This is a genomic window from Streptomyces sp. NPDC047971 (assembly GCF_040653355.1).
Lineage (GTDB): Bacteria > Actinomycetota > Actinomycetes > Streptomycetales > Streptomycetaceae > Streptomyces.
Map to the genome: position 1 here is coordinate 56,734 of NZ_JBEZNW010000022.1, position 57,502 is coordinate 114,235.

At 71.0% G+C, this 57,502-nt stretch carries 49 protein-coding genes and 1 pseudogene (2 of these 50 running past the window's edge); 17 read left to right on the plus strand and 33 right to left on the minus strand.

Going from position 1 to position 57,502, the window contains the following annotated elements; genetic code table 11:
- From AB0D99_RS21325 to AB0D99_RS21340, 4 genes are all read right to left on the minus strand, one after another.
- Positions 1-276, minus strand: the 5' end (the start) of a protein-coding gene (locus AB0D99_RS21325; RefSeq protein WP_362364198.1) for a helical backbone metal receptor. The gene continues 456 nt to the left of window position 1, outside the view; 276 of the gene's 732 nt are visible here — the first part of the coding sequence; the start codon lies at positions 274-276; its stop codon lies beyond the left edge, outside the window.
- 10 nt (positions 277-286) lie between these two features.
- On the minus strand, positions 287-841 hold the full coding sequence (locus tag AB0D99_RS21330; protein ID WP_362364201.1) for an XRE family transcriptional regulator: 555 nt from the start codon (positions 839-841) through the stop codon (positions 287-289).
- A gap of 158 nt (positions 842-999) precedes the next feature.
- Positions 1,000-2,805, minus strand: coding sequence for an ABC transporter permease/substrate binding protein (locus tag AB0D99_RS21335; protein ID WP_362364204.1), 1,806 nt, complete (start codon positions 2,803-2,805; stop codon positions 1,000-1,002).
- Positions 2,798-3,871: a glycine betaine/L-proline ABC transporter ATP-binding protein gene (locus AB0D99_RS21340; protein ID WP_362364207.1), complete on the minus strand. Its 1,074-nt coding sequence runs from the start codon at positions 3,869-3,871 to the stop codon at positions 2,798-2,800. Before AB0D99_RS21340 ends, AB0D99_RS21335 begins: the two co-directional genes overlap by 8 nt.
- A gap of 267 nt (positions 3,872-4,138) precedes the next feature.
- Between AB0D99_RS21340 and AB0D99_RS21345 the strand changes: the two genes are divergently transcribed.
- Both AB0D99_RS21345 and AB0D99_RS21350 read left to right on the plus strand, forming a co-directional pair.
- Complete coding sequence (locus AB0D99_RS21345) at positions 4,139-5,044, plus strand: 5'-3' exonuclease (protein WP_362364337.1); 906 nt, start codon at positions 4,139-4,141, stop codon at positions 5,042-5,044.
- A gap of 75 nt (positions 5,045-5,119) precedes the next feature.
- A complete protein-coding gene (locus AB0D99_RS21350; RefSeq protein ID WP_362364210.1) occupies positions 5,120-5,956 on the plus strand; it encodes a siderophore-interacting protein in 837 nt (278 codons plus the stop codon).
- Between the two features lie 214 nt (positions 5,957-6,170).
- Here the strand turns inward: AB0D99_RS21350 and AB0D99_RS21355 are convergent, their stop codons facing one another.
- On the minus strand, positions 6,171-6,803 hold the full coding sequence (locus AB0D99_RS21355; RefSeq protein ID WP_362364213.1) for a MerR family transcriptional regulator: 633 nt from the start codon (positions 6,801-6,803) through the stop codon (positions 6,171-6,173).
- Positions 6,804-6,980: 177 nt separating this feature from the next.
- Between AB0D99_RS21355 and AB0D99_RS21360 the strand changes: the two genes are divergently transcribed.
- The 4 genes and pseudogenes from AB0D99_RS21360 to AB0D99_RS21375 all read left to right on the plus strand — a co-directional run bounded on the left by AB0D99_RS21360 (position 6,981) and on the right by AB0D99_RS21375 (position 10,846).
- Entirely contained in the window at positions 6,981-7,883 is a 903-nt protein-coding gene (locus AB0D99_RS21360) for a hypothetical protein (protein ID WP_362364340.1), read from the plus strand.
- Positions 7,880-8,311 carry an ABA4-like family protein gene (locus tag AB0D99_RS21365; RefSeq protein ID WP_362364216.1) on the plus strand — a complete coding sequence of 144 codons (432 nt, stop codon included), beginning with the start codon at positions 7,880-7,882 and terminating at the stop codon, positions 8,309-8,311. The genes AB0D99_RS21360 and AB0D99_RS21365 overlap by 4 nt, the downstream gene beginning before the upstream one ends.
- A 101-nt stretch (positions 8,312-8,412) precedes the next feature.
- Positions 8,413-9,918, plus strand: coding sequence for an amino acid permease (locus AB0D99_RS21370; RefSeq protein ID WP_362364219.1), 1,506 nt, complete (start codon positions 8,413-8,415; stop codon positions 9,916-9,918).
- A 4-nt stretch (positions 9,919-9,922) separates the two neighbouring features.
- Positions 9,923-10,846 (plus strand): annotated as a pseudogene (locus AB0D99_RS21375) (ADP-ribosylglycohydrolase family protein).
- A gap of 85 nt (positions 10,847-10,931) precedes the next feature.
- Here the strand turns inward: AB0D99_RS21375 and AB0D99_RS21380 are convergent.
- Positions 10,932-11,546, minus strand: a complete 615-nt coding sequence (locus tag AB0D99_RS21380) for a TetR/AcrR family transcriptional regulator (RefSeq protein ID WP_362364222.1) — start codon at positions 11,544-11,546, stop codon at positions 10,932-10,934.
- A 155-nt stretch (positions 11,547-11,701) separates the two neighbouring features.
- Between AB0D99_RS21380 and AB0D99_RS21385 the strand changes: the two genes are divergently transcribed.
- The 4 genes from AB0D99_RS21385 (at position 11,702) to atzF (ending at position 18,677) form a co-directional block, all read left to right on the plus strand.
- Positions 11,702-12,559, plus strand: coding sequence for an urea amidolyase associated protein UAAP1 (locus AB0D99_RS21385; protein WP_362364225.1), 858 nt, complete (start codon positions 11,702-11,704; stop codon positions 12,557-12,559).
- Positions 12,556-13,155, plus strand: a complete 600-nt coding sequence (locus AB0D99_RS21390) for an urea amidolyase associated protein UAAP2 (protein WP_362364228.1) — start codon at positions 12,556-12,558, stop codon at positions 13,153-13,155. Before AB0D99_RS21385 ends, AB0D99_RS21390 begins: the two co-directional genes overlap by 4 nt.
- Entirely contained in the window at positions 13,152-16,931 is a 3,780-nt protein-coding gene (locus tag AB0D99_RS21395; RefSeq protein ID WP_362364231.1) for a biotin carboxylase N-terminal domain-containing protein, read from the plus strand. The genes AB0D99_RS21390 and AB0D99_RS21395 overlap by 4 nt, the downstream gene beginning before the upstream one ends.
- A gap of 84 nt (positions 16,932-17,015) precedes the next feature.
- Complete coding sequence (atzF, locus tag AB0D99_RS21400; RefSeq protein ID WP_362364234.1) at positions 17,016-18,677, plus strand: allophanate hydrolase; 1,662 nt, start codon at positions 17,016-17,018, stop codon at positions 18,675-18,677.
- A gap of 57 nt (positions 18,678-18,734) precedes the next feature.
- On the opposite strand, the gene AB0D99_RS21405 is transcribed toward atzF, so the two are convergent.
- From AB0D99_RS21405 to AB0D99_RS21470, 14 genes are all read right to left on the minus strand, one after another.
- Positions 18,735-19,877 (minus strand): winged helix DNA-binding domain-containing protein, encoded by a 1,143-nt coding sequence (locus tag AB0D99_RS21405; RefSeq protein ID WP_362364237.1) that lies wholly within the window; start codon positions 19,875-19,877, stop codon positions 18,735-18,737.
- A 14-nt stretch (positions 19,878-19,891) separates the two neighbouring features.
- Positions 19,892-21,274 (minus strand): cytochrome P450, encoded by a 1,383-nt coding sequence (locus AB0D99_RS21410; RefSeq protein ID WP_362364240.1) that lies wholly within the window; start codon positions 21,272-21,274, stop codon positions 19,892-19,894.
- Between the two features lie 312 nt (positions 21,275-21,586).
- Positions 21,587-24,412 (minus strand): DEAD/DEAH box helicase, encoded by a 2,826-nt coding sequence (locus tag AB0D99_RS21415; protein WP_362364243.1) that lies wholly within the window; start codon positions 24,410-24,412, stop codon positions 21,587-21,589.
- A gap of 192 nt (positions 24,413-24,604) precedes the next feature.
- Positions 24,605-25,495 (minus strand): diacylglycerol kinase, encoded by an 891-nt coding sequence (locus AB0D99_RS21420; RefSeq protein WP_362364246.1) that lies wholly within the window; start codon positions 25,493-25,495, stop codon positions 24,605-24,607.
- 44 nt (positions 25,496-25,539) lie between these two features.
- Positions 25,540-26,442, minus strand: coding sequence for a twin-arginine translocase subunit TatC (gene tatC / locus AB0D99_RS21425; RefSeq protein ID WP_362364343.1), 903 nt, complete (start codon positions 26,440-26,442; stop codon positions 25,540-25,542).
- A 105-nt stretch (positions 26,443-26,547) separates the two neighbouring features.
- Entirely contained in the window at positions 26,548-26,832 is a 285-nt protein-coding gene (tatA, locus tag AB0D99_RS21430) for a Sec-independent protein translocase subunit TatA (protein WP_137990383.1), read from the minus strand.
- Positions 26,833-27,017: 185 nt separating this feature from the next.
- A complete protein-coding gene (locus tag AB0D99_RS21435; RefSeq protein ID WP_362364250.1) occupies positions 27,018-27,215 on the minus strand; it encodes a hypothetical protein in 198 nt (65 codons plus the stop codon).
- Between the two features lie 47 nt (positions 27,216-27,262).
- A complete protein-coding gene (locus AB0D99_RS21440) occupies positions 27,263-27,526 on the minus strand; it encodes a hypothetical protein (protein ID WP_362364253.1) in 264 nt (87 codons plus the stop codon).
- Between the two features lie 106 nt (positions 27,527-27,632).
- On the minus strand, positions 27,633-28,589 hold the full coding sequence (locus AB0D99_RS21445; RefSeq protein WP_362364256.1) for a WYL domain-containing protein: 957 nt from the start codon (positions 28,587-28,589) through the stop codon (positions 27,633-27,635).
- A gap of 17 nt (positions 28,590-28,606) precedes the next feature.
- A complete protein-coding gene (locus AB0D99_RS21450) occupies positions 28,607-29,587 on the minus strand; it encodes a WYL domain-containing protein (protein ID WP_362364259.1) in 981 nt (326 codons plus the stop codon).
- 139 nt (positions 29,588-29,726) lie between these two features.
- Entirely contained in the window at positions 29,727-30,098 is a 372-nt protein-coding gene (locus AB0D99_RS21455) for an FKBP-type peptidyl-prolyl cis-trans isomerase (RefSeq protein WP_362364262.1), read from the minus strand.
- 62 nt (positions 30,099-30,160) lie between these two features.
- A complete protein-coding gene (locus AB0D99_RS21460; RefSeq protein ID WP_362364265.1) occupies positions 30,161-31,099 on the minus strand; it encodes an FKBP-type peptidyl-prolyl cis-trans isomerase in 939 nt (312 codons plus the stop codon).
- A gap of 118 nt (positions 31,100-31,217) precedes the next feature.
- Complete coding sequence (gene pafA / locus AB0D99_RS21465; RefSeq protein ID WP_137990376.1) at positions 31,218-32,579, minus strand: Pup--protein ligase; 1,362 nt, start codon at positions 32,577-32,579, stop codon at positions 31,218-31,220.
- 9 nt (positions 32,580-32,588) lie between these two features.
- Positions 32,589-33,911 (minus strand): MFS transporter, encoded by a 1,323-nt coding sequence (locus AB0D99_RS21470; protein ID WP_362364268.1) that lies wholly within the window; start codon positions 33,909-33,911, stop codon positions 32,589-32,591.
- A 126-nt stretch (positions 33,912-34,037) separates the two neighbouring features.
- On the opposite strand from AB0D99_RS21470, the gene AB0D99_RS21475 reads away from it, so the two are divergent.
- Positions 34,038-35,054 carry a LacI family DNA-binding transcriptional regulator gene (locus AB0D99_RS21475; RefSeq protein WP_362364271.1) on the plus strand — a complete coding sequence of 339 codons (1,017 nt, stop codon included), beginning with the start codon at positions 34,038-34,040 and terminating at the stop codon, positions 35,052-35,054.
- A 60-nt stretch (positions 35,055-35,114) separates the two neighbouring features.
- Here the strand turns inward: AB0D99_RS21475 and prcA are convergent, their stop codons facing one another.
- The 6 genes from prcA to arc all read right to left on the minus strand — a co-directional run bounded on the left by prcA (position 35,115) and on the right by arc (position 40,839).
- Positions 35,115-35,885 carry a proteasome subunit alpha gene (gene prcA, locus AB0D99_RS21480; protein WP_362364274.1) on the minus strand — a complete coding sequence of 257 codons (771 nt, stop codon included), beginning with the start codon at positions 35,883-35,885 and terminating at the stop codon, positions 35,115-35,117.
- Positions 35,886-35,929: 44 nt separating this feature from the next.
- Positions 35,930-36,769 carry a proteasome subunit beta gene (gene prcB, locus AB0D99_RS21485; RefSeq protein ID WP_362364277.1) on the minus strand — a complete coding sequence of 280 codons (840 nt, stop codon included), beginning with the start codon at positions 36,767-36,769 and terminating at the stop codon, positions 35,930-35,932.
- Entirely contained in the window at positions 36,721-36,903 is a 183-nt protein-coding gene (locus AB0D99_RS21490) for a hypothetical protein (protein ID WP_362364280.1), read from the minus strand. The genes prcB and AB0D99_RS21490 overlap by 49 nt, the downstream gene beginning before the upstream one ends.
- A gap of 141 nt (positions 36,904-37,044) precedes the next feature.
- Positions 37,045-37,257, minus strand: a complete 213-nt coding sequence (locus AB0D99_RS21495) for a ubiquitin-like protein Pup (RefSeq protein WP_260230259.1) — start codon at positions 37,255-37,257, stop codon at positions 37,045-37,047.
- A 136-nt stretch (positions 37,258-37,393) separates the two neighbouring features.
- The gene (gene dop / locus AB0D99_RS21500) at positions 37,394-38,905 is read right to left on the minus strand and encodes a depupylase/deamidase Dop (RefSeq protein ID WP_362364284.1); all 1,512 of its coding nucleotides are present in this window, start codon (positions 38,903-38,905) and stop codon (positions 37,394-37,396) included.
- Between the two features lie 167 nt (positions 38,906-39,072).
- Positions 39,073-40,839 carry a proteasome ATPase gene (gene arc, locus AB0D99_RS21505; protein ID WP_362364286.1) on the minus strand — a complete coding sequence of 589 codons (1,767 nt, stop codon included), beginning with the start codon at positions 40,837-40,839 and terminating at the stop codon, positions 39,073-39,075.
- 254 nt (positions 40,840-41,093) lie between these two features.
- Between arc and AB0D99_RS21510 the strand changes: the two genes are divergently transcribed.
- Positions 41,094-41,405 (plus strand): ferredoxin, encoded by a 312-nt coding sequence (locus AB0D99_RS21510; protein WP_362364289.1) that lies wholly within the window; start codon positions 41,094-41,096, stop codon positions 41,403-41,405.
- Positions 41,406-41,409: 4 nt separating this feature from the next.
- Here AB0D99_RS21510 and AB0D99_RS21515 read toward each other — a convergent pair whose 3' ends face one another.
- The 3 genes from AB0D99_RS21515 to AB0D99_RS21525 all read right to left on the minus strand — a co-directional run bounded on the left by AB0D99_RS21515 (position 41,410) and on the right by AB0D99_RS21525 (position 44,453).
- Positions 41,410-41,982, minus strand: a complete 573-nt coding sequence (locus AB0D99_RS21515; RefSeq protein ID WP_362364292.1) for a hypothetical protein — start codon at positions 41,980-41,982, stop codon at positions 41,410-41,412.
- A 181-nt stretch (positions 41,983-42,163) separates the two neighbouring features.
- Entirely contained in the window at positions 42,164-43,051 is an 888-nt protein-coding gene (locus tag AB0D99_RS21520; RefSeq protein WP_019884997.1) for a tRNA (adenine-N1)-methyltransferase, read from the minus strand.
- Positions 43,052-43,202: 151 nt separating this feature from the next.
- Entirely contained in the window at positions 43,203-44,453 is a 1,251-nt protein-coding gene (locus AB0D99_RS21525; protein WP_362364296.1) for a site-2 protease family protein, read from the minus strand.
- 124 nt (positions 44,454-44,577) lie between these two features.
- Here AB0D99_RS21525 and AB0D99_RS21530 point away from each other — a divergent pair, with 124 nt between their 5' ends.
- Complete coding sequence (locus tag AB0D99_RS21530; RefSeq protein WP_362364298.1) at positions 44,578-45,492, plus strand: RecB family exonuclease; 915 nt, start codon at positions 44,578-44,580, stop codon at positions 45,490-45,492.
- Between the two features lie 10 nt (positions 45,493-45,502).
- Entirely contained in the window at positions 45,503-46,174 is a 672-nt protein-coding gene (locus AB0D99_RS21535) for a response regulator transcription factor (RefSeq protein WP_137990365.1), read from the plus strand.
- 110 nt (positions 46,175-46,284) lie between these two features.
- Here the strand turns inward: AB0D99_RS21535 and AB0D99_RS21540 are convergent, their stop codons facing one another.
- The 4 genes from AB0D99_RS21540 to metH all read right to left on the minus strand — a co-directional run bounded on the left by AB0D99_RS21540 (position 46,285) and on the right by metH (position 54,419).
- Positions 46,285-47,865 carry an ABC transporter substrate-binding protein gene (locus AB0D99_RS21540; RefSeq protein WP_362364301.1) on the minus strand — a complete coding sequence of 527 codons (1,581 nt, stop codon included), beginning with the start codon at positions 47,863-47,865 and terminating at the stop codon, positions 46,285-46,287.
- A 75-nt stretch (positions 47,866-47,940) separates the two neighbouring features.
- The gene (locus AB0D99_RS21545; RefSeq protein ID WP_362364304.1) at positions 47,941-49,530 is read right to left on the minus strand and encodes an ABC transporter substrate-binding protein; all 1,590 of its coding nucleotides are present in this window, start codon (positions 49,528-49,530) and stop codon (positions 47,941-47,943) included.
- A gap of 520 nt (positions 49,531-50,050) precedes the next feature.
- Positions 50,051-50,749 (minus strand): HAD family phosphatase, encoded by a 699-nt coding sequence (locus AB0D99_RS21550; protein ID WP_362364307.1) that lies wholly within the window; start codon positions 50,747-50,749, stop codon positions 50,051-50,053.
- Between the two features lie 142 nt (positions 50,750-50,891).
- The gene (metH, locus tag AB0D99_RS21555) at positions 50,892-54,419 is read right to left on the minus strand and encodes a methionine synthase (protein ID WP_362364310.1); all 3,528 of its coding nucleotides are present in this window, start codon (positions 54,417-54,419) and stop codon (positions 50,892-50,894) included.
- Between the two features lie 307 nt (positions 54,420-54,726).
- Between metH and AB0D99_RS21560 the strand changes: the two genes are divergently transcribed.
- The 3 genes from AB0D99_RS21560 to glpK all read left to right on the plus strand — a co-directional run.
- Positions 54,727-55,491, plus strand: a complete 765-nt coding sequence (locus AB0D99_RS21560) for an IclR family transcriptional regulator (RefSeq protein ID WP_362364313.1) — start codon at positions 54,727-54,729, stop codon at positions 55,489-55,491.
- Between the two features lie 357 nt (positions 55,492-55,848).
- A complete protein-coding gene (locus AB0D99_RS21565) occupies positions 55,849-56,634 on the plus strand; it encodes an MIP/aquaporin family protein (protein WP_362364316.1) in 786 nt (261 codons plus the stop codon).
- 35 nt (positions 56,635-56,669) lie between these two features.
- On the plus strand, positions 56,670-57,502 hold the 5' portion of the coding sequence (glpK, locus tag AB0D99_RS21570) for a glycerol kinase GlpK (protein ID WP_362364319.1). 694 nt of this gene lie beyond the right edge of the window; 833 of the gene's 1,527 nt are visible here — the first part of the coding sequence; its start codon is at positions 56,670-56,672; its stop codon lies beyond the right edge, outside the window.

Below are 57,502 nucleotides of genomic sequence, written 5' to 3' on the forward strand. Positions count from 1 at the left end.
CCCGCGCACCTCGGTGACCAGGACCTCCGTCCCGGCGGCGCGCAGCGCGGCCAGGTCGGGGGCGCGGTTCTCCTCCTCGTTGGCGATCACCAGGTCGGGGCGGAGGGCGGTGATCGCGTCGATGTCGGGGTTCTTCGTGCCGCCGATCCGCACGAGGTCGAGGTCCGCCGGGTGGTCGCACCAGTCGGTGGCGGCGACGAGCAGACCGGGCGCGGTGACGGCGACGGCCTCGGTCAGCGAGGGGACGAGGGAGACGACGCGGGCCCGCGCGCTCACACGGCCTCCCTCATGCGTCGTCGACCTCGATGTGTTCGGCGACGGCCACGACGAGAAGGCGCGTGCCGGACTCCGTGGCGCGCCAGCGGTGCCGTACGCCTCCGGAGAGGTACAGCGTGTCGCCGCGTTCGAGCCGGTACGCCCGGCCCTCCGCCTCGACCTCGGCGGCGCCGTCGGCGACGAAGAGCAACTCGTCGTTGCGGTGCTGGAATTCGCGTCCCGCGTCCCGCTCGCCGGTGAACTCCAGGGCGTGCAGCTGCTGCCGGCCGCGGATCAGGGACCGTACCCCCTCGGGCAGGTCGGGGCGGGCCCGCTCCTCGGCGCGCACGACGTCGACCGTGCGGGCGGACTCCGCGGCGGCCAGCAGTTCGGCGGCCGTGGTCTCCAGGGCTCCGGCGACGAGCTGGAGGGACCGCGTACTGGGGCGGGCCCGCTCGTTCTCGATCTGGCTGAGGAAGGGCACCGACAGGCCGCTGCGCGACGCGACGACGGCCAGGGTGAGCTTGAGAGCCCTGCGCCGCCTCTTGACGGCCGCGCCCACGCGCAGTGATTCCTTCTCGTCCATGACGGCTCCCTCCCTCTTCCCTCGCGCCTGCGTACTGGTCGGTTACCTGAACCTTACGCAGCTTTCGGGCAGGGTTTCGCGTCGTGGCGAAAAGGGGTGGCCGCCGAACACGATCGGCGACCACCCCTGCGCGGAATGGAGTCGGAAACTCCTCGGCCCTACTGCGGGGCCAGCTTCTCCGCGAGGCCGGGGTTCTTCTCCAGCCAGCCGCGGACGGCCTCCTGCTCCTTGCCCTTGCCGGTCTCCTGGATGGCGGCTTCGAGGTCCGTGAGCTGCTTCTCGGTCAGCTCGAAGTTCTTCAGCCAGGAACCGATCTCGGGGTTGTCGGAGGTGAAGCCCTTGCGGGCGAGGGTGTGGATGCCGTCGCCCTTGCCCCAGGTGCCCTTGGGGTCCTTGAGCTTCTTCAGGTCGTAGCCGGAGTACGCCCAGTGCGGCGACCAGAGCGTGACGACGACCGGTTCCTTCTTGTCGTAGGCGCGCTTCAGCTCGGCGAGCATGCCGGGCGTGGAGCCGTCGACGACCTCGTACTCACCCTTGAGGCCGTACTCGTTCAGCACCTTGTCCTTGAGGATCCCCATCATTCCGGCGCTCGGCTCGATGCCGATGATGCGGCCCTTGAACTGGCCGCTCTTGCCCTTGAGGTCGTCGAGCGAGTCGATGCCCTTCATGTAGGACGGCACGCTCAGCTCCAGGGAGGTCGGGCCGTACCAGGAGCCGAGGTCCTCCAGCTTGTTCTGGTACTTCTCCCAGTACTGGGCGTGGGTGACCGGCAGCCAGGAGTCGGTCTGGAAGTCGATCTGTCCACCGGCGAGTCCGGTGTAGAGGGCGCCGGCCTCCAGCTGCTTGGCGTCGACCTCGTAGCCGCGCCGTTCGAGCAGTTCCTTCCAGAGGAAAGTGGAGGCGATGCCCTCGTCCCAGGGGATGTAGCCGAGGTTGATCTTCTTGCCGTGGCCGATGTCCTTGCCCCCGGCGGTCGTCGACGCCGCGCCGCCGCCGAGGAAGCCCATGCCGCCCGCGACGAGCGCGAGGATCACGACGCCGACGAGGGCGGTGACGGGCTGCGGGCGGTGGTTCCACAGCTTCGCGCCGGCGCGCGCCGCGCTCGCGGCCCGCTCCTTGGCGAGGGCCCTGCGGCCGAGGGGCGAGACCTGGCGGCCCAGCGCGCCGGTCATCCGGTCCAGGTACATGGCGAGGATGACGATGGAGATGCCGGCCTCGAAGCCGAGTCCGATGTCGACGTTGCCGATGGCCCGGTAGACGGCGCCGCCGAGCCCGCCGCCGCCGACCATGCCGGCGATGACGACCATGGAGAGGCCCAGCATGATGACCTGGTTGATTCCGGCCATGATCGTGGGCAGTGCGAGCGGCAGCTGGACGCGCAGCAGCGTGTTGCGCGGGGTGGTGCCGAACGCCTCGGCCGCCTCGACCAGCTCGCCGTCGACCTGACGGATGCCGAGCTCGGTCATCCGCACGCCCGGCGGCAGGGCGAAGACGATGGTGGCGATGATGCCGGGGACCACGCCGACGCCGAAGAAGATGATGCCGGGGATCAGGTAGACCATGGCGGGCATGGTCTGCATGAAGTCGAGGACCGGGCGCAGCACGGAGCTGACGGTCTTGGAGCGGGCCGCCCAGATGCCGAGCGGTACCGCGATCACCAGGGTGACGAGGGTCGCCACGAGCACCAGCGAGAGCGTCGCCATGGCGTCGTCCCACAGCTCGACGGAGTCGACGAGGGCGAAGCCCGCGAAGGCGAGCGCGCCGGCGGTCAGCCCGCGCAGCCACCAGGCGACGACGGCCAGGATGCCCGCGAAGAGCAGGGGCTCGGGCGCCGAGAGGACCGCGTCGATGCCGTCGTAGAGACCGGTGACGGCAGTGGTGATGGCGTCGAAGAGCCAGGAGAGCTGGGTCTGGAGCCAGTCGACGGAGCTGTCGACCCACTGGCCGAGGGGGAGCCTAGGCATGGGTGGCCACCTCCTTCTCGCCGGTGGTGCAGGCAACGGGCGGGCGCTGCTCGTCTCCGATGAAGCCGATCAGACGGGACTGCGGTACGACTCCGAGGACGGTGCCGTCGGCGTCCTTGACGGCGACCGCGTGCGGGACGCGGGCGCTGACGGCGCACAGGTCGGCGACGAGGGTGTCGGGGCCGACGGTCTCGCAGTCGCAGCCGTCCGGGCGGGGGTGCTCGGACTCGGTCATCACGGCGGAGGCCGTGAGGACGCGGGAGCGGTCGACGTCCTGGATGAAGGAGGCGACGTAGTCGTTGGCGGGGCGGACCAGGATGTCCTCGGCGCTGCCGAGCTGGACGATCCGGCCGTCGCGCATCACCGCGATGCGGTCGCCGAGGCGCATGGCCTCGTTGAGGTCGTGGGTGATGAAGACGATGGTCTTCTTCAGCCGCTTCTGCAGTTCGAGGAGCTGGTCCTGCATGTCGCGGCGGATCAGCGGGTCGAGCGCGCTGAAGGACTCGTCCATGAGCAGCAGGTCGGCGTCGGTCGCGAGCGCGCGGGCGAGGCCGACACGCTGCTGCATTCCGCCGGAGAGCTCGTCCGGCCAGGACTTCTCCCAGCCGGCGAGGCCGCACAGCTCCAGGGCCTCGGCGGCCCTGGTCTCGCGCTCGGCGCGCGGGACGCCCTGGACCTCCAGGCCGTACGCGGCGTTCTCGAGCACGCTGCGGTGCGGGAAGAGGGCGAAGTGCTGGAAGACCATGCTGATCTTGGTGGACCGTACCGTGCGCAGGTCGCGGGGGCTGAGCGCGGTGAGGTCCTTGCCGTCGTAGAGCACGCGGCCCGCGGTGGGCTCCAGGAGCCCGTTGAGCATCCGCAGCAGGGTGGACTTGCCGGATCCTGACAGACCCATCACGACGAAGATCTGGCCGGGCTCGACGACGAAGGACGCGTCGATCACGGCCGCGGTCGTGCCGTCGGCGCGCAGTTCGTCGCGGTCGGCACCTCCGCTGAGCTTCTTGACGGCTTCGTCGGGTCGTCTGCCGAACACCTTGTACAGGTGATCGGCCTGGAGCCTGGACACATACACCTCACGCGTTGGAACGAGAACGGCCTTCCACCCCCGCAGGCGGGCCGTGGAGCGGGGCGGGTTCGGCCCGCGACTCCCGTGTCGTCCGGCGATCCACTGCTGGATCCCCGGACCGGGTCCGCTCCGGGCCCGCGCCTGCCCTGGGCTCCACGGGGCAAACGCGAAGGTGACGGGCGTCACGCACGGCGTCGGGAACCGGTCGTGCCGTCGCTCGGCGCCGCTGTCGGTGGGGTGCGGCATGATCGGGGTGTGACGCGACTGATGCTCCTCGACACCGCCTCTCTCTACTTCCGCGCGTACTTCGGTGTGCCGGACTCGGTCCGGGCCCCCGACGGGACGCCGGTCAACGCCGTGCGCGGCCTCCTCGACTTCATCACCCGGCTCGTCCAGGACCACCACCCCGACGACCTCGTCGCCTGCATGGACGCCGACTGGCGGCCCCAGTGGCGGGTGGACCTGATCCCCTCCTACAAGGCCCACCGGGTCGCCGTGGAGACCGAGACCGGGCCCGACGAGGAGGAGGTGCCCGACACGCTCGCCCCGCAGGTGCCGGTGATCGAGGCCGTCCTGGACGCCCTCGGCATCGCCCGGGTGGGGGTGGCGGGGTACGAGGCGGACGACGTCATCGGGACGCTGGCCGGCCGGGCGAAGGGGCCGGTGGACATCGTCACGGGCGACCGGGACCTCTTCCAGCTGGTGGACGACGAGCGCGGCGTGCGGGTGCTGTACCCGCGCAAGGGCGTCGGGGACTGCGATCTGGTCGACGGGGACATGATCCTCACGAAGTACGGGGTGCGGGCCGACCAGTACGCCGACTTCGCGGCGCTGCGCGGTGACACCAGCGACGGGCTGCCCGGGGTGAAGGGCATCGGCGAGAAGACGGCCGCGCAGCTGATCACGGAGTACGGCGATCTGGCGGGGGTGCGCGCGGCGGCCGTGGACCGCACGTCGAAGCTGACCCCGGCCAAGCGGCGCGGGATCGTGGAGGCGGCGGCCTATCTGGACGTGGCCCCGAAGGTCGTCGAGGTCGCCGGGGACGTGCCGCTGCCGGACTTCGACCCGGCGCTGCCGAGCGAGCCGCGGGACCCGGAGGTGCTGGCGGCGCTGGTGGCGCGGTGGGGTCTGGGCGGGGCGGTCGGCAGGCTGCTGCCGGTGCTGGCACGCTGAGGCGTTCCTGCCCGCGGCCGCCGCCGGGATGCTAGCTTAGGTTTACCTAAGTTCGCAGAGTCAGGGGAGACCGTCGTGGCAGAACAGCCGGCGCGCAAGGCACCAAGGGCCCACGAGGCACAGGTGTTGCACACGGAGCGGATCACCCCGCACATGGTGCGGGTGGTGCTCGGCGGAAGCGGCCTCGACGCGTTCGAGCTGGGCGAGCACACCGATCACTACGTGAAGCTGCTGTTCGCGCCGGAGGGCGTGAGCTATCCGGAGCCGTTCGACATGGAGCGGATCCGCGCCGAGTTCCCGCGCGAGCAGTGGCCCACCACGCGGACGTACACGGTACGGAGCTGGGACCCGGTCCAGCGCGAGCTGACCGTCGACTTCGTGGTCCACGGCGACGAGGGCCTGGCGGGCCCGTGGGCGGCACGGGCGCGGGCGGGCGAGACCATGCGCCTCCTGGGCCCCGGCGGCGGCTACGCGCCGGACCCGGCGGCGGACTGGCACCTGCTGGTGGGTGACGAGAGCGCGCTGCCGGCCGTCGCGGTGGCCCTGGAGCGGATGCCCGAGGGTTCGACGGTCCACGCCTTCCTGGAGGTCGCGGACGCGACGGAGGAGCAGAAGTTCGCGACGGCCGCGGGCGTCGAGGTGACGTGGCTCCACCGGGGCGCCCGGCCGACGGGCGAGGCCCTGCTGGAGGCGGTGAAGGGCCTGGAGTTCCCGGCGGGCGACGTGCATGCGTTCGTCCACGGCGAGGCCGGCTTCGTGAAGGAGCTCCGCCGCCACCTCCGCCTGGAGCGCGAGGTGCCCCGCGAGCGCCTGTCGATCTCGGGCTACTGGCGCCTGGGCAAGACGGACGAGGCATGGCGCGCGATCAAGCGCGACTGGAACGACCAGGTGGAACGCGAACAGGAGAGCTGAGCACCGGGGGCGGGACCCAGGTCCCGCCCCCGGGGTGGGGGCGAGGGCCGGGGCCGACCCCCGGGTAGGGGCGAGGGCCGGGGCCGACCCCCGGGTAGGGGCGAGGGCCGGGGCCGACCCCAGAGTGGGGCGAGGGCCAGGGCCCGGCCCCAGAGTGGGGCGAGGCCCGGGCCCGGCCCCCACCTCCGGCCGAGCCCCTCCGCGAGGGGATCGGCTACTCCTCGAAGCCGAAGACCCGCCCGGACGCGTCGACGTGCGCGAGCCGGCGCATCGCGCCGAACACCGCGTCCCCCAGCACCGTCCCCACCACCACGCTCTCCACCAGGTCCTCCCGCTCCACGTTGCGCGCCACGTACTCCAGGTCCGCTCGCGCCACCCGCTCCGCCGCCTCCGCGTACGCGTCGAGCACCTCCCCGAAGTCCGCGTGCCCCAGCGTGTCCAGCGCCGCCAGGGCCGTCGCGAGCGCGTCCGCCGCCGGATTGCCCGCATGCACGCGCCAGCCGCGCCGCGCGATCAGCTCCGCCACGCTCTTCCGGGCGTCGACGACGCCCTCCCCCGGCTCGTCCGTGTAGCGCGGCACCACCCGGTCCGCGGCCGCGCCGAGCAGCTTGTGCACCGAGCGGTCCGGGTCCTCGACCGCCGCGATCACCTCACGGATCCCCGCGACCGAGAGCCCCCCGACGTCCAGCAGCGCGCGGATCAGCCGCAGGCGCCGCTCGTGACCCTCGTCGTACGTCGCCTGGTTCGGGCTCGTCAACTGCCCGGCCGGCAACAGCCCTTCCCGTACGTAGTACTTGATCGTCGGCACCGACACCCCGGTCCTACGGCTCAACTCTCCGATGCGCACTCCGCGTTCACCTTCCCGATCCGGCCCCGGCCTTGCCAGCCGATCCCCCCATCATAGATAGTGGCGCTATCAGATAGCGGTAAGTGCCACTATCTATATCTCACGGGGGTACCCATGTCCTCTCCTCTTCCGCGGGTCCGCGACCTGCACCGCCCGCTCGTCTGGTTCTCCGCCTCGATGGCGTTACTCGCGCTGGTCTCGGCCGGCGGACTGGTCCTCGACGAGCGGATCCTGGTCGGCGTCCCGATCTGGACGAAGCCGTTCAAGTTCGCGGTCTCGTTCGTCGCGTACTGCATGACGCTCGCGTGGATGCTCACCCTGCTGCCCCGCGCCCGTCGCGTCGGCTGGTGGGCGGGCACCGTCCTGGCCGCGGCCTGCGCTGTCGAGATGGCGCTGATCACGACCCAGGTGATCCGCGGCAGGCAGAGCCACTTCAACAACGAGACCGCCTTCGACGCCGCCGTGTTCCGGGCGATGGGCCTCACGGTCGTCGTCCTGTGGCTGGCCGCCCTGGTCATCGCCGTCCTGCTGCTGCGCGCCCGCATCCTGGACCGCGCCACCGCCTGGGCCGTACGGCTCGGCTCACTGATCGCCCTCGCGGGAGCCGCGATCGGCTTCCTGATGGCGCAGCCGACCCCCGAGCAGCTGGCGGCCGGGGACGACGCGGCGATCATCGGCGCGCACAGCGTCGGCGTCCCGGACGGCGGCCCCTCGATGCCCGTGACCGGCTGGGCCACGACCGGCGGGGATCTGCGCGTCGCCCATTTCTTCGGGATGCACGCCCTGCAGGTGATCCCGCTCCTGCTGCTCGCCCTGGTGGCGCTCGCGCCGCGGATCGCCCGGCTGCGTGACGAGCGGGTGCGGCTGCGGCTGACGCTGGTCGTGTCGGGGACGTACGCGGCGGCGTTCGCCCTCGTCACCTGGCAGGCGCTGCGCGGTCAGGCGCTGCTGGATCCCGACGGCACGACGCTCGCCGCGGCCGGCGCGCTCGCGCTCGTCGGCACGGCGGCGACATGGGCGGCCCTGCGCGCCCCGGCCCGCGTCGACACCGATGCCACCGCCAAGGAGTTCACCTCATGACCGGCTTCCTCTTCGAGCTCTCCTTCTTCCTCGCGGCGCCGGTCTGGCTACTGATGATCTTCGCGCCGGGTCGGCGGGTCACGGAGCGGCTCGCGGCATCACCGCTCACGGTCGTCCCCGTCCTCGCCGTCCATCTCGCCCTGGCACTCCCGGTCCTCCCGGAACTGTGGACCGCCGTCAGCAACCCCGATCTCGACACCTTCCGGGACCTCACCGCACTGGCGAACGGAGCCGGAGCGGTCTGGGCGCAGGTCATCGCCTGGGACCTGCTGCTCGGCCAGTGGATGTACCGGGAGGCACGCCGGCTGGGTCTCTCGCCCCTGCTGATGGGCCCGTTGCTGATCCTGACGATCCTGCTGTCCCCCTTCGGGCTGCTGGTCTTCCTCGCCGTCCGCGCGACGAGGAAGCCGGTTCCCGTACCCGCGTGAGGAGTTCGGCCCCACCCGGACACGGCGGCGTGACGCGGCCGAAACAGCCCGTCCCTAATTTCTGTCACCCGACAGGTATCTGCGACGTGACAGGGGCTGCCATGACCGCCACCGCGCCCGGTGGAACCAGCGAGGTGCGTACCGTTCCGTCCGGCGCCGGAGAGCTGGCGGGCTTCGGCTACCAGCAGGAGCTCCGCCGCCGGATGGGCCGGTACGCGTCCTTCGCCGCGGGATTCTCGTTCATCTCGGTGCTGACGACCGTGTTCCAGTTCTTCGCGCTCGGCTACTCCTTCGGAGGTCCGGCCTTCTTCTGGACCTGGCCGGCCGTGCTCGCCGGCCAGCTCCTCGTCGCCGCCTGCTTCGCCGAACTCGCCGCCCGCTACCCGATCGCGGGCGCCGTCTACCAGTGGTCGACCAGGCTCAGCGGCCCCGCGTTCGGCTGGTACGCGGGGTGGATCATGGTCATCGGCCGGGTCGTGGTCGTGGGGGCGGCGGCCCTGGCGCTCCAGGCCGTGCTGCCGGCGATCTGGCCCGGCTTCCAGCTCGTGGGCGACGACCCGTCCCCGGTCTCGGCGAGCGGCGCGGCCAACGCGGCGCTACTCGGCCTCGCCCTGCTCACGCTGACCACCGTCGTCAACGTGCTCGACAACCGGGTCCTGACCGTGGTCAACACCATCGGCGTCACGGCCGAGATCATCGGCGTCGGCCTGATCGTCACCCTGCTCCTCACCCACGCCGAACGGGAGCCGTCGATCGTGCTCGACACGGGCGGCGCGGGGGCGGGGGCGCTGCTCGTGGGCGCGTTCACGGCGGCGTACGTCCTCATCGGCTTCGAGAGCGCCAGCGAGATGAGCGAGGAGACGATCGACCCCAAGCGGACCGCGCCCCGCACGACCTTCTCGGCCCTGACGACCTCGGGCGTCTGCGGCGGTCTGCTCCTGCTCGGCGGCCTGCTCGCCGCCCCGAGCCTCGTCGACGGCCGACTGGGCACGGAAGGACTCTCCTACGTCCTCACCAGCACGCTCGGGGACGGCATGGGCAAGATCCTGCTGGCGGACGTGGTGGTCGCGATCTGCGCGGCGACCCTGGCGATCCAGACCTCGGCGACCCGGATGCTCTACTCGATGGCCCGCGACCGGCAACTCCCCTGCTCGGCCGCCCTGTCGAAGGTCCCGCGCCGCACGGGCATGCCGGCGACGGCCGCGGTGGTCGTCGGCGTCCTCGCCGCACTGCTGCTGCTCCTCAACTTCCTCTCCCCCGAGGCGCTCCTGGCCATCGGCACCACCTGCATCGTGATGGTCTACCTGGCGTACGCGATGGTCACCGGCCCGATGCTCCTGCGCCGCCTCCGAGGCGACTGGCCCCCTCCGCCCACCACGGACGAGACGGGCCGTCCGGCCTTCTCCCTGGGCCGCTGGGGCCTCCCCGTGAACGCCCTGGCCCTGGCCTACGGCCTCTTCATGACCGTCAACCTGGCCTGGCCCCGCGCCGAGGTCTACGACCCGACGGGCGGTCACTGGTACTTCCAGTGGTTCTCCCTCCTCTTCGTGGGCGCGACGGTGGCCCTGGGGGCGGCGTACCGCCTGGTGCGGCGCCGCCTGGGCTGACGCCATGCCCGCCACCACCACACGTGCCGTCGGTGCCGTCCTCGGCTCCGCCGTGGGGGACGCCCTGGGCGCGCCCTTCGAGTTCGGGTCGCCGGGCGTCTTCCGGGGCCGGTTCCCGGACGGCGTGGGCGAGATGTGCGGGGGCGGCGGCTGGGACCCGGGCGAGGCCACCGACGACACGCAGATGGCCGTCCTCGTCGGGGAGTCCCTCCTCGACCGGGACGGTCTCGACCTGCCGGACGTCTTCGACCGCTTCCGGCACTGGGCGGCGTCGGGGCCGAAGGACATCGGCCTGCAGACCGAGGACGTCCTCACCACCGGCTATCCCTGGGACATGGCCGCCGCACTCCACTTCCAGCTCAACAGGCGTGCCGCGGGCAACGGTTCGCTGATGCGGGCCTCCACCTCCGCCGTGTACTTCGCCCCGGCGGGCCGCGAGGCCACGATGAACGCGGCCCGCCGCATCGCGGCCCTCACCCACGGCGACGCCGCCGCGTGAGAGGGTACGGCGATCCTGCACGAGCTCGTCCGTGTCGCCCTCCTCGGCGAGGACCCACTCCCCGCCGTGCCCGCGGCGCTCGCCGCCGTGGCACCCGCCCACCGCGAGCGCTGGGCGACCGTCCTGGCCCCGGACTGGCATCCGGACGACGCGACCGAGTTCAACGGGGCGGTGTGGCCCTGCCTGGGCTCCGCGGTCTGGGCCCTGCGGACCACGGACTGTTTCGAGGAGTCGATGGCGGCGGCGATCGACCTGGGCGGCGACACGGACACGGTGGCCGCGGTCACCGGCATGCTGTCGGGCGCGGTCCACGGCCCGGACGCCATCCCCGCGCGCTGGACGGCCCCGTTGCACGTGCCCCTCCCGGGCCAGGGCCGCGTCCTGCGCGCCCACGATCTCGTCACCCTGGCGACGGCCCTCGCCGCCTGAACACGCCACCCCGCGGCCACGGGCTGAACTCCCGCGAGGGCCCCGTGCGACGGAGCCGTGCCATACGGAGGACTCGGGGGCCGTGTCAGACGCCGACGATCCTCAGTGCCGCGTCCGCCACCGCCGACGGGAAGCCCTCACCCGCGCGCCCCACGAGGATCACGCCCTCGATCAGCCCGAAGACCAGGTCCGTCCGGACCTCCAGCTCCTCCTTGTCGAGACCCGCCCCCACCCGCGTCGCCGCCACCAGCTGCCCGTACGCGTCCTTCAGGTCCTCCCGCACCCGGTGGAACCCCGCGAACCGCTCCGAGCTCCGCACCTCCGGCAGGACGTACAGCACGCCCAGGTTGTGCGGGCCCCCGCAGAGCAGCTCCACGTCCGAGCGGCACAGCTCCCACAACCGCTCCTCGGCCGGCCGCGCGTCGTCCGCGAGCAGCGACCGCGCCACGGCCAGCGACGGCGTGACCGTGGACTCCAGGAGTTCGGCGAGCAGATCCTCCTTGCCGCCGACGTAGTGGTACATCGTGGCCTGCCGCATTCCGGCCCGCTCCGCGACCGCCCGCGTCGTCGTCGCCGCATACCCCTTGGTCGTGAACAACTCGGCTGCCGCGAGCAGGAGTTCTTCCCGTGGCGACAGTCCGCTGTCCGGCCGCTGCGCGGCCCTCGGCCGCCCGACCCTCCTGCCGCTCGTGCTGCTCATACGTCGATCCTCGCACAGCCCCACAGCGCATCCCCGGCCCCGAATCCGCTCCGACGGCGGTGAGCACTCGGTAACTCCCGCGCAACCGACGGGCAATGCCCCCGACCCTCCCCCGCCCTAATTTCTGTCACCTGACAGAAATGGAGGCCGACCCCATGGGAACCGGAACCGACACCCCCCACGGCGCCCGCGCCCACGCCCGCGCCCAGCACGGCACCCGTACCGCGACCATGCCCGTCGTCCCCGCCACCGACTGGCCGGACCCGCCCTGCGCCGCCGGCCACCTCGTCTGGGCCGAGACCGTCGCGGGCGGCGGCTACACCCACAGGCCGGTCGCCCGCGGCACCGAGATCCGCCTCACCGACCTCCAGGGCGACGCCTGCGCCCACCTGCTGCTCCACTCCCAGGCCCGCCCCTGGGAACGCCTCAACGTCGCCGACACCGTCAAAGTCCAGTGGAACGCCTACCTCCGCACCGGCCGGCTGCTCCTCTCCGACCAGGGCCGCGTCCTCGCCACCCTCGTCGCCGACACCACCGACGGCCGCCACGACACCCTCTGCGGCACCTCCACCCTCGTACGGAACACCCGACGGTACGGAGACGGAGCCGCACACTCCGCCACCCCCGCCGGCCGTGAACTCCTCACCCTCGCCGCCCTCAAGAACGGCCTCGACGCCCGCGACCTCCCGCCCTCCCTCTCCTTCTTCCAGGGCGTGGAGGTCCGCTCCGGCGACCACGGCGACGGCGACGGCGACGGCACCCTCCACTTCACCGGCTCCGCCGGCCCCGGCGGCTCCGTCACCCTGCGCGCCGAGCAGGACCTGACCGTCCTCATCGCCAACGTCCCCCACCCCCTCGACCCACGCCCCGCCTACACCAGCACCCCCCTGGAAGTCCTGGCCTGGCGAGCCGCACCGACCCGGCCGGGCGACCCCCTCTGGGACGCCACACCAGAAGGCCACCGCGCCTTCCTCAACACCGCAGAACTCCTCGCCGCGAAGGACCCGTCATGACCGTCGTCCCCGCCCGCGCCGCCTGGTCGGCCACCGTCCGCGCCGGCCAGTACCTCACCCTCACCGACCTCCACGGCAACCAGGCCGTCGACTTCCTCGTCTACGACGCCCACGACACCGCCGTCCGGTACAGCGCTCCCGACACCCTCCAGGCCGCGAACGGGATCTTCCTCACCACCGGCAGCGTGCTCATGTCGAACGAACACACCCCGCTGATGACCGTCGTCGACGACACCTGCGGCCGCCACGACACCCTCGGCGGCGCCTGCTCCAAGGAGTCCAACACCCTCCGCTACGGCCACCACACCTGGTCCCAGCACGCCTGCGTCGACAACTTCCTCGCCGAGGGCGCCCGCCACGGCCTCACCAAACGCGACCTCGTCTCGAACATCAACTGGTACATGAACGTCCCCGTCGAGAAGGACGGCACCCTCGGCATCGTCGACGGCCTCTCCGCCCCCGGCCTCAAGGTCGTCCTGCGCGCCGAGACCGACGTCCTCGTCCTCGTCTCCAACTGCCCCCAGATCAACAACCCCTGCAACGGCTTCGAGCCGACCCCCGTCGACCTCACCATCACGGACGGAACCGCCGCATGACCGCCACCGGCTTCGACACCCTCCTCGTCGCCAACCGCGGCGAGATCGCCGTCCGGATCATCAGGACCGCCCGCCGCCTGGGGCTGCGCACCGTCGCCGTCTTCTCCGACCCCGACCGCTCCGCTCCCCACGTCCGGCTCGCCGACGAAGCCGTACGACTCGGCCCGGCGCCCGCCAAGGAGTCGTACCTCGACCCCGACCTCGTGCTGCGCGCCGCGAAGGACACCGGCGCCGGCGCCATCCACCCCGGCTACGGATTCCTCTCCGAGGACGCCGACTTCGCCCGGCGCTGCGCCGCCGCCGGCATCGTCTTCGTCGGCCCCACCCCCGACCAGCTCGAACTCTTCGGCGCCAAGCACACCGCCCGCGCCGCCGCCGAGGCCGCCGGGGTCCCGCTCGCCCCCGGCACCGGCCTCCTGCCCGACCTCCCCGCCGCCCTCGCCGCGGCCGGGACCATCGGCTACCCCGTGATGCTCAAGGCGACCGGAGGCGGCGGCGGCATCGGCATGCGCGCCGTCCACGGACCCCAGGACCTCGCCGACGCCTGGGACCAGGTCCAGCGCGTCGCCACAGCCTCCTTCGCCTCCGCCGGCGTCTTCCTGGAACGCCTCGTCGAACACGCCCGGCACGTGGAGGTCCAGGTGTTCGGCGACGGACACGGCCGGGTCGTCACCCTCGGCGACCGGGACTGCTCCCTCCAGCGCCGCAACCAGAAGGTCGTCGAGGAGGCCCCGGCCCCCGGACTCCCGGACCACGTCCGCGCACGCCTCGCCACCTCCGCCCGCGAACTCTGCGCCTCCGTCGGCTACCGCTCCGCCGGCACCGTCGAGTTCGTCTACGACGCGGCCCGCGAGGAGGCGTACTTCCTGGAGGTCAACACCCGCCTCCAGGTCGAGCACCCGGTGACCGAGGAGATCTACGGCGTCGACCTCGTCGCGTGGATGCTCCGCCTCGCCCAGGGCGACACGTCCGTCGTCGAGGAACCCGGCACCCCCCGCGGCCACGCCGTCGAGGCACGCGTCTACGCCGAGGACCCGGCCCGCGACCACCGCCCCAGCGCCGGACGCCTCACCCGCGTCACGTTCCCGGCCGGCGTCCGGGTCGACGGATGGATCGAGACGGGTACGGAGGTGACCACGGCGTACGACCCCATGCTCGCCAAGATCGTGGCACACGGCCCCGACCGCGCCGAGGCGCTGCGGCGGCTCGACGCGGCGGTGGCGGCGACCCGGGTCGACGGCATCGAGACCAACCTCGGGCTGGTCAGAGCCGCTCTGGCGGACACACGCTTCCTCGACGCGACCCACTCCACCGCGGCCCTCGCCGGTGTCACCGACCCGACCCCCCGGATCGAGGTCGTCTCCCCCGGCACCCTCACCACCGTCCAGGACTGGCCGGGCCGGACCGGCCACTGGCAGGTCGGCGTCCCCCCGTCGGGCCCCATGGACGACCGCTCCTTCCGCCTCGGCAATCTGGCCCTCGGCAACCCCGAAGGCGCGCCGGGCCTCGAATGCACCCTGCGAGGACCGTCGTTGCGGTTCACCCACGCCACGACGGTCTGCGTCACCGGCGCGCCCGCCGCCGTCACCGTCGACGGCACGCCGGTCCCGCTGTGGGAGCCGTTCACCGTCCCGGCGGGCGGCACACTGACGGTCGACGCGCCGGAAGGAGCGGGCCTGCGGACCTACGTGCTCGTGGCGGGCGGCCTCGACGTGCCCGACTTCCTCGGCAGCGCGTCCACCTTCACCCTCGGCGGCTTCGGCGGCCACGGCGGCCGCGCACTACGCCCCGGGGACGTGCTCCACGACGACCGTGCGCGACACCCCGACGATCCGCTCCATAACAGCCGCGCACTGTGCCCGGGGGGTGCGCTCCCCGACGACCGAACGGTCATGGAAGCGGCGGCCGGCACCGGCGCGTACGCCGACGCCACGGCGCCGGCGCCCGGGGACGGCGGCCCCACCCTGACAGAGGCGGCGTCCGGCGTACGAACCGGTCGTGGGACGAGGACGATCCCGAGCACGTCCCCGACGCACCGCCCGGGTGCCGATGCCACGCTCGCCAGGGCCATGGCGCCCGTCCCCCCGGCCGACCGCCCCGCCATCGGCACCACCTGGCACATCGGCGTGGCCGAAGGGCCGCACGCCGCACCGGAGTTCTTCACCGAGGACGACATCCGCGACTTCTACGCGGCCGACTGGTCGGTCCACTTCAACTCGGCGCGCACCGGCGTACGGCTCGTGGGCCCCAAGCCGCGCTGGGCGCGGCAGGACGGCGGCGAGGCCGGCCTGCACCCCTCCAACATCCACGACACGCCGTACTCGGTGGGCGCGGTCGACTACACCGGCGACATGCCGGTCGTCCTCGGCCCCGACGGGCCGTCGCTGGGCGGATTCGTCTGCCCGGCCACGGTCGTCCGCGCCGAACGCTGGAAGCTCGGCCAGCTGCGCCCCGGGGACACCGTGCGCTTCGCACCGGTGGCGGTCGGAGCGGACGGAACGCCCGTCCCCCGGCCGGAGATCGTGGACGGCGGGATCCTCGCGCGGCGCGGCGATGTCACCTACCGGCGCAGCGGCGACGACAATCTGTTGGTGGAGTTCGGCCCGATGCAGCTGGATCTGGCGCTGCGGATGCGGGTGCACGCGCTGATGGAGGCGGTGGACCGGGCTCGTCTCCCCGGCGTCACGGACCTCACCCCGGGCATCCGCTCCCTCCAGATCCAGATCGACCCGAGCGTCCTCGCACAGTCCGAACTGCTCGCCGCGGTGGGCGAGATCGAGGCGTCGCTGCCCCCGACGGAGGAGCTCACCGTGCCGTCGCGGACGGTCCATCTGCCGCTGTCGTGGGACGACCCCGCGACACGGGAGGCGATCGCCCGCTACATGGCGGGGGTACGCGACGACGCCCCGTGGTGCCCGTGGAACATCGAGTTCATCCGGCGCGTCAACGGCCTGGACTCCGTCGACGACGTCCACCGGACGGTCTTCGACGCCGAGTACCTGGTGCTGGGACTCGGTGACGTCTATCTGGGCGCGCCCGTCGCGACCCCGCTGGATCCACGGCACCGACTGGTGACGACCAAGTACAACCCGGCCCGGACCTGGACGGCGGAGAACTCGGTCGGCATCGGGGGCGCCTACCTCTGCGTGTACGGCATGGAGGGGCCGGGCGGCTACCAGTTCGTCGGCCGGACCACCCAGGTCTGGTCGGGCTGGCAGCAACGCGGCGCCTTCGAGCCGGGACGGCCGTGGCTGCTGCGCTTCTTCGACCGGATCCGGTGGTACCCCGTCGGGGCGGACGAACTCCTCGACCTGCGGGCCGACATGGCGGCCGGCCGGTTCGCCCCGCGCATCGAGGAGGGCACCTTCTCCCTGGCCGAGTACCGTCGCTTCCTCGACGAGCAAGCCGACTCCATCGCCGACTTCCGCGCCCGTCAGGCTGCCGCGTTCGGCGCGGAACGCGACGCCTGGGAGGCGGCGGGCGAGTTCGCCCGCGCCGACGCCGTCGGCGGCCCGCCCGCCGACCCCGCGGTGGTGACCGTGCCCGCGGGCTGCGAGCTGATCGAGGCCGAGTTCACCGCCTCGGTCTGGCAGCTGAACGTCGCCGAGGGCGACCGCGTCACCGCCGGCCAGCCGCTCCTCACCCTGGAGGCCATGAAGATGGAGTCCCGCGTGCCCTCTCCCCGCGCGGCAACGATCACCCAGGTCCTCACCCGCCCCGGCGCCCAGGTGGAGGCGGGCACCCCGCTCCTGATCCTCACGCCGCATCCCGGCTGACCCCACGGCCCTCGCCTCCTCCGGGGGCCCCTCCCCCCTCCCCCTCCCCACCCCGTGCCCCCTTCCCCACCCCCAAGGAGTCCCATGGCCGACAACGCCCTGGCCCGGTCGCGGGCCGCCTACGACCGCATCGAGGCCGTCGACCGGCCCGAGATCTGGATCGACCTGCGGCCCCGTGCCGAGGTCGAGGCCGAGGCCCGGTCGCTCGATGCCCGGGTCGCCGCCGGTGAGCGGCTTCCCCTGGCCGGGTGGACCCTCGCCGTCAAGGGCAACATCGACGTGGCCGGCCTTCCCACGACGGCCGCCTGCCCCTCGTACGCCTACCTCCCCGAGCGCGACGCTCCGGCCGTCGCCGCGCTCAGGGCGGCAGGGGCGGTCGTCCTGGGTACGACCAACCTCGACCAGTTCGCCACCGGCCTCGTGGGCACCCGCTCTCCCTACGGCGCCGTCCGCCACGCCCACTCCCCCGAGCGGGTGAGCGGCGGCTCCAGCTCGGGCTCGGCCGTCGCCGTCGCTCTCGGCATCGCCGACCTCGCCCTCGGTACGGACACCGCGGGCTCGGGTCGCGTGCCCGCCGCGTTCAACGGAATCGTCGGGCTCAAGCCCACCCCGGGCCTGGTCTCCACCGACGGCGTGGTGCCGGCCTGCGCGAGCCTGGACTGCGTCAGCGTCTTCGCCCGTACGCTCGCCGAGGCCGAGACCGCGCTCGGGTATCTCGCCGCGCGGTCGGCGGACCCTCCTGGGGGCCCGCGCCGGCCGGGCCCGCCGCGGATCGCCGTCGCGGATCCCGCCGCCCTCGGTGACCTCGACGACGGCTGGCGGGCCGCCTACTCCCGGGCCGTCGACCGTCTCGCCGCCTCCGGTGCCGAGCTCACCACGATCGACATCAGTCCCTTCCTGCGGGCCGCCGCGCTCCTGTACGACGGGGCCTTCGTCGCCGAGCGGTACACCGCCGTCGGTGCCTTCGTCGACGAACATCTCGCCAAGCAGTCCCCCGATCTGGATCCCACCGTCGCGGGGATCATCTCCCGGGCGGGTGAGATCCCCGCCCACCGTCTCTTCTCGGACCGTGCCCGTCTCGCCCGGCTGTCCGCACGCGCCGAGTCCGCCCTCGGCGACACCGACGCGCTGGTCCTGCCGGTGACCCCCGGACACCCCACGCTCGCCGAGGTCGCGGCCGACCCCTTGGGTGCCAACGCCCGCCTCGGAAGGTTCACCAACTCGACCAACCTGTTCGGCCAATGCGCTCTCGCCGTGCCCGCGGGCACGGTCGGCGGCCTGCCGTTCGGTGTGATGCTGATCGGACGGCCCCACACCGAGCACCGGCTGCTCTCGATCGCCCGGCGTCTCACCCCCTCCATCGAACTCGCCGTCGTCGGAGCCCATCTGACGGGCCAGCCGCTCAACCCCCAACTCCTGGCGCTCGGCGGCCGATTCGTCCGCACCACGACCACCGCCCCTGTCTACCGCCTGTACGCTCTGGACACCTCGCCTCCCAAACCGGGTCTGGTCCGCACGTCCGGCGCCGACGGCGCCGCCGTCGAGGCCGAGGTGTGGGAGCTGCCGGCCGAGGGCCTGGGCGCCCTGGTGGCTTCCCTCCCGCGGCCGATGGCGATCGGCCGTGTGGAGCTGTCCGACGGTTCGGCCCCCGGCTTCCTGTGCGAGCCGGCGGCCGTCGAGGGTGCCGAGGACATCACCTCGTACGGCGGCTGGCGCGCCTACCGGTCCGCGGGCCCGGGCCGCTAGTCGCTTACGGGCCGCTGTTCCGGGTCGGCGCGCCCCGGAGCGGCGGGCCGCGTCGCCTCAGCCGGCGGGCAGCAGCCTGGACGCGGCGGTGGGCAGTTTGTTCCACCAGTGGCCGTAGCGGCGATATACCTCCGGTTCGCGGTCGGAGAGGAGGGCCGCCAGCGAGCGGGCCTCCTCCGCCAGCTCCTCCCAGACCCGGTCCGGCAGGCCGTGGAACGCGGTCGCCTCGATCCCTCCTGGGACCGGGCGCCACACCCCGGCGACGTGGCCGTCGACCAGCAGGGTCGGCAGCACGTCCCCGTTTCTGCGGATCACCTCCGTGCGGTACTCGTGCGGGATGACCCGCCCACGGTCGGCGTAGGCCAGCAGCGTGCTGTCCCACATGGCCATCAGCCGTGGCGGCGCGGCCGTGTCCTCGTCCGGGCGCGCCCCGCCCGGGACGTCGAACAGTTCCTCGCCGTCCGGCCCTTCGTACCGGTCGAGCTCGTCGATGAGCACTCCCAGCGCCTTCCTGACCCTGGCCCGCTGGACCAGCCCGAACTGCGCGATGTCCGCCACCGACGCGGGCCCGAACCCTTCGAGATAGCGCAGGACCATGGTCCGTAGGGCCGCGTCCGATGCCTCCGGCCCCGGCGGCGCCGGCGGGTCGGGCGGGGCGATGTAGGCGGGGCGCTCCCCGAACGACCACGGCGCGGCCGTGGGCGCGTGGAGCAGCGGTGTGTAGTGCCGCAGCCCCCACCAGGCGCCGGATTTGGGTGCGGTGCCCACCCTTTGCTCCAGCCATGCCTCGTACTCCGCGTTGCCCCGGGGCCGGTCGGCGAAGGCCAGCAGTTCGGGAACGAGCACGTCGGCGTCCGCCGGGGTCAGGCCCGATGCCGTGAACCGGTCGCCGAGCCTGCCTGACCTCAGCAGCGGATGGACCGCCTCCCGGAAGGGCCGGTAGTCGTCGATGTGCACGGCGTGCAGGGTGATCCGCATCAGTGTCGCCTTGACGACGGTCCCGTCGGCGAAGGCGGCGTCGAGGTCGGTCGGATCGAAGGCGGCGGTCCTGTTCCAGAGGGCGAGGTAGGGCGAGGCGGGCTGTTGGGCCTGGAGCGCGACCACTCGCCGTACGGCTTCGGCCGCGCCGAGCTTCTCGCGTCGGAGCAGCAACTGCCGTGCGAGTGTTGAGCGGTTGAGTTCCCTCGCCGTGATCTTCATGCCGGAATCATTCCTCAGTCGCGTGTGCGGACCGTGGCGAGGACCTCGCGGTCGGGCTGGAGGGTCAGGCTGGGTACGGGGCGTATCTCCTCGGGGTCGAGGTCGAGGTGGAACCGTCGGGCGAGGACGGCGAGGACGAGTACGGCCTCGACCATGGCGAACCGTGTTCCGAGGCAGACGCGGGGGCCTCCGCCGAACGGGAACCAGGCGTATTCGGGTATGTGCTCGGCTTCCGCGCCCTCGGCCGTGTCCCAGCGTTCCGGACGGAACTCGTCGGGGTCGGTGAACCAGCGGCCGTCCCGGTGGGTGGCCCATTGGCTGCTCCATACCCGGGTCCCGGGAGGTATCACCATGCCGCCGAGTGTCGCGCCCTCCTTGGCGATGCCGGTGAGGAGCCAGATGGTCGGGTAGAGCCGCAGGGTCTCCTTCACGACGGCTTGGGTGTAGGTGAGCCGCGCGTAGTCGTCGAAGCCGGGTTCGCGGTCGCCGAGGACGCGGTCGAGTTCCTCGGCGAGCACTTGGCGCGCACGGGGGTTGTGGGAGAGGAGGTGCCAGGCCCAGACGAGGGTCGAGCTCGTGGTCTCGTGTCCGCCGATGTAGAGGGTGACGGTCTCGTCGCGGATCTCCTGGTCGGAGAGGTGGGCGCCGGTCTCGTCCTGGGCGGCGAGGAGTCGGCTGAGCAGGTCGGGACGCTCGGTGTCGCCGTCGCGGTGGCGGGCGACGACGCGGGAGACCTCGGCGTCGATGACGGCGGTGGCGCGTTTGATGCGGGCGCGTCCGGGAGTGGGTACCCAGTCGGGGAGCAGGGCGCCGATTCCGCTGAACTCGGCGCCTATCTCCTTCTGGGCGATGTCCATGGCGCTGCCGATGGCCTCGGCGTCGGCGGCGGTGTCGACGCCGAAGATGGTGCGGACCGCGATGAGTTGGGTGAGGGCGGCCATCTCCTTCTTGACGTCGACGCGCTGTCCGTCGGTCCACCGGTCGGCGAGGGCGATCGCGCAGTCGGCCATGGTGGTGGCGTAGGACCGCACCTGCTTGGGGCGGACGGAGGGCTGGACGAGGGAGCGCTTGCGGCGCCAGTCGGCGCCCTTGGCGACGACCACTCCGTTTCCGAGCAGGGTGCGGAAGGCGATGCCGAGGTCGGGCTGGTCGAAGGTGCGCTCGATCTCGGTGAGGAGTTCGCCGATGGTGTCGGGGTGGGCGATGAAGAGGGCGGGGCCCGGTCCGAAGCGCCAGCTGACGAAGTCTCCGCGTTCTCGCATGCGTTCGAAGAAGGCGAGCGGGTCCTTGCCGAATTCCGGCAGGTTTCCGAGCAGTGGTACGCCCCGTGGCCCCGGCACGATCTGATGTCCGCCGGCCGTCTCCTCGACGGCGGCCGAACCGGCTTGCGTGGTCACGTGGTTCCCCTCCCAGCGGTGTTGCCCGGTGTGTGAGTCCATGGAATCGGAGAGCCCTGACACTCCGCCACCCCTGTGGACAACGCCTCCGTGTGCCCCTGTGGACAACCCGGCCGCTGTCGGACGAAACCCGCGGCATGGGGGAGGGAGCGTCCGCGGCATGGGGGGTGGGAGCATCCGCGGAATCTCCGGGGAAGCCCGCGGGTGCCGAGAGGGAGAGAGGAGCCCTGCGAGACGAAGAAGGAACCCCGCGTACGCCTGGGGCCCGCGGCATCGGCCGCGGGCCCCAGGCGATGACGTCGGACGTGGGCGTCAGCCCACGGAGCTGTAGGCGACGACGCCCCTCAGCAGCGAATCAACCGCCTTGCGCGCGTTCTTGGCGACGGTGCTGTTCTCCTTGGGTGCCGCGGCCGCGATCTGTCCGAGGACGTCGATGACCTGCTTGCACCAGCGGACGAAGTCGCCGGCGGGCATCTCGGCCTCGCGGAGCACCTCGTCGAGCCCCTTGTCGGAGGCCCACTGGTAGGCGGCCCAGGCGAAGCCGAGGTCGGGTTCGCGCTGTCCGACCCCTTCCGCCTGGTTGATCTTGAACTCTTCCTCCAGGGCGTCGAGCCGTCCCCAGATCCGCACCATCTCGCCGAGCGCGGCCTTCGCGTTCCCCGCGGGGACCTTCGGGGGCACGGCGTCGTCGGACTGCCGTGCTTCGTACACCAACGCGGAGACGCAGGCGGCCAGTTCGGGCGGGGTCAGTCCTTCCCAGACACCGTCGCGCAGGCATTCGCTGGCGAGCAGGTCGAGTTCGCCGTAGAGCCGGGCGAGCCGCTTGCCGTTGTCGGTGACGTCGTCGCCGCGGAGGTAGTCGAGTTCGGTGAGGAGCGCGACGATCCGGTCGAAGGTGCGGGCGATGGTGTTGGTGCGGCCCTCGATGCGCCGTTCCAGCTGGCGGGTGTCCCGCTGGAGCCGGTGGTAGCGCTCGGCCCAGCGGGCGTGGTCCTCGCGCTCGTCGCAGCCGTGGCAGGGGTGGGCGCGCAGTTCGGTGCGCAGCCGGTGGATCTCGCGGTCGTCGGCCGCGGCGGAGCGGTCTCTGCGGTGCCGCTCGGGGTTGAGGTGGCCGGCCTTGGTGCGCAGGGCGGAGGCGAGGTCCCGGCGGGACTGCGGGGAGCGCGGGTTGAAGGACTTGGGGATCCTCATGCGCTCCATGGCCTCGACCGGGATCGGGAAGTCGATCGAGGCGAGCCGCTTGACCTGCCGCTCGGCGGTGAGGACGAGCGGGCGGGGCCCGTCGATGTGCTCGAAGCCGCGGTGGCCGTTGGTGCGTCCGGGGATGCCGGGGTCGAGGACGAGGGCGAGACCGGCGAACTTGCCCGTGGGGACGTGGATGATGTCGCCGGGCTTGAGCTTCTCCAGGGAGGCGGCGGCCTGGGCGCGGCGCTGTGCGGCGCCCTGCTTGGCCAGTTCGGTCTCGCGGTCCTTGAGGTCGCGGCGCAGCCGTGCGTACTCCTCGAAGTCGCCGAGGTGGCAGGTCATGCCCTCCCGGTAGCCTTCGAGGCCCTCTTCGTTCTTCTGGACCTGGCGGGAGATGCCGACGACGGAGCGGTCTGCCTGGAACTGCGCGAAGGAGGTCTCGAGCAGTTCGCGGGAGCGGTGGCGCCCGAACTGGTCGACCAGGTTGACGGCCATGTTGTAGGACGGCTTGAAGCTGGAGCGCAGCGGGTAGGTGCGCGTGCCGGCGAGACCGGCGAGGTGGCCCGGGTCGAGCCCGCGCTGCCAGAGGACCACGGCGTGGCCCTCGACGTCGATGCCGCGGCGCCCGGCGCGTCCGGTGAGCTGGGTGTACTCGCCGGGCGTGATGTCGGCGTGCTGCTCGCCGTTCCACTTGACGAGCTTTTCCAGGACCACCGAGCGGGCGGGCATGTTGATGCCCAGTGCGAGGGTCTCCGTGGCGAAGACGGCCTTGACCAGGCCGCGTACGAACAGCTCCTCGACGACTTCCTTGAAGGTGGGGAGCATTCCGGCGTGGTGGGCGGCGATGCCGCGCTCCAGGCCCTCCAGCCATTCGTAGTATCCGAGGACGTGGAGGTCTTCGGACGGGATGGCGGCGGTGCGCGCCTCGACGATCTCGCGGACGCGCTGGCGGGCTTCGTCGTTGTTGAGCCGGAGGCCCGCGTAGAGGCACTGCTGGACGGCGGCCTCGCAGCCGGCGCGGCTGAAGATGAAGGTGATGGCGGGCAGGAGCCCTTCGGCGTCGAGCCGTTCGATCACCTCGGGGCGTCCGGGCGTCCAGATGCGGGAGCGCTGGCGGCGCTCGCGCTCGCGGTCGGCCTCGCGGATCATCTTGCCGCGGCGGCGCTCGCGCGGGTTGTACGTGCGGGAGTTCTCGGTGCGGGCCAGGCGCAGCAGGTCGGGGTTGACCTCGCGGCGGGACGCGCCGCGGCCTCCGTGGTCGGTCTCCTCCTCGAAGAGGTCGTACATCCGACGGCCTGCCAGCACGTGCTGCCAGAGGGGAACGGGGCGGCTCTCCGAGACGATGACCTCGGTGTCGCCGCGGACGGTGTCGAGCCAGTCGCCGAACTCCTCGGCGTTGGACACGGTCGCGGAGAGTGAGACCAGGGTCACCGATTCGGGGAGGTGGATGATCACTTCCTCCCACACGGCGCCTCGGAAGCGGTCCGAGAGGTAGTGGACCTCGTCCATGACCACGTAGCCGAGGCCGCTGAGGGCCTGGGATCCCGCGTAGAGCATGTTGCGGAGGACCTCGGTGGTCATGACGATGATGGGGGCGTCGCCGTTGACACTGTTGTCGCCGGTGAGCAGGCCGACCTGGCCGGGCCCGTACCGCTTGACGAGGTCGGCGTACTTCTGGTTCGACAGCGCCTTGATGGGGGTCGTGTAGAAGCACTTGCGCCCTTGGAGGAGGGCGAGGTGGACGGCGAATTCGCCGACGATGGTCTTGCCCGAGCCGGTGGGAGCGGCGACGAGCACGCCTTTGCCCGCTTCGAGGGCTTGGCATGCCTCGATCTGGAAGGGGTCCAGACCGAACTCGTACATCTCGCGGAAGGGGGCCAGCGCCGTGGCCTGCTCGGCGTTGCGGGCCCGGGCAGCTGCGTACGCTTCGGCTGGTGTGAGGTCCTCTGTCATCTTGTTGTCGAGCCTACCCGTCAGCTCTGACACTGACGCGATCTTTAATGACGGGCGGATTCCACGCCCCCGGCGGGCGGCCGGTCCCCTCCGCGGTGTCGCCCTCGGGACGTGTGGCGGATCGGATCCGCGGGCCGTTCCCGGGGCGTGCCACGGTGGTCCCGCCGGTCGCGCGGCCCCCCGGTGCGCGGCTCAGGGAGCGAGGACGCGCAGTGCTCCGGGGACGCATTCGGCGGTCAGCGGCAGCGGTCCGAGGGGCTCGCCGTCCGCGTAGGCGGTGATGTCCGGGGCGTCCAGGGTGATGGTGCGGACGCGGTGGACGGTGACCTTGGGGTGGTCGAGGTGGGTGCCGCGGTAGACCTGGGGGAAGACCTTGATCAGGGTCGTGCGGGAGCAGTCTCCGACGACGGTGACGTCGAGGAGGCCGTCGTCGATGCGGGCCTCGGCGCAGATCCGCATGCCGCCGCCGTACGAGGTGCCGTTGCCGACGGCGACGAGGGTGGCGTCGATCCGGTGCTCGGTGCCGTCGTCGAAGGTGAGGCGGTAGGGCACGGGCCGGAACGAGGCGAGCTCCGCGACGATGGCGAGGTCGTACTTGAAGCGGCCGGCCGGCAGTCTCATGCGGTTGCCGCGGTCGTTGACGCGGGAGTCGAAACCGGACGCGAGGACGGTGCCGAACCAGCGGTCGCCGACCCTGCCGAGGTCGATGTCGCGTCCGCCGGTGCCCTTGAGCAGCCCGGCGGTGAGCCGGCCGGCGGCTGCGGGTTCCCGTACGGGCAGGCCGAGGCTGCGGGCGAAGTCGTTTCCGGTGCCGACGGCGACCACGCCGAGCGGGGTCGGGGTGCCGGCGAGGGCCTGGAGGGCGAGCGAGACCATGCCGTCGCCGCCGACGGCGACGAGGGCGCCGGTTCCGTCGGCGACGGCGTCCCGGGCGCGCTTCAGGGCGTCGGCGGCGTCGGTGCCGAGGACGGTGCGGACGGAGAATCCGGCGTCCCTGAGCGCGGCTGCGGCCGGTGGCGCGGCGTCCGCGCCCCGGCCGCGTCCCGCGGTGGGATTGACGAGAAGGGTGATCTCGCTGGTCATGGGTGTGCCCCCCGGGACGGAGTCTGGGGGGTGGACCCTACAGGTCAGGTGATGTCGTCGTAATGGGCCGGGCGGGGAGACCTGCCGCCGTCGGCTTCGCCGCCGGCCTGCTCGGGCAGGGCGCGGGGGGCGCCGACGGGCTCGACGGCCGCGACGCGCTCCGGGGTGAGGTCGAGGCTGGATGCCTCGTCGTCGTCGAGTTCGGCGTCGGGGTTGTTGCGGGCCCGGCGTCGGTCGTTGAGGATCGAGAAGCCGACGGCGCCGAAGTACAGGACCGTGATCGGTCCGGCCAGGGCGATCATGCCGACGGGGTCGGTGGTGGGGGTGATGACGGCGCCGAAGACGAAGACGCCCATGATCACGCCGCGCCACCAGCCGGCCATGCGGCGACCGGTGAGGACTCCGGTGAGGTTGAGCATCACGAGGACGAGCGGGAGCTCGAAGGCGAGGCCGAAGACGAGCACCATGCGCAGGGTGAAGTCGAGGACGTCACCGAGGGAGAGGATGTTCGCCGATCCGCCGGGCGTGAGGCTGATGAGGACCTTCACGCTGATGGGGAGGATGAGGTACGCGAGGTAGGCGCCGGCGGTGAACAGCGGCACCGCGGCGCCGACGAAGGCGTAGGTGTACTTCTTCTCGCTCTTGTGCAGGCCGGGAGCGATGAAGGCCCAGAGCTGGTAGAGCCAGATCGGGCTGGCGACGACGAGGCCCGTGACGAGGCTGACCTGGATCGTCGTGCTGAACGGTGCGATCAGCGTGTTGAAGGAGACGATCGCACAGTTTCCGCCGTCGCTCGTGACGTTCGGTCCGCACTTGGGTACGGACTTCGTCAGGAACTGCATGAGCTCCTCGCTGTACACGAGGGCCACGACGGTGACCGCGGCGATGGCCAGCAGGCCCTTCGCCATGCGGTTGCGGAGTTCACGCAGGTGCTCCACGAGGGGCATCCGGCCCTCGGGGTCCTTCTCCTGCTTGCGGGCAGACTTGAGCAACCCACGTCCTCATCTCGTGCGGCAGACCGCCGCTCGGTGCGGCGGCCGCGGCGGACCGGGTCAGCGCTTGGTGGTGTCCGAGGGCTCGGTGACGGGACGCGAGCTGGTCACGTCGCCGGGCGCGGCCTGGATGGTGCGCGGGGCGGCCTGGTCCGGGGTGCCGGGGGTCGGCGGGTCCGCGGGGGCGCTCTGCTGGTCGTCCGACTTCATCGCCTTGGCCTCGCTCTTGAGGATGCGAGCGGACTTGCCCAGCGAACGGGCCATGTCGGGGAGCTTCTTGGCGCCGAACAGCAGGATGATGACGACGAGGATGAGAATGATCTCGGTGGGGCCGAGCCTACCCATAGCTGTTTACCTTCTTCACCGAGGCGACATGGTGTGCGTGCCCGGCGGGTCGGACGTGCGTCCGGCCACCGCGCTGTCTGCGATCGTAACCCGCAGGAGTAAACGCAGGGCAATGCCTGTGCATACTCGCGATTGCGGCCCGCGCATCCCCGTCCGGGCCGTCCCGGGAAGCCTACGGCACGGGCTCAGCGCAGTGCCTCGCCGGTGCGGGCCAGCTGTCCCGCGGCGTTTTCGAGGTCCTCGGCGGCGCGGTTGATGCGCTCGGTGGTCTCGGCCACCTGACGGCCGAGCCGCTGGGCCTCGACGAAGACCTTGATGCCGAGGACGCCGAGGACGGCGATGCCGAGGAATCCGAGTGCGATGGCGAGCATGGGCCAGAACATGTGCCGAGCCTAGACGCTGCGTGGTGGCGGGAGCGCCGGACGGGGCGTCAGACGGTGGAGTGCAGGCGCAGGGTGCGCACGCCGCCGCCGGTGAGGAGTTCGACGATCCGCTCGCCGGCGGGCTTGCGGACGGAGCTGCCGCACTCCGGGCAGGTGAAGGAGTAGAAGGTGGTGCGGCGGCTGGCGCCGATGGCGAGGCGCAGCGCGCTCGCGGAGAGCTCGAAGCGGGCGCGGCAGTCGGGGCAGGCCGCTTTGAAGAAGACCGGTGCGATCGACGCCGCCATTCCGTGCATCACGGACATTTCCCTCATCCCTCTCGTTCCCGCGCTCTCACGCATCCATCGGCTCCACAGGCAACAGCGCCGCCTCGGCGAGGAATGTCACGCTCCCCTTGAGCCGCCGCCGTCCCGCAGGGGGTCAGTCCCGGCCGTCGTAGGCGGCGAGGGCGGCCGTGGCCGCCTCCCGGGCGCTGTCCGCGAGGTCCTGGGGCGAGACGATCCGTCCGTCGCTGCCGAGCCGCAGCGCGAGGCGCCGCAGCGAGGCCGGGGCGGGCGTCCGCAGGGTGATGCGCAGCCCCCCGTCGGGCAGCTCGTCGGCCCGGTCGTGCGGGTAGTACTCGGCGACCCAGCGCCCACCGGGGCCCACCTCGACGACGACCTCCGGGTCCTCGGCGGACGGCTGGACCAGCCCCTCCGACAGGTCCCGCAGCTCGATCTCGGGCGGAGCGGACTGCTCGTCGAGGATCCGGATCTCGGCGACCCGGTCGAGCCGGAAGGTGCGGCGCGCCTCGGAGAGCCGGCACCACGCCTCCATGTACGTGTGGCCGACGGCGAAGAGCCTGATCGGATCCACTTCGCGCTCGGTCAGCTCGTCGCGGGCCGGCGAGTAGTAGCGCACCCAGAGCCGGCGCCGCTCCGAGATCGCCCGGTCCACCTCGGCGAAGACACCGCCCTCGGACTCGAAGGTGACCGAGAGCCGGGAGCTGGCCCCGGCCGCCTCGCCCGCCGCCGTCTCCAGCTTGGCGGTGGCACGCAGCAGCGCCTCGCGGTCGCCCTCCCGCAGACCGGGCAGGGTGGCCACGGCGCGCGCCGCGACCAGCAGGGCCGTCGCCTCGTCGGCCGCGAGCCGCAGCGGCTCGGCGACATCGTCCGGGTTGTGCCACCAGATCCGGTCGCCGTCGGTGTCGATGTCCAGGAGATCGCCGCCGCGGAAGCTCGTGCCGCACATGGGGAGCACGTCGAGGTCGGAGATCAGCTCGTCCTCGGTGATCCCGAAGGCGCGGGCGACGTCGGCGACATGCGCGCCGGGCCGTTCCCGGAGATAGGTGACGAGGGAGAGCATCCGCCTCGTCTGGTCGATCGCGTTCGCAGCCATGCTGTACGTCTCCCCCTTCAGCCCTTGGCCACGGCACGCAGCCGGTCCACCACATCGGCCCGCAGGTCCGCGGGTTCGAGCACGACGACGTCGGGGCCGAACTCGACCAGCCAGGCGTCCAGGCCGTGCCCGTACGGAATCTCCAGCTCGTCCCAGCCGTCCGTGCCCTCGCGTACGGCCTGGGCGCGCGCCCGCAGCGGGTAGCCGCAGCCGGTGCGCAGCCGGATGCGGGCGGAGCGCGTCGCGATCTCGCCGGCCCAGCTCTCGACGGTCTCGCGGACGGTGACGACGTCCGGCACCGGCGCGGTGAACGCGCCGGCCCGTGAGCGGACCCTGCCGGTGATACGGGAGAGGCGGAAGACGCGCTCGGCGCCGCGGTCGCGGTCCCAGCCGGCCAGGTACCAGTGGCCGCGCCAGCACTCCAGGGTCCACGGCTCGACCTGGCGGGTCTCGGGGCGGGCCGCCGTCGCCTTGCGGTAGTCGAAGACGACCGGGCGACGGTCGCGGCAGGCCAGCATCAGCGGCTCGAAGGCCGTCTCGTGGACGGGGATGCGGGGTTCGAGAGCGCTGTGCTGGGCGTCGTACGAGTCCTCGGCCTCGGGCATCCCGGCGGCGCGGAGCTTCTGGAGGGCGCCGCTGGCGGCTCCGGCCAGGCGGGCCTGCTGCCACACCTTGGCGGCCAGGCCGAGTGCGGCGGCCTCCTCGGCGTCGAGCGTGATCGGCGGGAGGCGGTTGGAGTCGCGGCGGGCCAGGTAGCCGATCTCGCCCTCGATGTTCTCGACGGTCTCGATGACCAGGCCGAGCTCGCGCAGATCGTCCTTGTCGCGCTCGAACATCCGATTGAAGGCGTCGTCGCCGCCGGCGGCGCCGGTGCCCGGCCTGACGGCCTCGACATAGGCCTCGATCGAGTCCCGCAGCTCACGCTTGGAGAGCGGCCGGCGTGTCCCGAGCAGACAGAGGGCCAGATTCATCAGCCGCTCGGCCTTGGCAATCGCCATCGACGCCCTGCACCTCTTCTGCCGGATTGACTTCTCGGACGTCCGACCGTACCGCCCCGGGGTGTCGTGACAAAAGCCGAGGGTCCCCGCCGTACGGCGGGGACCCTCGTGTGACCGTTTCGGGTCGGGACGTGACCGATCAGACGGCGACCAGGTCGCAGACGAAGATCAGCGTCTCGCCCGGGGCGATCTTGCCGCCGGCGCCGCGGTCGCCGTAGGCGAGGTGCGCGGGGATGATCAGCTGGCGGCGGCCGCCGACCTTCATGCCCTGCACGCCCTGGTCCCAGCCGGCGATGACCTGGCCGACACCGAGCTGGAACTGCAGCGGGGTGCCGCGGTTCCACGAGGAATCGAACTCCTCGCCGGTGGAGAAGGAGACGCCCACGTAGTGGACGGAGACCGTGGCGCCCGCCTTGGCCTCCGGGCCGTCACCCTCCCAGATGTCCTTGATCTCCAGGTCGGCCGGCGGCTCGCCGCCCGGGAAGTCGACCTCGGGCTTCTCGATGCTCACTGCAGTGTGCTCCCTCAAACTGATGAACCGCGCAGACGATGATCCGCGCGAACGGGACAGTCTTACATCTTGGCCAGGATGTCGAGCGCGAACACCAGCGTGGAGCCCTTCGGGATTCCCTGCTGCTCCTGGTCCCCGAACGCCTCGGACGGCGGGGCGACGATCAGGACGCGACTGCCGACCTTCTTGCCGACGATGCCGTTCTTCAGCCCCTTGAGGGTCAGCTGGTCGAGCGGGAAGTTCGCGGTCTTGCCCGTCGCGTACGTCGAGTCGAAGACCTTGCCGTCCTTCCACAGCGCCGCGACGTAGTTCACGACGACCGTGTCGGTGGCCTTGACGACCTCGCCCTTGGACTCCAGCACGTAGTTGGAGACGAGCTTGGTCGGCGGGTCGACCTTCGGGACGGTCAGCGAGGGCGCCTTGCCGTCGGTGTTCGTACCGACCTTCGGCAGGTCCTTGTTGTCCTGGGCGACCTCGGTGCCCTCGGCGGACTTGGGGACCGTGGTGGCCTTCAGGATGTCCACGACGAAGACGAGGGTGGCGTTGGGCTTGATGTCGCCCTGGCCCGCGGCCCCGTAACCGAGCTCCGGCGGGATGCCGATCTCGACGCGGCTGCCGACCTTCTGGCCCTCCAGGCCCTGGTCCCAGCCCTTGATGACCTGGCCGGCGCCCAGGGTCAGCTCGAACGGCTGGCCCCGGTCGAAGCTGTTGTCGAACGGCGTGGTGGAGTCCCAGGCCTGACCCAGGTAGTTCACCTGGAGCGCGTCGCCCTTCTTCGTGACGGCGCCGTCACCCTCGCTGATGACATTGACCTTGAGCTCCTTCGGCGGATCGCCCTCACCCTTCGCCAGGGTGGGCTTCTCCCCGAACTTCTCACCCGCGGTGATGGCGGGCAGTCCGTTCTTCATCGAGGCGTTATCGGAGCCCTTGTCATCGCTGCCGCAGGCCGCTGTCGAGAGCAGCAGCAGCGGGACGACCAGTAGGCCGGCAAGTCGGCGCACGTGTTCCTCAGATCTCAGACGGCACAGTAGTTGTCCGACACTCTAGGGGACCCTCTGGACAGGCCAAGGGCCCCGCACGCGAAACGCACGGGGCCCTGGCACTTCGTACGCCGATGTCCTACATTCCGGCGATCAGCTTTTCCACCCGGTCGTCGACCGACCGGAAGGGGTCCTTGCACAGCACGGTGCGCTGCGCCTGATCGTTGAGCTTGAGGTGGACCCAGTCGACGGTGAAGTCCCGTCGCTGCTCCTGCGCACGGCGGATGAAGTCGCCGCGCAGCCGCGCCCTGGTGGTCTGCGGGGGCACCGACTTGCCCTCGAAGATCTTCAGGTCGTTGCAGATCCGGGCCGCCTGGCCCTTCCTCTCCAGGAGGTAGTAGAGCCCTCGGCGGCGGTGGATGTCGTGGTACGCGAGGTCTATCTGCGCGACCCGGGGGTGCGACATGGTCATGTTGTTCTTCGCCCGGTACCGCTCGATGAGCTTGTACTTCATGACCCAGTCGATCTCGGTGCCGATGCGGTCCAGGTCCTCGGCCTCGATGGCGTCCAGCGTGCGGCCCCACAGTTCCAGGACCTGGGCCACGGTGCCGGTGCGGATGCCCCGGCGGTCGACGAAGTCGGCGGCCTTCTCGTAGTACTCGCGCTGGACCTCCAGGGCGGAGGCCTCGCGGCCGCTGGCGAGGCGGACCTTGCGCTGGCCGGTGATGTCGTGGCTGACCTCGCGGATGGCCCGGATCGGGTTCTCCAGGGTCAGGTCGCGCATCACGGTGCCCGCCTCGATCATGCGGAGCACCAGGTCGGTCGCGCCGACCTTGAGCAGCATGGTCGTCTCGGACATGTTCGAGTCGCCGACGATGACGTGCAGTCGGCGGTAGCGCTCGGCGTCGGCGTGCGGCTCGTCACGGGTGTTGATGATGGGTCGGGAACGGGTCGTCGCGGAGCTGACGCCCTCCCAGATGTGCTCGGCCCGCTGGGAGACGCAGTAGACCGCGCCTCGCGGGGTCTGGAGCACCTTTCCGGCGCCACAGATGAGCTGTCGGGTGACGAGGAAGGGAATGAGGATGTCCGCGAGCCGGGAGAACTCTCCGTGGCGGGCGACGAGATAGTTCTCGTGGCAGCCGTAGGAGTTTCCCGCAGAGTCGGTGTTGTTCTTGAAGAGATAGACGTCGCCGGCGATTCCCTCCTCGTGCAGGCGGCGTTCGGCGTCGACGAGCAGGCCCTCGAGAATGCGCTCGCCCGCCTTGTCGTGCGTGACCAGTTCGGTCACGTTGTCGCATTCGGGTGTTGCGTATTCCGGATGCGAACCCACGTCGAGGTACAGGCGGGCGCCGTTCCGCAGGAAGACATTGCTGCTGCGGCCCCATGACACGACACGGCGGAAGAGGTAGCGCGCCACTTCGTCAGGAGACAGTCGGCGCTGTCCCCTGAACGTGCACGTGACGCCGTACTCGTTCTCCAGCCCGAAAATGCGGCGGTCCATGTCTGAACATTACGCCTGATGGCCTGAGCTGAAACCGGGTTGGACGGCCCCGTTTCGATCATTTTCCGATGAGTGCTCGTTCTTATCGGCGTGTCCGCTGCTTCCGGCGCCCCCGCTGACGGCGTGTCGCACGCTGCGGCCGGGCGCGGCGAGGACCCGTCCGGTGGCCAGGAGGACGAGGAGGGCCACGAAGCCGCCGGCACCGGCGACGCCGAAGCCCGCGGTGGTTCCGGCGAGTTCGACGGCGGGTCCCGCGACGGCCGAGCCGAGCGCCGCCCCCACGCCGAAGGTGGTGACGAGCCAGGAGAAGGCCTCCGTGACCGTGCCGCTGGGCGCGTGCCGGTCGACGACGATGAAGCCGCAGGCGAGGGCGGGGGCGAGGAAGACGCCGGAGAGCGCCGCCAGGGCCGTCATCGGCACGACACCGGGGGTCAGCATGAGCGGCAGGTAGCCGAGGGCGAGCAGTCCGATGATGACCCGCAGTCGCCGCTCGGGGGCGCCCGCCCAGCGCCGGGCGCCGTAGAGGACGCCTCCGATCAGCGCGCCGAGCCCGAGGGCGGCCATGATCCAGCCGTAGGCCGCTTCGTTGCCCTGGTCGTCGGCGTAGGCGAGGCCGGCGACGGTGATGGAGCCGAGGGCGAGCCCGACGAAGAAGAAGGAGCCGAGGAGGGCGAGCAGGCCGGGCGAGCGCAGGGCGCCGAGCCAGTGGGCCTCACGGGGTTCCGAGCGCCACGCGCGCGAGGGCTCGGACAGGACGACGGAGAGCGCGCCGAGGATGCCGAGGACGTTGATGACGAGGAGCGCCGCGGCGGGCGACCAGAGTGCGACCAGCAGCGTCAGCAGCAGGGGTCCGACGGTGAACATGACCTCCTGGGCGACGGCGTCCATCGCGTAGGCACGGTGGACCCGGTCCTCGCGGCCCAGCACGCCGGGCCACAGGGCGCGCAGTCCGCCTTCGAGGGGCGGCGTGAAGAGCCCCGCGACGACGACGGCCGCGTAGGCCAGCGCGAGGGGGCCGATACCGGCCACCGCCAGGACGATCATGCCGAGGGCCGAGATGATCGCGGCGGGCAGCTGGACCCTCGGCTGGCCCTTCAGATCGACGGCTCGCCCGAGCAGGGGCTGTCCCACGGCGGTGGCGACGCCGTACGCGGCCGTGAGCCCGCCGGCGAGGCTGTAGCTGCCGCCCTCCGCACGGGTGAAGAGCACGATGGCGATGGGTCCTGTGCCGTTCGGGAGCCGGCCGACGAGGGTGCCGACGAGCAGCCGTAGGGCGTGCGGTGCCCTGAGGATGTCGAGATAGCCGCTGCTCTCCTTGGCCGCGCCGGCCATGTCCGTCTCCTCTCCCCCAGCGCCCCGCCCTGAGGTTTTACGTATAACTTCCTGGGTCATACGTACCATGGCGGCATCCCGCGGGTCCACCCCACGGGCGGCAACCACCCCTCGCGGAGGCAACGCGTGCAGACCCCGGAACCCCCCAGCCCAGCGCGCCCCACCAGCCGGGACGTCGCCAGGGCCGCCGGAGTGTCCCAGGCGACCGTCTCTCTCGTCCTCGGCGACAAATGGCGCGGCCGCGTCTCCGAACGCACCGCGCAGGCCGTGAGGGAGGCCGCCGGCGGCCTCGGCTACCGGCCGAATCTCGCCGCCCGCAACCTGCGCCTCGGGCACACCAGGACGGCGCTCCTCGTCGTCCCCGCGCTGACCAACGAGTTCTTCGCCCGCGTCTACACCGGCGCGGCCACCGTCGCCGCCCGGTACGGCTTCGGCGTCGTCCTGTACCCCTCCCCCGACGGCGTCGGGCCGGCGAAGGACCCGTTCGCCTCCGCCCGTGCCGCGCTCGACGGGGTGATCGCCTCCTCGATGGCCGCCGACGCCCTCACGGCCTTCCACGGCACCGATCTGCCGCTGGTCATGCTCGACAGCGACCCCTCCGACACCGGCGCCGCCGCCCACGTCAACCTCGACATCGCGGACGGGATGCGCCAGGTCACCGGACATCTGCTGGCCCTCGGGCACCGCAGCTTCGTCCACCTCGCCTCGGCCGTGCCGTCCTGGACCTTCGACGTGCGGGCGGCCGTCCTCGCCGACGCGCTGCGCGACGTCTCGGTACGCACCGTGCGCGCGCCCCTCGACGTCGACGGCGCCCGCGCCGCCGCGGAACGGGCTCTCACGGGCCCCGGCCCCCGGCCCACCGCCCTCGTCTGCGACGACGACATCCTCGCCGCCGGCGCCTGCAAGGCGGTCCGCCGGCTCGGCCTGCGCGTTCCCGAGGACGTCTCCGTCACCGGTTTCGACGACCTCGCCCTGGCCACCGCCGTCGAGCCGGAGCTCACGACCGTCCGCCTGCCCGCCGAACGGGTCGGCGAGCGCGGCATGGCCGCCCTGCTCGCCGTCCTGGCGGGCGGGACACCCGAAGCCGGCGACCTCCCGGTCACCCTGATGCCCCGGGGCTCCTCCGGCCCGGCTCCGGCCTGAACACGACGCGGCCCCGGCCCGCCGAAGCGGACCGGGGCCGAGGAACGGGCGAGGAGGGACTCAGTCCCCCATGTCGTCCAGGTCGTCCAGAATGTCGTCCGACGGGTCGTCCGTCTTCGCGATCGCCGCGTTGTCCGCCTCCAGGAGACGGACCAGCTGACGGCCGAGGATCCGCTTGAACTTGCGCTGCTGCGGGCGTGTCCGGTCCAGGACCGCGACCTCCAGCCGCTCCGCGGGGATCTCCCGCTCACTGCCGTTGGTGTCCCGCGACAGCGCCTGCACGGCCAGTTTCAGCGCCTCGGCGAGCGACATGCCGTCCCGGTGACGCTGATCGAGGAAGCTGCTGATCTGCTCCGCGTTGCCGCCGACGGCGACCGAACCGTGCTCGTCCACGATCGAGCCGTCGTGCGGCAGCCGGTAGATCTGGTCGCCCTCGGGCTCGACCCCGACCTCGGCGACGACCAGCTCCACCTCGTAGGGCTTCTCCCCGGCGCTCGAGAAGATCGTGCCCAGTGTCTGGGCGTACACGTTCGCCAGGCCCCGGGCCGTCACATCGTCCCGGTCGTAGGTGTAACCCCGCAGGTCGGCGTAGCGGACGCCGCCGATCCGGAGGTTCTCGTACTCGTTGTACTTGCCGGCCGCGGCGAACCCGATCCGGTCGTAGATCTCGCTGAACTTGTGCAGCGCGCGGGACGGGTTCTCGCCGACGAACACGATGCCGTCGGTGTACTGAAGGACGACCAGACTGCGGCCTCGGGCGATGCCCTTGCGGGCGTACTCCGCCCGGTCGGCCATGGCCTGCTGGGGTGAGACGTAGAACGGAGTCGACACCGGCTACCCGTCCCTTTCTTCTGGGTTCAACTGACGACGAGTGATCAGAGCAGAGCCGCGCGCGGACCGTCGGGCTGCTCGAGCCGCCGATCGGTGACCGAGCGGGCGAGCGCCTGGGACTCCTCCTCGCTGAGCCTGCGGAAGCCCTCGTCCGTGATGACGGTGACGATGGGGTAGATGTGGCGGTACAGGTCCGGGCCGCCGGTCGCCGAGTCGTCGTCGGCGGCGTCGTACAGCGCCTGCACGACCAGCGTGGTGGCCTGCTCCTCCGTCAGGTCGGGGCGGAAGAGCTTCTTCATGGAGCCGCGGGCGAAGATCGACCCGGACCCGGTGGCGGCGAAGCCGTGCTCCTCGGAGCGGCCGCCGGTCACGTCGTAGGAGAAGATCCGGCCCCTCTCCTTGCCCTCGTCCCAGCCGGCGAAGAGCGGCACGACGGCGAGGCCCTGCATGGCCATCCCCAGATTGCCGCGGATCATGGTGGACAGGCGGTTCGCCTTGCCCTCGAGGGAGAGGGTCGCCCCCTCCACCTTCTCGAAGTGCTCCAGCTCCAGCTGGAACAGCTTGACCATCTCCACGGCGAGACCGGCGGTGCCGGCGATGCCCACGGCGGAGTACTCGTCGGCCGGGAACACCTTCTCGATGTCGCGCTGCGCGATCATGTTGCCCATGGTCGCCCGCCGGTCACCGGCGAGCACCACGCCTCCGGGGAAGGTCACGGCCACGATCGTGGTGCCGTGCGGCGCCTCGACGATCCCCTCGGGCAGCTTCCGGTTGCCCGGCAGCAGCTCCGGCGAGTGGTCGGACAGGAAGTCCATGAACGAGGACGAGCCCGGCGTCAGGAAGGCAGCTGGTAGACGCCCGGTGCTACGAGTGTTGGCTTCCACGCGTGTCCCTCCAAGGATGAGATGGCCCGGCGCCGGCCGCCGGGGTCGCCCCCCGGCGGGCCGTCGGCCTCGGCCGCATTGCAGTTGAAGCACGGTATGTCACGGACCCTACCCGGCTCGTGACGGTGATCCACATCGTCTTCGAGGACAGCGGCCGGTCACTGCCGGCGTCCGGTGCGGCGCCAGTGACCGGACGGTGTGGGCCCAGTGGCCCACACCGTCCGATGACCTCCACAGTCACCCGCCCCCACCTTCGATTCGAAGGTCAGATGGCGCTACTCGCCGCCCTTTTGCACGAAGGACCGCACGAAGTCCTCGGCGTTCTCCTCAAGCACGTCGTCGATCTCGTCCAGGACGGAGTCCACGTCGTCGCTCAGCTTCTCCTGGCGCTCCTGGAGGTCGGAGCTCGCCTCCGCGGTCGTCTCCTCGACCTCCTCCGTGGAGCGCGTCGCCTTCTGCTGTCCGCCGCCGGTGTCCTTGGTCGCCATATCCCTCACCCCGCTCGAATCGGCCCGCTCGGTTGGGTCTCTCAAGATCAGACCCTACAAGCCAGGTCTGACTTCGGCCCCGCAGTTTGGTACAACGTCCGGGCACTAGTCCCATGATTCCCAGTGCCCGGGCATTTCAGCCGCCCGACAGGACGCGGACCAGTTCCTCCGCCGTCCTGCACCGGTCCAGCAGTTCCTTCACGTGGTTCCTGGTCCCCCGCAGGGGCTCCAGGGTCGGCACCCGCTGCAGCGAGTCGCGCCCCGGAAGGTCGAAGATCACCGAGTCCCAGGACGCCGCCGCCACGTCGTCCGCGTACTGCTCGAGGCAGCGGCCCCGGAAATAGGCCCTGGTGTCCTCCGGAGGCTTCGTCTCGGCCCTCTCGACCTCGGTCTCGTCCAGGAGCCGCTTCATGCGCCCACGGGCCACCAGACGGTTGTACAGGCCCTTCTCGGGGCGCACGTCGGCGTACTGCAGGTCCACGAGGTGCAGCCGGGCCGCGTCCCAGTCCAGGTCGTCGCGGCGCCGGTAGCCCTCCATCAGCTCCCGCTTGGCGATCCAGTCCAGCTCGCCGGCCAGGCTCATCGGATCGTGTTCGAGCCGGTTGAGGGTGTCCTCCCAGCGGACCAGGACGTCCTTGGTCTGCTCGTCGGCGTCGGCGCCGAACCGCTCGTCCACGTACTTCCTGGCCAGCTCGAAGTACTCCATCTGGAGCTGGACGGCGGTGAGTGTCCGGCCGCTGCGCAGCGTGATCAGGTGCTGGAGGGTCGGGTCGTGGGAGACCTGGTGGAGCGTGCGTACGGGCTGGTCGACGGCGAGGTCCACGTTGATGAAGGAGTCCTCGATCATCGACAGGACCAGGGCCGTGGTGCCCAGCTTGAGGTAGGTGGAGATCTCCGACAGGTTCGCGTCGCCGATGATCACGTGGAGCCGGCGGTACTTCTCGGCGTCCGCGTGCGGCTCGTCGCGGGTGTTGATGATGGGCCGCTTGAGGGTGGTCTCCAGCCCCACCTCGACCTCGAAGTAGTCGGCGCGCTGGCTGATCTGGAAGCCGTGCTCGCGGCCGTCCTGGCCGATGCCGACGCGGCCCGCGCCGGTGACGACCTGGCGGGAGACGAAGAAGGGCGTCAGATGGCGCACGATGTCCGAGAAGGGGGTCTCCCGCTTCATCAGGTAGTTCTCGTGCGTGCCGTAGGAGGCGCCCTTGTTGTCGGTGTTGTTCTTGTAGAGGTGGATGGGCTGGGCGCCGGGGAGCTGGGCGGCCCGTTCGGCGGCCTCTGCCATGATCCGCTCGCCGGCCTTGTCCCAGAGGACGGCGTCACGGGGGTTGGTGACCTCGGGGGCGCTGTACTCCGGGTGGGCGTGGTCGACGTAGAGCCGGGCTCCGTTGGTGAGGATCACGTTGGCCAGGCCGATGTCCTCGTCGGTGAGCTGGCTGGAGTCGGCGGCCTCGCGGGCGAGGTCGAAGCCGCGGGCGTCCCGCAGCGGGTTCTCCTCCTCGAAATCCCAGCGGGCGCGGCGCGCCCGGTGCATCGCCGCCGCGTAGGCGTTGACGATCTGGGACGAGGTGAGCATGGCATTGGCGTTCGGGTGGCCCGGAACGGAGATCCCGTACTCCGTCTCGATGCCCATTACTCGCCGTACGGTCATGCGGCCCTCCTTGCCCGGCGGCGCTCCCCTTCGGGTGCGGCGCAACAAGTACCGACGAGCCTAGAGCGACTCCGCGCCGGTGGGGAGATCGATTCACTGTTTTGCTGGGGTGGAATACGACGGCTGCGGATGTCCGAGGTTCCGGACATCCGCAGCCGGTGTGCGACCTACAGGTACTGACCGGTGTTTGCCACCGTGTCGATGGAGCGCCCGGTGTCCGCGCCCTGCTTTCCGGTGACGAGGGTGCGGATGAAGACGATCCGCTCGCCCTTCTTTCCGGAGATTCGGGCCCAGTCGTCGGGGTTGGTGGTGTTGGGCAGGTCCTCGTTCTCCTTGAACTCGTCCACGCATGCCTGGAGGAGGTGGGAGACGCGGATGCCCTTCTGGTTGTGGTCGAGGAAGGCCTTGATGGCCATCTTCTTGGCCCGGTCCACGATGTTCTGGATCATCGCTCCGGAGTTGAAGTCCTTGAAGTAGAGGACTTCCTTGTCGCCATTGGCGTAGGTGACCTCGAGGAAGCGGTTCTCCTCGGATTCCGCGTACATCTGCTCGACCACGGACTGGATCATTCCGTGGGCGGCGGCCTCCTTGGAGCCCTGGTGCTCGGAGAGGTCGTCGGAGTGCAGCGGCAGCGAAGGCGTGAGGTACTTCGCGAAGATGTCCTTCGCGGCCTCCGCGTCCGGGCGCTCGATCTTGATCTTGACGTCGAGCCGGCCGGGCCGCAGGATCGCGGGGTCGATCATGTCCTCGCGGTTGGAGGCGCCGATGACGATGACGTTCTCCAGGCCCTCCACACCGTCGATCTCGGCGAGCAGCTGCGGGACGATCGTGTTCTCGACGTCCGAGCTGACTCCGGATCCGCGGGTGCGGAAGAGGGACTCCATCTCGTCGAAGAAGACGATGACGGGGGTGCCCTCGCTCGCCTTCTCACGGGCACGCTGGAAGACGAGGCGGATGTGCCGCTCGGTCTCGCCGACGTACTTGTTGAGGAGTTCCGGACCCTTGATGTTGAGGAAGTAGGACTTGCCGGCGGGCTGGCCGGTGACCTCCGCGACCTTCTTCGCAAGGGAGTTGGCGACGGCCTTGGCGATCAGCGTCTTGCCGCAGCCGGGCGGACCGTAGAGCAGGATGCCCTTCGGGGGCCGCAGTTCGTGCTCCTTGAACAGGTCCGGGTAGAGGTACGGAAGCTCGACCGCGTCCCTGATCATCTCGATCTGGCCGCCGAGGCCGCCGATCTTGTTGTAGTCGACGTCGGGGACCTCTTCGAGGACGAGCTCCTCGACCTCGCTCTTGGGGACCACTTCGTAGACGTAGCCGGACCTGGGTTCGAGCAGGAGGGCGTCGCCGGGGCGGATGGTGATGTCCAGCAGCGGCTCGGCGAGCCTGACCACCCGTTCCTCGTCCGTGTGCCCGATCACCAGGGCCCGCTCGCCGTCCTCGAGGATCTCCTTGAGGGTGACGATGTCCCCGGCGCGCTCGAATTCCATGGCCTCGACCACGTTGAGCGCCTCGTTGAGCATGACTTCCTGGCCGCGCCGTAGCTCGTCGAGCTCGACGCTGGGGCTGACGTTCACCCGGAGCTTCCGGCCTCCGGTGAAGATGTCGCAGGTGCCGTCCTCGTTGGCCTGCAGGAAGACACCGAACCCCGCCGGTGGCTGTGCGAGCCGGTCGACCTCCTCCTTGAGGGCCACGATCTGGTCGCGGGCCTCGCGGAGTGTGTTGGCGAGCCGCTCGTTCTGCGCGGACACGCCGGCCAGGTTTGTCTGCAGCTCGACGATCCGCTCTTCGAGAATCCTCGTATGACGCGGAGAGTCGGCGAGCTTGCGGCGCAGGACGGCGATTTCCTGCTCGAGATAGGCAACCTGGCCGGCGGGGTCTTCAGACCCCCGCCCCGGCCGGATGCCGCGGTTGATGTCGTCGTCGTGGGCTGCCACGGTCCTCACCTCCTCCAAGGGGAGCTGGACGCTTCCTGACCCTACCTGCGTGGGTGGTGATTGAAACCCCTAGATCACAAAGACTGTCGGGGCGTGTCCGATCTTCACCCTTGCGCTTCCCCTCACGCCAGTGGAATACCCACCCATCAACATCGGAAAGCGGGCGGTTGTATCGTCGTGAGTGGTCAACACCCGTCAGGCTTGACCGGACTTAGAAGAACGATCTCTTTCGACGCTCAGGAACGGCAGGAGACATGACCGTGCAGCACGATGCCCCGACGACGGGCGCCGGTGAGGCGCTGGAGGTCTGGATCGACCAGGATCTCTGCACCGGGGACGGGATCTGCGCGCAGTACGCTCCCGAGGTCTTCGAGCTGGACATCGACGGCCTCGCCTATGTGAAGAGCGCGGACGACGAGCTGCTGCAGGAGGCGGGGGCGACGACGCCGGTGCCGCTGCCGCTGCTCCAGGACGTCGTGGACTCGGCGAAGGAGTGCCCGGGCGACTGCATCCACGTGCGCCGGGTTTCGGACAGGGTCGAGGTCTACGGCCCTGACGCGGAGTGATCCGTCACATACTCCTCGCGTCGGCCTGAGCCGCGCGGACGAAGCTTCCGCCCCGCCAGCGCCAGCTGACGCGCTCCTGCTCGTCGGGACAGCAACTGGGTACGTCCGGGGACGAGTAGCCGAGCAGGGTGGCGGTGACCGCCCGGTCGCGTACGGCGAGCTCCGAGACGCTCTTCTGCTCCGAGGACTCGACGAGGGTCGCGACCACGCGCGCGTCCGGGCCGGTCTTGGCGTGGGTCAGCACGTAGACGGCGTGGGGAGGCGTTCCGGACCCGGCTTCGCAGTGTACGACTGCGACGGTTTCCGGGTTGCCGTCTCCGTCGAGGTCCCCGGTGGCCCGCTGGGCGATCTTGACGGGGGCTCCCCCGCACTGCAGGGGGTAGTCGGCCGTCGCGGCGTCGGGGGCGGGTCGTGGGGCGGTGGCGGCGCTGCCCGCGGTCGTCGTGGTGGCGGTGGCGGCGTCGGGCTGCAGCAGGCCGGCGGCGGCCACGACGGCGGCCATGGCGGTCGCGGTGGCCAGCCAGTGCACCGGCCGGGCGTGGGTGTGCGCGAGGTCCGGGACGGCGGGGGGCTGCACGCGGGGTGTCTCCTGTGAGGGTGGTGCGGAAGGAGTTGCGGGCATCGTGCCACACGTCACAGGCGGGTGGAACACGTGGGGTGCCGGCAGTCCGCAAAGATGCCGAACGTGAAGGTGCCGCCGTCGAGTTCCCCGCGCGGGGGCGGGAACTCGACGGCGGCACGCCTTCGTTGTCGGGGCGTCAGCCCTTGTTGGGGCCTTCGTAGTCCTCGCCGTACGCGCCCTTGGCGGGGCGCCGGCGGCGCATGGGCGGCTCGACGCCGTCCGCGAGGCGGCGGGCGGTGACCAGGAAGCCGGTGTGGCCGATCATGCGGTGGTCCGGGCGGACGGCCAGGCCCTCCACGTGCCAGTTCCGGATCATGGACTCCCAGGGCTGCGGCTCGGCGTAGCAGCCGAACTCGCGGATGGACTCCACGGTGCGGGCGAGCTGGGTGGTGGTGGCCACGTAGCAGCAGAGGATGCCGCCGGGGACGAGGGCCTTGGAGACGGCCTCCAGGCACTCCCAGGGGGCGAGCATGTCCAGGATGACGCGGTCCACGTCGGTGTCGGACAGGTTGTCCTGGAGGTCGCCGACGGTGAGCTGCCAGGCGGGGTGCGGGCCACCGAAGTAGCGCTCGACGTTCCCCTTGGCGATCTCGGCGAAGTCCTCACGGCGCTCGTAGGAGTGCAGCATGCCGCTGTCGCCGATGGCGCGCAGGAGGAAGCTGCTGAGCGAGCCCGAGCCCACCCCGGCCTCCACGACGCGCGCGCCGGGGAAGATGTCGGCGAAGGCCAGGATCTGCCCCGCGTCCTTGGGGTAGACCACGGCGGCGCCGCGGGGCATGGACAGGACGTAGTCGGGGAGCAGGGGGCGCAGCGCGAGGTAGGCGACGTTTCCCGTGGTACGGACAACACTGCCCTCGGGAGCACCGATCAGCTCGTCGTGGGGGAAGGAACCCTTGTGGGTGTGGAAATTCTTCCCGGCCTCGAGCGTGAACGTGTAGTGGCGTCCCTTGGGGTCGGTGAGCTGGACCTGGTCCCCGACCTTGAAGGGCCCGCGACGGCGGGCGGCACCGGTCGGTTCGGACATGTGAGCACCATATCAAGGGCGTACTGGCCCGCGGCCCGCCGAAGTCGGCGCCGGCGGCCGGTGGTGCCCGGCCGCGCCTCGGCGCGGGGTCTCCGCGCGCGCTCCCGTGCGGAGCCGCCGCGCTCCCGAGGCCGACGGGCCGGGTTCCCGGCTATGCCGAGGGCCGCGCCATGGCCTTGACGAAGGCGCGCTCCACGTCGTTGGTGGAAAGCACCCCGTAGATCTCCCCGGTCTCCTCGACGACCAGGTATTCGGTGGCGGGGCTGGTGCGCAGGTGGTCGAGGAGGGGCTGGCCGGCGAGTTCGGCGGGGACCCGCATGCCGTCGGTGAGGTCCTGGGCGAGGGTGCTGACGGCGACCCACGGGCGGCGGTGCTGGGGTACGCCGGCGATGGCGCTCTCGCGGACCAGTGCGGTGGGGCCGCCCTGGCCGTCGACGACGACGAGGGCGCGGGCTCCGGCCTCGTTGGCGCGGCGCAGGGCCTCGGAGAGCGGGGTGGTGGGTTCGACGGGGATGGCGCGGCGGGTGAGGGCGCGGGCCCGGAGTTCGGGCAGGTGCTCGCGGAGCCGGGCCATGCGCAGGCTGTTGCCGGCGCCGGTCCAGATGATGGCGGCGAGGATGGCGGCGAGCAGGGCGTCCGTGACGGTGTCCATGCCGCTGATGTCCTCGGTGGAGTTGCCGAGGGCGCCGGTGCGGGTGAGGAGGGGGAGGCCGATGAGGACGGCGACGGCGAGGGCGCGGCCGACCCAGGCGGCGGCGACGGTGCCGGCCATGGGCTTGCCGGTGATCTTCCACACGACGGCGCGGAGCATCCGGCCGCCGTCGAGCGGGAGGCCGGGCAGCAGGTTGAAGATCGCGACGATGAGGTTGGAGATCATGAGCCCGGCGAGCAGGACGCCGGGGACGGTGCCGGGCTCGACCGCGTACAGGGTGAGGTAGAAGATTCCGGCGAGGACCAGGGAGAGCAGGGGGCCGACGAAGGCGAGGACGAACTCGCGGCCGGGGGTCTCGCTCTCCTTCTCGATCTCGGACACACCGCCGAAGAACTGGAGCTGGATGCGGCGCACCGGGAGCTTGAAGCGGAGCGCGGCGATCGTGTGGGCCAGTTCGTGGACGAGGACCGAGGCGTAGAAGGCGATGGCGAAGAAGAGGGAGACGAGATAGCGGGCGGCGCCCAGCTCGGGCAGGACGCGTTCGATCTGGTCGCCGAAGACCCAGGTGATGAGGGCGGCGACGAGGAACCAGCTGGGGGCGACGTACACGGGCACGCCGAAGGGGCGGCCCATGAGGATCCCGCCGCCGGGTTCCTCGCCGCGCCGGTTCCGGCCTTCTCCGGTGGACGGCGGTTCCGTTTCGCCGGACCGCGGCCGCTCGTTCTCGCCGCGCTGGTCGTCCTGGTTCACGGGTTCCTCTCGTAGCCTTCCGCGCGACCCCCGTCGTGCGTCACTCTTCGATCATGCAGCGTGACGGGGTCTGTCGTCGATGGTATGCGGCTCGCTGTCGGTGGCGGGTCGTAGGGTCTGAGTCATGAGTACGAGCGAGCAGCCGCCCGCGGGGGCCAGGACACCCATGTCGTTGTCGCCCTCGCGGGCGAGCGACTTCATGCAGTGTCCCCTGCTGTACCGGTTCCGGGTGATCGACAGGCTGCCGGAGAAGCCGAGCGAGGCGGCGACGCGGGGCACGCTCGTCCACGCGGTGCTGGAGCGGCTCTTCGACGCTCCGGCGGTGGACCGGACGGCGCCGAGGGCGAAGGCGCTGATTCCCGGGCAGTGGGACCGGCTGCTGGAGTCGAAGCCGGAGCTGGGCGAGCTGTTCGCGGAGGACGCCGAGGGCGAGCGTCTCGCGCGCTGGCTGGGCGAGGCGGAGCGGCTGGTGGAGCGGTGGTTCACGCTGGAGGATCCGACCCGGCTGGAGCCGACGGAGCGTGAGCTGTTCGTGGAGACGGAGCTGGAGTCGGGGCTGCGGCTGCGCGGGGTGATCGACCGGATCGACGTGGCGCCGACGGGCGAGGTGCGGATCGTCGACTACAAGACGGGCAAGGCGCCTCGGCCCGAGTACAGCGAGGGCGCGCTGTTCCAGATGAAGTTCTACGCCCTGGTGATCTGGCGGCTGAAACTGGTCGTGCCGCGCCGGTTGCAGCTGGTGTACCTGGGCAGCGGTGACGTGCTGACGTACGACCCGGTGGAGGCCGATCTGCTGCGGGTGGAGCGGAAGCTGCTCGCCCTGTGGGAGGCGATCCGGCTGGCGACGGAGACGGGCGACTGGCGACCGCGTCCGACGAAGCTGTGCGGCTGGTGCGACCACCAGGCGGTGTGCCCGGAGTTCGGGGGCACTCCCCCGGTGTATCCGCTGGAGATCCGGCGGGAGATCGTTTCCGCGCGCCCGCCGGAGTCGGACGATTCGGGGCAGGGCAGAATGGGGCCGGTCCCACCCGCGCCGTGAAGGAGTTCCCGTGGCTATCCGCGTCCTGTTGGTCGACGACCAGCCGCTGCTGCGTACCGGTTTCCGGATGATTCTGGAGGCGGAGCAGGACATCGCGGTCGTCGGCGAGGCCGGGGACGGCCTGCAGGCTCTGGACCAGGTGCGGGCGCTGCAGCCCGACGTGGTGCTGATGGACATCCGGATGCCCCGGATGGACGGGGTCGAGGCGACGCGGCAGATCACGGGTCCGGGGCGGGACGGCCCGGCGAAGGTGCTGGTGCTGACGACCTTCGACCTGGACGAGTACGTGGTGGAGGCGCTGCGCGCGGGGGCCAGCGGCTTCCTGCTGAAGGACGCGCCGGCCAATGAGCTGGTGCAGGCGATCCGCGTGGTCGCGGCGGGTGAGGCGATGCTGGCCCCGTCGATCACCCGGCGTCTGCTCGACAAGTACTCGGCGCACCTGCCGTCGGGCGACGAGCAGGTGCCGGACACGCTCAACACGTTGACCGAGCGGGAGGTCGAGGTGCTGAAGCTGGTGGCGCGGGGCCTGTCGAACGCGGAGATCGCGGCGGATCTGTTCGTCAGCGAGACGACGGTGAAGACGCACGTGGGGCATGTGCTGACCAAGCTGGGGCTGCGTGACCGCGTGCAGGCCGCGGTGTACGCGTACGAGAGCGGTCTGGTGCGCCCCGGCGCGCAGTAGCCGAGCAGCGGGAGCGACGAAAGGGGCCCGGCACGCGAGACGCGTGCCGGGCCCCTTCGCGCGGCGCCACGGGACGGTGCACCGTGGCGCCGGGCTCCGCCGGTGGCCGGTCAGCCCTTCTTGATCTCCCAGAAGCGGAAGACCGTCGAGGCGTCGAGGGTCCACTCGAGGCCGTTGACGCCGTCCCGGGCGACGGCGTACTGCTTGCCCTGCCAGAGCGGGAGCAGGGGCAGTTCCTCGGCGACCAGGTCCTGGAGCCTGTTGAAGTCCTCGGTCGTGGCGGAGCGGTCCGCGGAGGCCGACGTCTTCGGCAGGAGGGTGCCGGTGATGGTGCGGTTGTCGTAGTTGTTGCCGAGGACGTTGCCCGGGCCGAAGAAGGGGGCGGTGAAGTTGTCGGGGTCGGGGTAGTCGGGGACCCAGCCCTTCACGTACACGCCGTACTTGCCGTCGGCGATGTCCTTCTCGTACTGGCCGAACTCGACGGACTTCACGTCGGCGTCGAACAGACCGCTGCTGTTGAGCTGCTCGGCTATCGCCTTGAGCTCCTGGTCGGTGGCGGGGCCGTAGCGGCTCGGCGTGGACCAGAGGGTGAGCTTCACCTTGCCGGTGATGCCCGCCTTGCGCAGCGCCTTCTTGGCCTTGGCGGCGTCGGGGCTGCCGTAGGTGTCGAAGAAGGCGGTGTTGTGGCCCGCGATGCCGGCCGGGACGATCGAGTACAGCGGCGTGGCCGTCGACTTGTGGACGTTCTGGACGAGCGCCTCGCGGTCGACGAGGTGGGCGATGGCCTGGCGTACGCCGAGCTTGCCGACGACCGGGTCCTTGACGTTGAAGACGAGGTGCTGGACCTCGGCGCTGGAGCCCTGGACGACCTCGACGCCTTGGTCCGCGGTGGTGGCGGACGCCTCCAGGGCGGCGATGTCCTCGGCGGACAGACCACGGTAGGCGACGTCGATGTCGTTGTCGGCGAGGGCCTTGGAGAGGGCCGCGCGGTCGCCGCCGTAGAGCTTGAGGGTGACACCGCTGTTCTCCGCCTTGGCGGCGCCCTGGTAGTCGCCGTTGACGGAGAAGACGGCCTCGGTGTCGCTGATCGAGTCCAGCTTGTACGGGCCGGAGCCGACGGCCTTGCCGTCGGTGCGCAGCGCGTCGGCGCTGTACTCGCGGTGGTCGACGATCGAGCCGGCGCCGGAGGCGATCTTGCTGGGGAAGGTGGCGTCGGGGGTCTTGAGCCGGAAGACGACGGTCAGGTCGTCCGGGGTCTCGATGGAGTCGATCGAGGACAGCAGCGGCGCCGGGCCGGCCGGGTCCGCGATCTTCAGCGCGCGGTCGAAGGAGAACTTGACGTCCTTCGAGGTCAGCGGGTTGCCGTTGGAGAACTTCAGGCCCTCGCGGAGGGTGCAGCGGTAGACCTTGCTGCCCCCTTCGAAGGTGCACTTCTCGGCCGCTTCCGGCTCGGGCTCGGTGTTGCCCTTGGGGAAGCTGAGCAGGGACTGGAAGACGTTGTTGAACAGCAGCCAGGAGCCGGGGTCGTAGCCGGCGGCGGGGTCGGTGGCCAGGACCTCGTCGGACATGCCGACGCGGACGTTGTCACCGGAGCTCGCGGCGCCGTCGCCCTGCTCGGTGCCGCAGCCGCTGAGCAGGGCGGCGGACAGCCCTGCGGCGAGGGGAGCCGTCAGCCACTTGTTGTGCTTCACAGAACGTGCCTCTTGATCTCTTGCCAGACCGGCGCGCGCCCGTGCGCGGCCGGTGTTACCGAGCTGGTTGCGGGGTCAGGCGGTGCCGCGGCCGAGCTCCCAGAGGAGCAGGTCCGAGGAGGTGTTCAGCGCCCATTCGACGCCGGTCAGGTCGTCGCGCGCGGCGACGTACTGCTTGCCCTGCCAGAGCGGCAGGACGGGAACGTCCTTGGCGACGATCTTCTGGATCTGACCGAAGACGGAGCTTGCGGCGTTGCGGTCGGCCGAGCGGCGCGACTGCGGGATCAACTGGTCGCGGACGGACGCGTTGACGTAGGGGGTGTTGAGGAAGTTGTCGGCGTCGAGGAAGGGGGCGACGTAGTTGTCCGGGTCGGGGAAGTCGGGGAACCAGCCGAGACCGTAGACCGCGTAGTCGCCGCGCTTCTGCGCGGGCCGGAAGGTGGACCACTCGGCGCCCTGGACGGTGACGTCGAAGAGGCCGGTGGCGTTGAGCTGGTCGCGCAGCGCCTCGAACTCCTTCTTGGTGCCGGAGCCGTAGTGATCGGTCGTGTAGTGGAGGGTGACCTTGACCGGCTTCGTGATGCCGGCCTTGCTCAGGATGCCCGTGGCCTTCTTGGTGCTGGGCTCCCCGTAGCTGTCGAAGAAGGCGGTGGAGTGGCCGGTGACGCTGGAGGGGATCAGCGAGTAGAGCGGCTGGGCGGTGGTGCCGTAGACCGTGTCGATGAGCTCGCCGCGGTCGATGACGGCGGCCATGGCCTGCCGGACGGCCTTGTCCTTGACGGAGGGGTCGGCGGTGTTGAAGGCGAGGTAGCGGATCTCCAGGCCGGGGACCTCGGTGAGGTCGATGCCCTCCTTGGGCTTCTCGGTGAGGTCCCTGACCTGGTCGAGCGACATGGAGCGGGTCATCATGTCGATGTCGCGGCTCTCGAGGGCCTTGCCCATGCTGTCCGCGTCGGCGAAGGAGCGCAGTTCGACCTTGTCGTTGCGCAGGGTGATGTCGCCCTTGTAGTTCGGGTTCTTGGTGAAGACGGCCTTGACGATCTTCTCGCCGTCGAGCTCCGTCTTCATGGTGTACGGGCCGGAGCCGTCGACCTCGAAGCCCGGGCGGAGCTTCTTGGCGTCGTACTTGTCCTTGCTGAGGATGCCGGCGACCGGGGTGGAGAGCTTGTACGGGAAGGTGGCGTCGGGCGTCTTCAGGTGGAAGACGATCTCCCGGTCGCCGTTGGTCTCGACGGTGTCGATGTTGGCCAGGAGGGCGGCCGTGCCGTTGTCGGACTTGATCGTCAGCACGCGTTCGACGGAGAACTTCACGTCGGCGGCGGTGACGGGGGTGCCGTCCGCGAAGGTCAGCCCCTCGCGCAGCGTGCAGCGGTAGCTCTCGCTGAGGCGGTCGCTGAAGCGGCAGCTCTCGGCGGCCTCGGGAACGGGCTCACCGCCGCCGCGGGGGACGTGCATCAGGGTCTGGACGGTCTGCCGCAGGATGTTCCAGGCGCCGGTGTCGTAGGCGAAGGCCGGGTCGAGGGGCGCGGGGGCCTCGGCGGTGGCGAGGAACTGGTCCGTGGTTCCGACGACGATGGCTCCGGACTCGTCCGAACCGCCGCAGGCGACGAGCAGCGGGGCGAGCAGACCGGCGACGGCCGGCAGTGCCAAGGTCTTGCGGTTCATCCTGGACGTTCTCCTCATCCGGCACTGGGTACAGCGGTTACGGACACTCCGCCGCTGCGCCCTTTGGGGGCGGGGATCGGGCCGGGATTGGTATGCGATCGGTCCTGTGCTCGCGGCGACTTGGGTGGGTCACCGGGGCACCCGGAAGCGCGGCGAAGTACTCGCGAAAGATTAGTGGCCGAGGCCCTATTGCCAGGACCGCGGGCGGTGTGGGACGGATGCGCATGGTGATCATGAATGCGGTGGGCTCGATAGTCATGCGGGGGCATGATTCGCCTGGGAGTGTGCGAATCGGGACACAGGGGAAGGCCGGAATCACCGCGTTCCGGACACGTGACGCAGGACGGCCACCCGTCGACCGGCACGCTGGGTGACCAAGGTCACGTGCGTCCCTTTTCGGCGGGTGGCCGATTCATTTCGAGAGCGCGGTCACGGAAAATGCACGTCCGGACGCCCTCTGTTTCCGTGCCGGGTCTTCGAGGAGAAATACCCGGGCAGGCTCAGGAAAAGCTCAAGGCTTTCACCGGCTCGCGATGAGCGTGCGCAGGAAGGGCACGTTCACATCCTCCAGGGAGCGGACCACGACCCGGCCCGCGGAGGGGGCGATGGGTGCGACGGAGGGCACCGCGACCACCCGGCAGCCGGCGGCCTCGGCCGCGGCCACGCCGGTCGCGGTGTCCTCGATGACCGCGCACAGCGCCGGTTCGGCACCGACCCCGCTCGCGGCCGTCAGATACGGCTCGGGGTGCGGCTTGGTGCGCAGCACCTCGTCGCCGGCGACGGTGAGGGTGAAGCGGTCGCGGCCCAGGGAGGCGAGGATCCGGTCGATGATGCGCCGGTGCGAGGCGGAGACCAGGGCGGTCGGGATGTTGTGCTGGGCCAGCTCCGCCAGCAGCCGTTCGGCGCCCGGCATCATCGGCACGCCCCGGCCGATGCGCTGCTCGAACTTCTCGTTGAGCAGGACGGTCAGCTCGGGGACGGTGATGTCGGCGCCGGTGGCGTCGATCAGATAGCCCGCGCTGCGGGTCATGGGGCCGCCGACGACGATGTCGCGCCATGCCTCGTCCAGTCGGTGCCCGAGGTCGGCGAAGACCTCCACCTCGGCGTCCCACCAGAACCCCTCGGTGTCGACGAGGGTGCCGTCCATGTCGAGGAAGACCGCCTGCAGGGCGGAGCTCCCGTTGGTACGGAACAAGGACGCGGGGACCGTACTGGTCATCCGGCACACCTCCATGGAGGGACGAGAAGGCCGGCCCCCCTCCCCGGTACGGGGAGGGTGACCGGCCTGCACTGGACCGACCAGTGTACGTCTCGATCACCGAGAACGCAGGGAGAAACGCGCTGACGTGCGCCGAACGGTGTCAGCGGGCGTTGAAGTACTTCGCCTCGGGGTGGTGGATGACGATCGCGTCGGTGGACTGCTCGGGGTGGAGCTGGAACTCCTCCGACAGCTCGACCCCGATCCGCTCGGGCCGCAGCAGCTCGGCGATCTTCGCCCGGTCCTCCAGGTCGGGGCAGGCCCCGTAGCCGAGCGAGAACCGCGCGCCGCGGTACTTGAGCGCGAACATGTCCTCGACATCGGCCGGGTCCTCGCCCGCGAAGCCCAGCTCGGCGCGGACCCGGGCGTGCCAGTACTCGGCGAGGGCCTCGGCCAGCTGGACGGAGAGGCCGTGCAGCTCCAGGTAGTCGCGGTAGGAGTCGGACTCGAAGAGCTTGGCGGTGGCCTCGCCGATCCGGGAGCCCACGGTGACGACCTGGAGGCCGACGACGTCGGTCTCGCCCGACTCCTCCGGGCGGAAGAAGTCCGCGAGGCACAGACGGCGGCCACGGCGCTGACGCGGGAAGGTGAAGCGGGTCCGCTCGTTGCCCTGCTCGTCGAGGATGATCAGGTCCTCGCCCTTGGAGACGCACGGGAAGTAGCCGTGGACGACGGCCGCCTCCAGCAGGTTCTCCGTGTGGAGGCGCTCCAGCCAGCCGCGCAGCCGGGGCCTGCCCTCGGTCTCCACCAGCTCCTCGTACGACGGTCCGTCGCCGGCGCGGTTCTGCTTCAGGCCCCACTGCCCCTTGAACAGGGCGCCTTCGTCGAGCCAGCTCGCGTACTCCTTGAGCTGGATGCCCTTGACGACGCGGGTGCCCCAGAACGGCGGGGTGGGCACCGGGTTGTCCGTGGCGACGTCCGAACGGCCGCCCGGCTCCGGCTCCTCGACCTGCAGGGGGCCGGCGCCCTTGGCGACCCGGCGCTGCTTGAGCTCGGGCAGGGCCGCCCCGGGCACACCTCGCTTGACCGCGATGAGGGCGTCCATCAGCCGCAGGCCCTCGAAGGCGTCCCGGGCGTAGCGGACCTCGCCCTGGTAGATCTCGTGGAGGTCCTGCTCGACGTACGCCCGGGTGAGGGCGGCGCCGCCCAGGATGACCGGGAAGTCGGCGGCCAGGCCGCGCTGGTTCAGCTCCTCCAGGTTCTCCTTCATGATCACCGTGGACTTGACCAGCAGGCCGGACATGCCGATGACGTCGGCGCGGTGTTCTTCGGCGGCGTCCAGGATGGCGGAGACCGGCTGCTTGATGCCGAGGTTCACGACGTTGTAGCCGTTGTTGGACAGGATGATGTCGACGAGGTTCTTGCCGATGTCGTGGACGTCGCCCCGGACGGTCGCGAGCACGATCGTGCCCTTGCCCTCCGCGTCCGACTTCTCCATGTGCGGTTCGAGGTACGCCACGGCCGTCTTCATGACCTCGGCCGACTGGAGCACGAACGGCAGCTGCATCTGGCCGGAGCCGAAGAGCTCGCCGACGACCTTCATGCCGTCGAGCAGCGTCTCGTTGACGATGTCGAGGGCCGGGCGCTCCTGCAGGGCCTCGGAGAGGTCGGCCTCCAGGCCGTTCTTCTCGCCGTCGATGATGCGGCGCTTGAGGCGCTCCTCCAGCGGCAGGGCGAGGAGCTCCTCGGTCTTGCCGGCCTTCATGGACTTGGTCGTGGCGCCCTCGAAGAGGGCCATCAGCTTCTGCAGCGGGTCGTAGGCCGGCTCGTCGCCCTGCTGGGGGCGGCGCCGGTCGTAGATCAGGTCGAGGGCGGTGGTGACCTGCTCCTCGTCGAAGCGGGCGATCGGAAGGATCTTGGACGCGTGCACGATGGCCGAGTCCAAGCCGGCCTTGACGCACTCGTCGAGGAAGACGGAGTTGAGCAGGATGCGGGCGGCCGGGTTGAGGCCGAAGGAGATGTTGGACAGGCCGAGCGTGGTCTGGACGTCCGGGCGGCGCCGCTTGAGCTCGCGGATGGCCTCGATGGTGGCGATGCCGTCCTTCCGGGACTCCTCCTGCCCGGTGCAGATGGTGAAGGTGAGGGTGTCGATGAGGATGTCCGACTCGTGGATGCCCCAGTTGCCGGTCAGGTCCTCGATCAGCCGTTCGGCGATGGCGACCTTGTTCTCGACGGTGCGGGCCTGGCCCTCCTCGTCGATGGTCAGCGCGATGAGCGCGGCGCCGTGCTCCTGGGCCAGCCGGGTGACCTTGGCGAAGCGGGAGTCGGGTCCGTCGCCGTCCTCGTAGTTGACGGAGTTGATGACGGCGCGGCCGCCGAGCTTCTCCAGACCCGCCCGGATGACGTCGACCTCGGTGGAGTCGAGGACGATCGGCAGGGTGGAGGCGGTGGCGAAGCGGCCGGCCAGCTCCTCCATGTCGGCGACGCCGTCCCGGCCGACGTAATCGACGCAGAGGTCGAGCATGTGCGCGCCCTCGCGGATCTGGTCGCGCGCCATCTCCACGCAGTCGTCCCACCGGCCGTCGAGCATGGCCTCACGGAACTTCTTGGAGCCGTTGGCGTTGGTGCGCTCGCCGATCGCCATGTAGGAGGTGTCCTGGCGGAACGGGACCGTCTGGTAGAGCGAGGCGGCGCCGGGCTCGGGGCGCGGGTCGCGGACGGTGGGGGTGAGGTCGCGGACCCGCTCGACGACCTGGCGCAGGTGCTCCGGGGTCGTACCGCAGCAGCCGCCGATCAGGGAGAGGCCGTACTCGCGGACGAAGGTCTCCTGCGCGTCGGCCAGCTCGGCCGGGGTCAGCGGGTAGTGCGCGCCGTTCTTGCCGAGGACGGGCAGGCCGGCGTTGGGCATGCAGGACAGCGGGATGCGGGAGTGCCTGGCGAGGTAGCGCAGGTGCTCGCTCATCTCGGCGGGGCCGGTGGCGCAGTTCAGGCCGATCATGTCGATGCCGAGGGGCTCGAGCGCGGTCAGCGCGGCGCCGATCTCGGAGCCGAGCAGCATGGTGCCGGTGGTCTCGACGGTGACGGAGACGATCAGCGGCACGTCGATGCCGAGGGTGTCCAGCGCGCGGCGGGCGCCGATGACGGACGCCTTGGTCTGCAGCAGGTCCTGGGTGGTCTCGACGAGGAGCGCGTCGGCGCCGCCGGCGATGAGGCCCTCGGCGTTCTGCTGGTAGGCGTCGCGCAGGGCGGTGTACGGGGCGTGGCCGAGGGTCGGCAGCTTGGTGCCGGGGCCCATGGAGCCGAGGACCCAGCGCTGCTGTCCGGTGGACGCGGTGAACTCGTCGGCGACCTCGCGGGCGATCCGGGCGCCGGACTCGGAGAGCTCGTGCACCCGCTCGGGGATGTCGTACTCGCCGAGTGCGGCGAGGTTGGCGCCGAAGGTGTTGGTCTCGACGCAGTCGACGCCCGAGGCGAAGTACTCCTGGTGCACGGAGCGGACGATGTCCGGCCGGGTCACGTTGAGGATCTCGTTGCAGCCTTCCAGGTTCTGGAAGTCCTCGAGACTGGGGTCCTGTGCCTGGAGCATGGTGCCCATGGCTCCGTCGGCCACCACCACTCGGGTCGCGAGTGCCTCGCGGAGGGTTGCGGCACGGGTCCGGCTGTCGGCGGAAGGGGTTGGCGACGAGGCCATGGATGAGCTCCCTGGAGTGCGACGGCTGTCGGCTTTGCGCCCTCGGTGGAGGGTGCACGGGGCCAGACTAACCGTGCACACGCCGGGGTGGACATCGCGTCCCACGTGCCGGACGGCATCCTTATGTCCGGGGACTCCCGGTCACACCCGTTCATGAACGACACTGTCTGGGTAACTGATGGTCGACATCGACCGATAGTGTTCAGCATTGTCGAACAGCATGATCCACGGGATCCTGTCCGTAAGATCCACGGGACCGCCGGGATCGCGGGACCGCCGGATGTGGGACAGGGAGAAGGGCCGGGCGATGGCGAAGAACATCCAGTCGCTTGAACGGGCGGCGGCGATGCTGCGACTGCTCGCGGGCGGCGAGCGCCGGCTCGGCCTGTCCGACATCGCCTCCTCGCTCGGCCTGGCCAAGGGCACGGCGCACGGCATCCTGCGCACGCTGCAGGCCGAGGGCTTCGTGGAGCAGGACGCCCCCTCCGGCCGCTACCAGCTGGGCGCCGAGCTGCTGCGCCTGGGCAACAGCTATCTGGACGTGCACGAGCTGCGCGCCCGGGCACTGGTCTGGACGGACGACCTGGCGCGCTCCAGCGGCGAGAGCGTCCATCTGGGCGTCCTGCACCAGCAGGGCGTGCTGATCGTGCACCACGTCTTCCGGCCGGACGACAGCCGCCAGGTCCTGGAGGTGGGCGCGATGCAGCCGCTGCACTCCACGGCGCTGGGCAAGGTGCTCTCGGCCTACGACCCGGTGGCGCACAGCGAGGTGCTGGAGGTTCCGCGCGAGGGCTTCACGCCCCGCACGGTCACGGACCTCCAGGAGTTCGAGTCCCTGCTCGACATGACCCGCGCGAAGGGCTGGGCCGCCGACGTGGAGGAGACCTGGGAGGGCGTGGCCTCGGTCGCGGCCCCGATCCACGACCGGCGCAGGATGCCGGTGGGCGCGGTGGCGATCACCGGAGCCGTGGAACGGGTCTGCGACGACGGCGAGCTGCGCTCCGAGCTGGTCGCGGCGGTACGGGACTGCGCCCGCGCGGTCTCCCGCGATCTCGGCGCGGGCCGCTTCTGACGCCTCGCGCGGAGCGCCCTCCCGGGCGCCCCAGCCCACCCCACGGGGCTCCGCCCCGCATGGACGACCGGCCCGGCGCCTGATGGCGGCCGGGCCGTCGCGTGTCCGCGCCCACCGCCGCGCAACCCGTCGGTAACGATCGGGGCATGCGGGAAGCCTCCGGTCACCGAACCCTTGACGGGCTGTTGACGAGAGGGCAAAACTTCCGTTCATCGGTCGGCATTGCCGAACACCTACCGGCAATACGCGCTAGAGTGTGGCAGTGCCAAGGGCCGGCAACGCCCTCACGTGAGGGCGCGGACCACCGGAGGGACCCGGGGTTCGCCTTCCCCTGGACGAAGGACAAAGGAGTCGCGGGTGTCCAGCTCCGACATCTTCATCGGCGAGATCATTGGTACCGCCGTACTCATTCTGCTCGGCGGCGGCGTCGTCGCCGCCGTGGTGCTCAAGCGCTCGAAGGCCCAGAACGCCGGATGGCTCGCCATCACGTTCGGCTGGGGCTTCGCGGTCATGACTGCCGTGTACATGACGGGTACCCTCTCGGGCGCCCACCTGAACCCGGCCGTCACCGTCGGCATCGCCCTCAAGGACGGCGACTGGAGCAACGTTCCGGTCTACTTCGCGGGCCAGATGCTCGGCGCCATGCTCGGCGCCTTCCTGGTCTGGGTCGCGTACTACGGACAGTTCCAGGCCCACCTCACGGACCAGGAGATCATCTCCTCGCCGCACGAGGAGGGCATGGTCGACCAGACGTCCGCCCCCAAGGCCGGCCCGGTGCTCGGTGTCTTCTCCACCGGACCCGAGGTCCGCGTGGTCTGGCAGAACCTGGCCACCGAGATCATCGGCACGGTCGTGCTGGTCCTCGCGGTGCTGACCCAGGGCCTCAACGACAGCGGCAAGGGCCTCGGCGTCATCGGCGCCCTGATCACCGCGTTCGTCGTCGTCGGCATCGGCCTCTCGCTCGGCGGCCCGACCGGATACGCCATCAACCCGGCCCGTGACCTCGGCCCGCGCATCGTGCACGCCCTGCTGCCGCTGCCGAACAAGGGCGGCTCCGACTGGGGCTACGCATGGATCCCGGTCGTCGGCCCCCTGGTGGGTGGCGCCATCGCCGCGGGTATCTACAACATCGCGTTCGCCTGAGCCGTCCTTCCACCCAGACCTCCTTGGAGCACACCGTGACCGACGCACACACCGCCGGCCCGTTCATCGCCGCCATCGACCAGGGCACCACCTCCTCCCGCTGCATCGTCTTCGACAAGGACGGCCGGATCGTCGCCGTCGACCAGAAGGAGCACGAGCAGATCTTCCCGAAGCCGGGCTGGGTCGAGCACGACGCCGCCGAGATCTGGGCCAACGTCCAGGAGGTCGTGGCGGGCGCCATCGACAAGGCCGGCATCACCTCCGCCGACGTCAAGGCGATCGGCATCACCAACCAGCGCGAGACGACGCTGCTCTGGGACAAGAACACCGGTGAGCCCGTCCACAACGCCCTCGTCTGGCAGGACACCCGCACCGACGCCCTCTGCAAGGAGCTCGGCCGCAACGTCGGACAGGACCGCTTCCGCCGCGAGACCGGTCTTCCGCTCGCCTCGTACTTCTCCGGCCCGAAGGTCCGCTGGCTGCTCGACAACGTCGAGGGCCTGCGCGAACGCGCCGAGCGCGGCGACATCCTCTTCGGCACCATGGACTCCTGGGTCATCTGGAACCTCACCGGCGGTGTCGAGGGCGGCCACCACGTCACCGACGTCACCAACGCCTCGCGCACCATGCTGATGAACCTGCACACCATGGGCTGGGACGACAAGATCCTGCAGTCCATGGAGATCCCGGCGGAGGTGCTGCCGGAGATCCGCTCCTCCGCCGAGGTGTACGGCACCGTCAAGGGCGGCGTCCTGGACGGCGTCCCGGTCGCCTCCGCGCTCGGCGACCAGCAGGCCGCCCTGTTCGGCCAGACGTGTTTCGCCGAGGGCGAGGCCAAGTCCACGTACGGCACCGGCACCTTCATGCT

Bases quoted from the DNA above. Each gene is read 5' to 3' on its own strand.
- AB0D99_RS21330 (WP_362364201.1), bottom strand. From the start codon at position 841: ATGGACGAGAAGGAATCACTGCGCGTGGGCGCGGCCGTCAAGAGGCGG.
- AB0D99_RS21335 (WP_362364204.1), bottom strand. From the start codon at position 2,805: ATGCCTAGGCTCCCCCTCGGCCAGTGGGTCGACAGCTCCGTCGACTGG.
- AB0D99_RS21345 (WP_362364337.1), top strand. From the start codon at position 4,139: ATGCTCCTCGACACCGCCTCTCTCTACTTCCGCGCGTACTTCGGTGTG.
- AB0D99_RS21360 (WP_362364340.1), top strand. From the start codon at position 6,981: ATGGCGTTACTCGCGCTGGTCTCGGCCGGCGGACTGGTCCTCGACGAG.
- AB0D99_RS21365 (WP_362364216.1), top strand. From the start codon at position 7,880: ATGACCGGCTTCCTCTTCGAGCTCTCCTTCTTCCTCGCGGCGCCGGTC.
- AB0D99_RS21370 (WP_362364219.1), top strand. From the start codon at position 8,413: ATGACCGCCACCGCGCCCGGTGGAACCAGCGAGGTGCGTACCGTTCCG.
- AB0D99_RS21380 (WP_362364222.1), bottom strand. From the start codon at position 11,546: ATGAGCAGCACGAGCGGCAGGAGGGTCGGGCGGCCGAGGGCCGCGCAG.
- AB0D99_RS21385 (WP_362364225.1), top strand. From the start codon at position 11,702: ATGGGAACCGGAACCGACACCCCCCACGGCGCCCGCGCCCACGCCCGC.
- AB0D99_RS21390 (WP_362364228.1), top strand. From the start codon at position 12,556: ATGACCGTCGTCCCCGCCCGCGCCGCCTGGTCGGCCACCGTCCGCGCC.
- AB0D99_RS21395 (WP_362364231.1), top strand. From the start codon at position 13,152: ATGACCGCCACCGGCTTCGACACCCTCCTCGTCGCCAACCGCGGCGAG.
- atzF (WP_362364234.1), top strand. From the start codon at position 17,016: ATGGCCGACAACGCCCTGGCCCGGTCGCGGGCCGCCTACGACCGCATC.
- AB0D99_RS21405 (WP_362364237.1), bottom strand. From the start codon at position 19,877: ATGAAGATCACGGCGAGGGAACTCAACCGCTCAACACTCGCACGGCAG.
- AB0D99_RS21415 (WP_362364243.1), bottom strand. From the start codon at position 24,412: ATGACAGAGGACCTCACACCAGCCGAAGCGTACGCAGCTGCCCGGGCC.
- AB0D99_RS21420 (WP_362364246.1), bottom strand. From the start codon at position 25,495: ATGACCAGCGAGATCACCCTTCTCGTCAATCCCACCGCGGGACGCGGC.
- tatC (WP_362364343.1), bottom strand. From the start codon at position 26,442: ATGCCCCTCGTGGAGCACCTGCGTGAACTCCGCAACCGCATGGCGAAG.
- tatA (WP_137990383.1), bottom strand. From the start codon at position 26,832: ATGGGTAGGCTCGGCCCCACCGAGATCATTCTCATCCTCGTCGTCATC.
- AB0D99_RS21435 (WP_362364250.1), bottom strand. From the start codon at position 27,215: ATGTTCTGGCCCATGCTCGCCATCGCACTCGGATTCCTCGGCATCGCC.
- AB0D99_RS21440 (WP_362364253.1), bottom strand. From the start codon at position 27,526: ATGAGGGAAATGTCCGTGATGCACGGAATGGCGGCGTCGATCGCACCG.
- AB0D99_RS21445 (WP_362364256.1), bottom strand. From the start codon at position 28,589: ATGGCTGCGAACGCGATCGACCAGACGAGGCGGATGCTCTCCCTCGTC.
- AB0D99_RS21450 (WP_362364259.1), bottom strand. From the start codon at position 29,587: ATGGCGATTGCCAAGGCCGAGCGGCTGATGAATCTGGCCCTCTGTCTG.
- pafA (WP_137990376.1), bottom strand. From the start codon at position 32,579: ATGGACCGCCGCATTTTCGGGCTGGAGAACGAGTACGGCGTCACGTGC.
- AB0D99_RS21470 (WP_362364268.1), bottom strand. From the start codon at position 33,911: ATGGCCGGCGCGGCCAAGGAGAGCAGCGGCTATCTCGACATCCTCAGG.
- AB0D99_RS21495 (WP_260230259.1), bottom strand. From the start codon at position 37,257: ATGGCGACCAAGGACACCGGCGGCGGACAGCAGAAGGCGACGCGCTCC.
- dop (WP_362364284.1), bottom strand. From the start codon at position 38,905: ATGACCGTACGGCGAGTAATGGGCATCGAGACGGAGTACGGGATCTCC.
- AB0D99_RS21510 (WP_362364289.1), top strand. From the start codon at position 41,094: ATGACCGTGCAGCACGATGCCCCGACGACGGGCGCCGGTGAGGCGCTG.
- AB0D99_RS21520 (WP_019884997.1), bottom strand. From the start codon at position 43,051: ATGTCCGAACCGACCGGTGCCGCCCGCCGTCGCGGGCCCTTCAAGGTC.
- AB0D99_RS21530 (WP_362364298.1), top strand. From the start codon at position 44,578: ATGAGTACGAGCGAGCAGCCGCCCGCGGGGGCCAGGACACCCATGTCG.
- AB0D99_RS21545 (WP_362364304.1), bottom strand. From the start codon at position 49,530: ATGAACCGCAAGACCTTGGCACTGCCGGCCGTCGCCGGTCTGCTCGCC.
- AB0D99_RS21550 (WP_362364307.1), bottom strand. From the start codon at position 50,749: ATGACCAGTACGGTCCCCGCGTCCTTGTTCCGTACCAACGGGAGCTCC.
- metH (WP_362364310.1), bottom strand. From the start codon at position 54,419: ATGGCCTCGTCGCCAACCCCTTCCGCCGACAGCCGGACCCGTGCCGCA.
- AB0D99_RS21560 (WP_362364313.1), top strand. From the start codon at position 54,727: ATGGCGAAGAACATCCAGTCGCTTGAACGGGCGGCGGCGATGCTGCGA.